Origin of the sequence: Paenibacillus barengoltzii NBRC 101215, assembly GCF_004000745.1 — a bacterium.
In the GTDB taxonomy this organism is placed as follows: domain Bacteria; phylum Bacillota; class Bacilli; order Paenibacillales; family Paenibacillaceae; genus Fontibacillus; species Fontibacillus barengoltzii.
Map to the genome: position 1 here is coordinate 1 of NZ_BILV01000041.1, position 55,753 is coordinate 55,753.

Consider the following 55,753-nt stretch of genomic DNA (forward strand, 5'->3'; position numbering starts at 1 on the left):
CTGCGCCTCGCCGCCGCCGAGCTGCCTATGGGCCGCGGGGTAGCTGCGGCGGTGAGCCTGCTCGGCGTGCTGCTTGGCGCAGCGGTGTTCGTTGCAGCCGTGCTGCGCACCCGGCTGCTGAGCGCGGCAGAGCTGAGCGCCCTGCCGCGGGTCGGCCCGAAGCTGCTGACGCTGCTTCGGAAGCTGAGGCTGCTGCCATAGCGCTTCGCCTTGGCGTAAGGGCCGTACGAAGTTGAACTTTGCGGATGTGACGCAGAAAATTTCAGTTTGACCGCCAGCAATGGTATAGTAATAACATGCTGAACGGACAGGGAGTGAAAGGCATAACATGAGCGCAACCATTACGGTAGTCGGCCTCGGCTCGGGAGATCCCGACCGGCTGACCTTAGGCAGCCTGAAGCGGCTGCAGGAGGCGGGAGAACGTTACGTCCGGACGAAGGACCATCCGGTGGTGGATTGGCTGGAGGAGACGGGCGTTCATTTTACTTCGTTTGACGAGGTGTACGAAGCGAAGGACGATTTTCCTTCCGTTTATGAGGAGATTGCCTCCAGACTGTTGGCGCGGGCCAAAGCAGGTCAGGAGGGAGAGCATATCGTGTACGCCGTTCCCGGGCATCCCCAGGTGGCCGAAGCGACGGTGAAGCTGTTGCGGGAGCGCTGTCCGGAGCAGGGAATCTCGCTCGATATCATTGGCGGGGAGAGCTTTCTGGACGAAGCGTTTGTTCGCCTGGGCTTTGATCCGATCGAAGGATTCCTCCTGGTAGACGCCTCGGAGGTTCGAGGGGAAGCGATTGACCCAAGACGGCATACGCTAATTGGACAAGTCTATGACCAGATCACCGCTTCAGAAGTCAAGCTGGGGCTGATGGAGCTGCTGCCTGACGATTATCCGGTCGTTGTGGGACATGCCCTTGGGGTAGCGGGCCAAGAGCGGATCGAGCGCGTTCCGCTGTTTGAGCTGGATCGGATTACGGGTTACGGGAACCTGTCCCTGGTCTATGTCCCAGCCAGCGAGGACGATACGCTGCGTAACCGCAGCTTCCAGCGGCTTCATGAGATCGTGTCGATATTGCGCAGCCCGGGCGGATGCCCATGGGATCGCGAGCAGACGCATGAATCGATCCGCAAAAATCTCATCGAAGAAACCTACGAGGTGCTGGAGACGATCGACGACGACGATCCCGACCACATGCGCGAGGAACTTGGCGATCTGCTGCTGCAAATTATGCTCCACTCTCAGATGGAGGAGGAGACGGGCACTTTTACGGTGTATGACGTCATCCAGGAGCTAAATGAGAAGCTCATTTACCGTCATCCGCATGTCTTCGGGAATTTGAGTGCCGAGGATGCTGAAGCCGCGCTTAACAACTGGGAAGCGATGAAGGCCGAAGAGAAGAAACGCAAAGGCCTCCAGCCGGAGCGCCAATCAGTCATCAGCGGGGTGCCGCGCGATTTGCCGGCTTTGATGAAGGCGTACAAGCTTCAGAAGAAGGCGGCCAAGGCCGGATTCGACTGGGAGGACATCGACGGGGTATGGTCCAAGCTGGAGGAAGAGATCCGCGAGCTGAGGGAAGCCGTCGCGCAGAAGCAAGATGCCGAGGCGCAGGAGATGGAATTGGGCGACGTATTGTTCTCGGTGGTGAATGTGGCTCGCTATATCGGGGTGGATCCGGAGCAAGCCCTCTCGCGGACGATCCGCAAATTCACGGAGCGGTTCCATTATGTGGAGGATCGGCTTCGTGATCTGGGCAAAACACCTGGCGACAGCACATTAGCTGAAATGGACAAATTATGGGACGAAGCTAAGTCGAAAGAACGGGAATGATGGGAGAAAAGGACTAAATTTCAGTTTTTTTGCGAAAAAAGCAAAAAAAGTTCCCTGAGAGTGCAGGATTTTTCAAATCAAGCAAGAATACTCTTACAAAGATAACCATCTGGTGCTTGGTAGGCTTGAAGGCAGGCCTGAAGCCTATAGTGCCAAGGTATCACCTATTTCTTTAATTATTGGGAGGCATTATTAATGAACAAAACAGATCTGATCAACAACATTTCCAGCAAAAGCGGTTTGACGAAAAAAGACGTTGAATCCGTATTGAATGGTTTTCTCGGTGAAATTACCGATGCACTGGCTAGCGGTGACAAAGTTCAACTGATCGGCTTCGGTACGTTCGAAACTCGCAAACGCTCCGGTCGTACGGGCCGTAACCCGCAAACCGGCAAAACAATCGAAATCCCAGCTTCCACTGTTCCAGCATTCAAAGCAGGCAACAAACTTAAAGAAGCTGTAAAATAATGCGTCTCGATAAATTCCTGAAGGTATCACGGTTGATCAAGCGGCGCACCGTGGCGAAGGACGTCTCCGAACAAGGCAGAGTTCTGATCAACGGGCGCGAATCCAAACCGAGCAGTACGGTGAAGGTGGGCGACGAAATTACGGTTCAATTCGGCCAGAAGCTGGTGACCGTGCGCGTCGAACGTCTGGTCGAAACGACTCGTAAGGAAGAAGCTGCTTCGATGTATACCTTAATCAAGGAAGAGCCGATCGCCAAAGAGACCGGTCTGGACTGGTCCTGACATAGTGACGCTCAGAGCGTGCTCCGTTTCTTCGGGGCATGCTCTTTTTTTTACCTCACAAGAGTGTAAAAAAAGTCCTAGTCAAACTGTGAATTCATGGTAATATAGTAAATACACTTCTTAGAAAACTCCTCTGTGTCAACCTCATGTCGAAATCATCGACGCTGCGCACGCGGCACACATCCACGAATCACAATCGCACCTAACGATCAAGCAACTTTCCATCGAACGAACCATCGAACTAACCATCTTCGGATCATCAAGCCACCAACAGACGCTGTAACCATCCCACTTAACAACAGACCTATCGTCGCTTAAGGTCGCAGCTCACTATGAAGAAACCGGGGTGATTCAATCAACGAAGAAAATTTAAAACGCTTACAAAGTGAAAATATTCACAATTATTTCGTTCATCATTTTTCACGACAGCCATAGGGTATACCAAGGTCCATAATCCAGTCTTTCCAAAGGATGATTGCCTGATGAAACAGCTCGTGCACAAGCTCTATGCGCGGGGAGAGCTCTCCAAGGAGGAGCTCGTCGATCTACTGGAGCATATGGATGTCGAAACGCGCAAGGAGCTCTTCCGATTGGCCCGTCTAAGGCGGGAGCAGGCTTACGGGGACAAGGTGTATATGCGCGGTTTGATTGAATTTTCGAGCTACTGTCGGCGGAACTGCTTGTATTGCGGACTGCGGGCGGGGAATCGCGTGGCGGAGCGTTATCGGCTCAGCCCGGAAGAGATTCTCGAGTGCTGCCGGGAAGGATACGAGCTGGGCTTTCGCACGTTTGTGCTCCAGAGCGGGGAAGACCCCTGGTATACAGCCGATCTGCTGGCATCCTTAATTCGAGACATCAAGGGCGAATTTCCGGATGCAGCCATCACCTTATCCATCGGCGAGCGGGAGGCGGACACCTACCGATTGCTGTATGAAGCGGGGGCGGATCGCTTTTTGATGCGTCATGAAACCGCTTCCCGGAGGTTGTACCAGGAACTGCATCCTTTGATGTCCTTTGATCACCGGCGCCAATGTTTGGAGACACTGCAATCGATCGGCTATCAAGTGGGAGCAGGCTTTATGGTCGGGTTGCCCGGCCAGACGGCGGAGGATTTAGCGGAGGACTTGATCTATCTCCGAACGCTCAACCCGGACATGATTGGCATCGGCCCGTTTATTCCCCATGACAAGACGCCGCTTGCTCAGGCGAAGGCCGGGTCGCTGGAGGATACGCTGGTGATGGTCGCGCTGGCCCGCCTGTTCCTTCCCGAAGCCTTAATTCCCGCGACAACCGCGCTTGGTACGTTACACCCGGAAGGAAGGGAGTTGGCGCTGAAGGCCGGGGCCAATGTGGTCATGCCCAATCTGTCACCCGTTGCCGTCCGCAAGAAATACGCTTTGTACAACAACAAAATCTGCACGGGTGATGAATCCGCCCAGTGCAGGCATTGCCTTGAGCTCCGGATTGAAGCCGCGGGCTTTTCCGTAGATATGGGAAGGGGGGACAGCCTGAAGGCGCTGGCAAGCCGCCGTCATGCTTAGTCATCGTTGCACAGAAGTCGGTTGAGTCAAGAGATGAGGCATTTTTATTTCGTTATTATTCGTGAATTATTTCACAAAAAACGTAGAGGAGACATGGCGAATGAGCATATTGACCAAAACCAATGACCTTGGCTTTTTTGAAATTCGGCTGGAATCTATCGGCGGGCTCGGCGCCAACCTGGCCGGGAAGATGCTGGCGGAATCCGGGGTGCTTGGGCTCGGCCTAAATGGAGCAAGCTTCTCGTCTTATGGTTCGGAGAAGAAGGGCTCCCCGGTGAAGAGCTTTATCCGCTTTTGCGAGCCGGACGTGGAGATCCATGACCACAGTCCAATCGAGGAACCCCACGTCATCGGCGTGTTCCACGAAGCGTTGCACAAAACGGTAAATGTCCTAAGCGGCTTGAAGCCGGACGGAATCGTATTGGTGAACTCAACCCGCGATTTTGAGGAAATTCGGCGCGACCTGATGTTCCCTTACGGGACGCTCGCTGTGGTGGACGCGATGGGGATTGCCATTGACGAGCATACGAAGGTGAACACCTCGATGCTGGGGGCGTTGTTCCGGATATGCGATTTTTTGGATCCAGATTCGATGCGCGAAGTGATTCAGCATACATTCCAGAAAAAATACCCGCACTTGGTGGAGCCCAATCTGCGTACGTTCGACCGGGGGTATCATGAGGTGCGCTTCCAGACGATCCCGGCTCCCGAGGGGGTACAAGGGATACAATTCGAACGGCCGCAGCCGCTGCTCGGCTATAAGACGCAGGCTCTGGGCGGCATCATCCGGGCGCAAGGCAATAGTCTGCTGAAGGATTTGAGCGGGTCCCGGCAGGGGTTTGTACCGGAGTTGGATCCAGACAGCTGCATCCATTGTGCCAACTGCGACTCGGTTTGTCCTGATCTGTGTTTCGTGTGGGAGACCGGGGAGGACAAGAAGGGGCGTCCGCAAATGTTCTTGAGCGGCATCGACTATCAATATTGCAAAGGTTGTCTGAAATGCGTGGAAATCTGCCCAACGGGGGCGCTTAGCATGCGTCGGGAGGAGCCGGGATATGCCGACAGCCAGCGCGTTGCTCACGTCTTTCAGTAGAGTTTTTTCCAAGGTCAAGGTGTATGGAACTCGCAGAAGAGCCTAAAGGAGGACTTTATCGATGTCTATAACCGAAGAGAAAATCACAAAAATGACGCTGGCGGAACAAACGACGGCCTTCGAATCAGGCAATGAGGCGGCAGCTATGGCGGCGGCTCAGATCAACTACCATGTGATGGGGTATTTTCCGATCACCCCGTCCACGGAGATTGCCCAAATTCTAGACCAGAAAAAGGCGCAAGGCTTGCATGATATCCAACTGATTGCGGCGGATGGGGAGCACGGCTCGGCGGGGATCTGTTATGGGGCCGCGCTCGCTGGGGCTCGGGTGCTCAATGCGACCAGCGCCAACGGGTTCATGTACATGCTCGAACAGCTGCCGGTCCAGTCCGGAACGCGGTTCCCGATGGTGCTGAACTTGGTGACGCGTTCGATCAGCGGTCCGCTGGACATTCGCGGTGACCACTCCGATTTGTATTTTGCGCTGAACACCGGCTGGTTGATCCTGACGGCGAGCACCCCGCAAGCAGCCTACGACATGAACATCATGGCGCTGAAGTGGTCGGAACATCCAGAGGTTCGGCTGCCAGTGATCGTTGCCTATGACGGGTTCTTTACGTCCCATCAGAAACGGAAATTAAGTTATTTCAAAGACGCCAAGACGGTTCGGGCGTTCGTAGGGGATACACCGCCGGTTGGATTTGATCACGTCGTTGATCCGGCGCAGCCGATTTCGGTTGGTGCGCATATGAACGGCGACGACCTGTTGAATAACCACTACCAGCTGGACTTGGCTCAGGAGCGTGCGGCCGAAGTGTATCAACAAATCGCTGCTGAATTTAAGGCGATGTCGGGACGTGACTACCCGGTGCTCGAACTGTATCAAATGGAAGATGCGGAGGTCGCTTTATTTCTGCTGAACTCGGCGGCGGAAACGGCCAAGATGATCGTTGACAAGCTGCGGGCGCAGGGGGTTAAGGCGGGGCTCATTCGGCCCAACGTCATTCGGCCCTTCCCGGCGGAGGAGATCCGCACCGCGCTGCGGGGCGTCAAAGCGCTGCTGGTGGGCGAACGCGCTGATTCCTACGGCGGTAAAGGCGGCAATATGACGCATGAAATCCGCTCCGCGCTGAAGTTGGATCCGGCGAATCAAACGATTGTGTTGTCCCGCGTGTTTGGTCTGGGCGGCAAAGACTTCTATCCGGATGAAGCGGAAGCGTTCTTCAACCTGGCTATGGAGGCGATGAACCGAGGCGAAGCCGCGGTACCGTTTGATTATTTCGGGCAGGTCCCCGGCGATCCGGTGCACGAACTCAGACCGATCTTGACGCCGCAGCATGGCGATGCCTTTAACAGCGGGCTGATTCAAGTGACGCCGGATGAGGCGACCGGCAAGCTGAAGGTGAAGGTGCCGCCGCTGCGCAGTCTGACAGCGAAGCCGAAGCGGCTGGCGCCGGGCCATGGGGCATGTCCGGGTTGCAGCGCGATCTCTTCGTTGGAGCTGTTTTTCAAAGGGATTGAAGGCGATGTCGTTACGTTGTTTCAGACCGGCTGCTCGTACGTTGTGACGGCTGGCTATCCTTATACTTCGCATAAGCAAACGTTCATCCACAACCTGTTTCAGAACGGGGCTGCCACCGTGGCTGGCGTCGTTGAGGCGTTCTGGGAGCGGAAGCGCCGCGGGGAGATCGATGTTTCGGATAACGTGACCTTCGTCATGGTGACCGGTGACGGCGGGATGGACATCGGTATGGGGCCGGCGATCGGCTCGGCGCTGCGGAACCACAAGATGATTATTTTGGAATACGACAATGAAGGATACATGAACACGGGCTCGCAGCTCTCCTACTCCACGCCGCTGGGGCATCAGACCAGCACGTCCGGCGTCGGCAAGGCACAGAAAGGGAAAGCATTCCATCACAAAGACACTCCGCAGATCATGGCGGCGACCAATATCCCGTACGTGTTCACCGGGGCGGAAGCCTTCCCTCAGGACTTGATTATGAAGGCAGCCAAGGCGCAGTGGTATGCACAACATGAAGGTTTGGTTTACGGAAAAGTGCTCAGTACCTGCCCGCTCAACTGGCGGTCTGCAGATCAGCTCGGGACGAAAATCCTGCAAACGGCGGTAGACTCCTGCTTCTTCCCGCTGTACGAAATCGAGCATGGCGTCACGAACATCACTTATAATCCGGAGGCGAAGAACAAGCGGATCTCACCGCAGGAATGGTTGAAGCTGATGGGCAAAACGAAGCACATGCTGCATGACCAGGAGCTGCTCGATGCCTTTGAGGAAGAGGTTAACCGGCGTTGGGAACGGCTTAAGCTGAAGCACGAAAGCCCGCTGCTTTAAGGTCAGCATTCGTTTGATGAAGGGAGAGTAAGCGAGGATGGAAGAGACTTGTCGTTGTGCGAAGGACGAGGAGCGGCTGCAACGGGTGGAGGAAATCATCAATCAGTTCCGCCAGCTGCCGGGTGCGTTGATTCCGGTGCTCCATGAGATTCAGGATATGTACGGCTATCTGCCGGAGGAAGCGCTGCAGATCGTATCGCGGGAGCTGGGCATGTCGATGGCTGAGATTTACGGGGTGGCGACGTTTTACTCGTTTTTCTCGCTGGAGCCCAAGGGAGAGCATATCATCCGCGTCTGCATGGGGACAGCTTGTTACATTAAGGGCGCACAAGGCGTACTGGATCGCCTGAGTCAGGAGTTGAACGTTCCGGTTCAAGGGACAACGGCCGACGGAAAATTCACGTTGGAAGCCACCCGTTGTCTGGGAGCTTGCGGTTTAGCCCCGGTCATGACCATCGGAGAGAAGGTGCATGGCCGGCTGGCCCCCAACGAAATACCGAAAATACTGAAGCAAATGCGCACGCCTGTACAGACGCATTAGAAGGGATGGTGGAACGATGAAAACGTTGTTGGATCTCGAAGGCATTCGAACGGCGCAGCTTCACCGCCTGGTGCGACGGAAGCTGGGGAAGGTTGAGGCGGTCGACGGAGGCGTTGCCGAGCGTTCCGTTATGATATGCGGCGGTACCGGCTGTACCTCTTCGGACTCGATGTTCATTGCGGAAGCCTTCGAGCAAGCGGTGGCTGCCCAAGGGATTCAGGACAAAATCGAGATCGTCCGGACGGGCTGCTTTGGGCTGTGCGAGCTGGGGCCGGTCGTGATCATTTACCCGGAGGAGGTGTTCTACAACCGGGTGAAGGTGAAGGATGTGGCAGAGATCGTCGACAAGCATCTGCTTCAGGGCAAAATCGTCAATCGCCTTGTGTACTCACAGTCGTTGGAGAAAGACGGGCGGATCAAACCGCTGCATGAGGTTGATTTCTTCCACAAACAGCAGCGGATTGCGCTGCGGAACTGCGGGACGATTGATCCGGAGGACATTGATGAATATATCGCCATGAATGGATATAAGGCGCTGCATAAGGTTCTGACGACGATGGAGCCGGCGCAGGTCGTGGCCGAGGTGAAGGCGGCAGGCTTGCGCGGACGCGGAGGAGGCGGTTTTCCGACTGGGGTGAAGTGGGAGACAGCGGCGAAGCAGCGGGCGAAGCCCAAATATATGATTTGTAATGCTGATGAAGGCGACCCGGGCGCATTTATGGACCGCTCCATTCTGGAAGGCGATCCGCACTCTGTGCTGGAGGGCATGGCGATCGCCGGCTACGCCATCGGGGCGAATCATGGCTTCATCTACGTACGTGCGGAATATCCGATCGCCGTGCGCCGGGTGCAGGCGGCGATTAAGCAGGCCCGGGATTATGGGTTGCTGGGAGATGACTTGTTTGGAAGCGGCTTTTCTTTTGACATTAGCGTTCGTCTGGGAGCCGGGGCGTTTGTCTGCGGGGAAGAGACCGCGCTGATGAACTCCGTCGAAGGCAAGCGCGGCATGCCAAATCCAAAACCGCCGTTTCCGGCCGTCAGCGGGCTATGGGGGCAGCCAACGGTGATCAACAATGTGGAGACGCTGGCCAACGTGCCGATCATTCTGCTTGAGGGCGCTTCGTGGTATGCGAGCATCGGGACGGAAAAAAGCAAAGGCACCAAGGTCTTCGCCTTGGGCGGCAAAGTCGTCAACACCGGGCTGGTAGAGGTGCCGATGGGGGTTACGCTGCGCGATGTGATTTACGAAATTGGCGGCGGGATTCCCGGCGGCAAAGCGTTTAAGGCGGTGCAGACCGGGGGGCCGTCCGGCGGTTGCTTAACGAGCGAGCATCTCGATCGGCCGATCGATTACGATACGCTGCTGAGCTTGGGGTCGATGATGGGCTCGGGCGGTATGCTCGTGATGGACGAAGAGACGTGTATGGTCGACGTGGCCCGATATTACCTTGATTTTACGCGGGACGAATCGTGTGGGAAGTGCGCGCCTTGTCGGATTGGCACCAAACGCCTGCTGGAGATTTTGGAGAAAATCACAGAGGGCAAAGGGACGATGGAGGATCTGGAGGCGTTAGAGGACCTGTCCGAGCAAATTAAGGCGGCTTCGCTGTGCGGGCTTGGCCAAACGGCGCCGAATCCGGTGCTGTCCACGCTGAAGTATTTTCGCGAGGAATATCTTGCCCATGTGGTCGATAAGAAGTGCCCTGCCGGTGTGTGCCGCTCGCTGATTACGTACACGATCGATGAGGAGAAATGCCGCGGCTGTACCCTCTGCGCCCGGAAATGTCCGGCGGAAGCGATCTCGGGCGAGATGAAAGAGCCGCATGTCATCGATCCGCAGCTGTGCATCAAATGCGGAATTTGCTTCGACAGCTGTAAATTTGAAGCGATCTATAAGAGCTGAAAGGGGGAGAGTTCGAGCATGGATACGGTGAAATTGTGGATTGACGATATCGAAACGGAAGTGCCGAAGGGAACGACGGTGCTTCAAGCTGCCCGCGGATTAGGCATTCATATTCCTACCCTCTGTCATCTGCAGGGCATGAACCATCCGTCCAGTTGCCGCGTCTGCTTGGTGGAATCGGGCCCCCGCCTGATCGCTTCGTGTACGCTGGTGGCCGAGGACGGCATGCGGATTCGGACGAATACACCGCGGGTGCGGAAAGCCCGCAAAACGACGGTTGAGCTGATTCTGTCGGATCACCATCGGGAATGCCTCACCTGCCTGCGCAGCGGAACCTGCGAGCTGCAGGAGGTGGCGAATCAGATTGGGGTGCGTGATGTGCGATATGCGGGAGGCCAAGCACGGTCGACGGTTGATTTCTCGTCGCCGTCGATCGTGCGCGACACATCCAAATGCTTGCTGTGCGGCCGGTGCGTCTCGGTGTGCAGCGAGGTGCAGACTGTGGGGGCCATCGGGTTCATGAACCGCGGGTTCAATACAGTGATTGGGCCGGCTTTGGGGCGGCCGATCGGCGAATCGGTCTGCGTCAACTGCGGTCAATGCATCATGGCTTGTCCGGTTGGCGCGTTGCAGGAACGGGAGAATGTGGGCGATGTATGGCAGGCGATCGCTGATCCGCATAAATTCGTTGTTGTGCAGACGGCGCCGGCGGTACGCGTTGCCTTGGGCGAGGAGTTTGGGATGCCGATCGGCACGCGGGTGACAGGCAAGATGGTTGCCGCGTTGCGCCGGCTGGGCTTCAATAAGGTGTTTGATACCGATTTTGCAGCCGACTTAACGATTATGGAGGAGGGCACCGAGCTCGTGCATCGGTTGGCCACCGGGGAGAACTTGCCGCTGATGACCTCCTGTTGCCCAGGCTGGGTGAAATTTGTGGAGCATTTCTTTCCGGATATGAGGGGGAACCTCTCGAGCTGCAAATCGCCGCATGAGATGGAAGGGGCAATGATCAAGAGCTATTTCGCCCAAATGATGGGGATCGATCCGGGGAACCTCGTGGTGGTGTCGATCATGCCGTGTACGGCGAAGAAGTTCGAGGCGCAGCGCGAGGAGCTGGCTCACGAGTCGTTCCCGGACGTCGATTACGTGCTGACAACCCGGGAGCTTGCGCGGATGATCAAAGAGGCGGGGATCGATTTTGTGAACCTGAAGGGTGAAACATTCGACAACCCGTTTGGCGAAGCCTCGGGAGCTGGCGTGATCTTCGGTGCCACCGGCGGGGTGGCCGAAGCGGCGCTTCGCACCGTGTTCGAGCTGATTGCCGGCGAAGAGCTGGAGACGGTGGAATATACCGCTGTGCGCGGAATGGACGGCATCAAAGAGGCGATGGTGGAGCTGCCGGACGGGCGGGTGATCCGCACGGCGGTAGTGCACGGGCTTGGCAATGCCCGCAAGCTGATGTCGATGATCCAGTCCGGTCAGCGCCAATACGAATTTATCGAAGTAATGGCTTGTCCGGGCGGTTGTATCTGCGGCGGCGGGCAGCCGATCGTTGGCGCGAGCCTGCGGGATACTCTCGACGTGAAGGCTGCTCGTGCCAAGGCAATTTATGATGAGGACGAAGCGTCTACGGTGCGCAAATCGCATAAGAACCCGTATATCCAGCAGATTTATCGCGAGTTTTTGGAGGAGCCGAACAGTCACAAGAGCCATCAGTATTTGCACACGCACTATTTGGTGCGCTCCCGTTATTAAGGGATTCAGAAGTGATTACGGCATCTTACAGGGAGGGATGGGGATGAGCAGGTCAGAGCAAAGGCAGGCGGCGGACTTCATCCGGGATGAGACCATTGTGTCAGCGCTCGCTTACGGGTCAAGGCTAGCCCGCGACCGTAAGAAGGTGCTGGCGATTCTGGAGCGTGCCCGGACTGCCAAAGGCATCCGCGCAGACGAGGCCGCTGTCCTGTTAAATGTAGAGGACGATGTGTTGCTAGAGGAGATCTACCATGCAGCTCGCGAGGTGAAGGAACGCATTTACGGGAATCGGATTGTCTTGTTCGCTCCTTTATACGTCAGCAACTATTGCGTTAATAATTGCGAGTATTGCGGCTATAAGCAGTCGAATAAAGACATGGTTCGGCGGCGGTTAAACCGGGAGGAGTTGATTCGGGAAGTCGAAGTGCTGCAGCAACTGGGGCATAAGCGGCTGGCGCTGGAGGCCGGAGAGGATCCGGAGCATTGCCCCATCGATTACATCCTGGAATGTATTGAAACGATCTACTCCGTGAAAGTCGATAACGGGAGTATTCGCCGAGTTAATGTCAATATCGCCGCGACGACGGTGGAGGATTATCGCAAGCTGGCGAACGTCGGGATCGGCACGTATATCCTATTCCAGGAGACGTACCACCGTCCAACCTACAGCCGCATGCACCCCAAAGGGCCAAAACGCGACTACGACTGGCACACGACGGCGATGGACCGCGCGATGCAAGCTGGGATCGATGATGTTGGCGTTGGAGTACTGTACGGGCTGTATGATTACAAATACGAGACGATCGCGATGTTGATGCATGCCGAGCATCTGGAAGCCACGTATGGCTGCGGGCCTCACACGGTTTCTGTCCCTCGCCTGCGGGCGGCGGAGGGCGTAGATCTGAACAGCTTCCCGTATCTGGTGAGCGATCATGAGTTCAAGAAGATCGTGGCTGTGTTACGGCTCGCGGTGCCTTATGCCGGCATGATCTTGTCTACCCGCGAGGATTCGAAGTTCCGCGACGAGGTCATCAAGCTGGGCATCTCCCAGATCAGCGCAGGCTCGTGCACTGGCGTCGGCGGCTATACGAGCACGTACGGCGGCGAGGGCCAAGGAAGGACATGCGGCGATACCGCCCAGTTCGAGGTGGGCGATCACCGCTCGCCGCTGGAGATGATCAAGTCGCTGTGCCGGGATGGCTATATTCCGAGCTACTGCACCGCTTGTTATCGGGAAGGGCGGACGGGCGACCGTTTCATGCGGCTGGCCAAATCGGGCCAAATTCACAACATCTGCCATCCGAACGCACTGCTCACCTTGCAGGAGTATTTGCTGGATTACGGCGATGATGAGGCCCGGGAGATGGGCGCAACGCTCATCAAAAACAATCTTCGCCGCATCCCTAAAACCTCCGCCCGCGATGCAACGATCAACCGCCTTCAGCGCCTCCAAGAAGGCGAGCGGGATTTGTACTTCTAGCAGCCTGGCCTTTAGGAAAACCAAAAACCTTCAATGCCACCTTAGCGGATGGCGTTGAAGGTTTTTTGGCGCTAAGGGCGGATCAGCTGCGCAAGAGCCCCGGCTGATGCTTTATGAGGCATGCTGCCAGTGGGCGGGCGTTAGTGGCTGTCGCCTGCTGCCTTTCAGCTAACGCTAGAAGCAGCTGACAGCGTGCGGCGAACGCTTTCTGCCTGTTTCTCTCCGGCTGACCGTTTATTTCGCCGGGCTCTCCCCTGGCTAACGCTTGCCAGAGCGCTTATTTGGGCGAAAAGAGGGGAATTTCAATTCTAACGCTTGTCAGGAAGCTTATATGCGTCAAATGACCTCGTTTCGAGGGCGTAACAGGTAAATAAGCTCTCTCACAAGCGTTAGATTCTCAGCAGCCCCGTTTTGGGCGAAATAGCGTTGCTGGTAAGCGTTAGAGGTGCGGTGCGCTGTGGTTACCCCAATAGTGTTGCTGACAAGCGATAGAGTTCCGGGGCCGTGGTTGTTAGTGACCCGCCTGCTGTCTATGGTGCTGTTGTCTCTGTTTTGGTGCTTCTGTTGTCGCTACCGTTGTTGCTATTTCGCTACTACTGTCGCTAACGGACTCCAAATTCGTTACACTAGTTACCTTCACTATAGTCTCTACCTTCACCAACGCTGTTACTACTGTCACTGCTGCTGTTTCTACCGTTGCTCTTCCCGTGTGTCCTTGTTGTTGCTAATGCTAATGTAGTTACTCTGTAGTTACTTCGCGAATTTCTCTATGCCAATGATTGACGCCGACGTCGCGTAAGTTACTTTTTGCAGATACTAATTACTACGGATAACCATTACTAATTACAACTACTACTAGCTGCAACTGCTCCTAACTGCTCCTAACTGTGCCTGACTGCTCTTATTGGTTCGATTTCCTCCTAAATGCGTCTAGCTGCTCCTAATTGCGCGCCTAAAAGACACTAACTTCCAGAGTCCAGAAACTACTAATAACTGCTCCAAGCTTCTGTTTCCTCTTACTTGCGTCACCAATCATGCTAAACCGGTCCAAACTGCGCCTAATGTGCCTAACAAAGCCTAATTGTGCCTAACTCTGCCAAACTCCTAATACACATTACAGAGCTGTGACGTCTGGGGCTCCTGCATATCTTGCTTTCGGAGTAACTATTTTGCTTGTTCGCTTGCTTTCGTCTGCCGCTCCCCTTGGCTAACGCTTGCCAGAGCGCTTATTAGGGCGAAAAGAGGGAAATTTCAATTCTAACGCTTGTCAGGAAGCTTATTTGCGTGAAATGACCTCATTTCGAGGGCGAAATGGGCAAATAAGCTCTCGCATAAGCGTTAGATTCTCAAATCCCTCGTTTTGGGCAAAATAGCGTTGCTGGTAAGCGCTAGAGGTGAGGCGCGCTGTGGTTACCCCCATAGCGTTGCTGGTAAGCGTTGGAGGTGCGGGGACCGTGGTTGAGTCCAATAACGTTGCTGACAAGCGTTAGAAGTCCAGCTTGGCTTCAACAGCGACCACGGGCGGCCCTTCACTGGCAGCGAAGCCGAAGTTCCCTCCCCGTGACAGCGACTCGTTCACTACAACCGCGATTCGCTTACCGCGACTATGTCTCCCGAGCTGCCTCCTCCCACGCCATCATGGCGGAGGGGAAGAGCTCGATCGCGCGAGGGAACACGCCGTGCAGGTAGGCGATCAGCACGCCGTAGTTGACGATCGGGACGCCGGCAGCTTTGGCTTCGCTGAGGCGGTGCAGCATAGCGCGGCGGTTGAGCATGCAGGCGCCGCAATGCACGATCAGCGCGTAGCGGGACAGATCCGGCGGATAGCTGTAGCCGGAGATGTGCTCAATCTGCAGCTGCTTGCCCGTGGTCTGCCGGAGCCAGCGTGGGATTTTGACGGTGCCGATGTCGTCGGACTGCTGATGGTGCGTACAGGCCTCTGCGATCAGCACCCGGTCGCCGTCCCGGAGGTTCTCCACGGCCCGTGCGCCCCGGACGAGCTCGTTAAGGTCGCCTTTATGGCGGGCGAACAAGATGGAGAACGAGGTCAGCGGCACGTCCCGCGGCGTATCGGCGGCGACCTTGAGGAAGACCTGCGAGTCGGTGATGACGAGCCGCGGCTTGGACCCGAGCCGATCCAGTGTGGTCCGGAGCTCGTGCTCCTTCGTCACGACGGCGATGGCATCGCTCTCGAGCAGGTCGCGGATCGTCTGCTGCTGCGGCAAGATCAGCCGGCCTTTGGGCGCGGCTTTGTCGATCGGCACGACCAGCACGACCAGATCACCCGGCGCCACGAGGTCGCCGACGAGCCGGAAGCGTTCCTCCTCGTGCGGCAGCGCCGCAACGATGGCCCGCTTCAGCTCTGGCACGCCGCGGCCACTCAACGCGCTGAACGCAACACATTCAAGGCCGAGCATAACCTTCACATCGCTAAGTGCAGTCGATCTCGCGTCGTCATCCAGCAGCGCGTCGACTTTATTCACCACGCCGACGACTGGGATCTTCCGTTGCCTCAATTCGGCTAACAGCTCCCGATAAAAGTCATCGGGACCCGTCAATGCATCGATTACCAGCAAGGCAAGGTCGGCGCGGTGGATCAGCTCTCGTGTTTTTCGCTTGCGCAGCTCACCTAACGCGCCTTCGTCGTCTAAGCCAGCGGTATCGATCAGCACCACCGGTCCCAGCGGCAGCAGCTCCATCGCTTTGTACACCGGGTCGGTAGTCGTCCCCCGCACCGGCGAGACGACCGCTGTCTCCTGGCCCGTCAAAGCGTTCACCACACTCGATTTCCCCACATTTGTTCGGCCGAAGACGGCGATATGAATCCGCTCCCCGCGCGGTGTTGCGTTCAGGCTCATCTAAATCATCCCCCTTTATTCGCCGGGGATGCCCGGCTTCGTGACTTGCAGCGGATTCAGGATGTCCGCGGCGCGTTCGGCGGTCAGCCAGCCGCCGCTCACAGCGACCTGCTCCACCGACAGCCCCTCGCGCCGGGCGATCCCGGCAATCTCGGCAGCCGCCTCGTAGCCGAGATGCGGGACCAGCGCGGTGGCGAGCACGGTGGAGCGCCGCAGATGCTCGCGGCATACGCCCTCGTTGACGGCGATGCCGCGAATGCAGCGCTGCTCGAACAGCGGCACGGCCCGCCCCAGAATCTCCAGCGATTCCAGCAGGGAATCGGCGATCAGCGGGCCGTACGCGTTCAGTTCGAGCTGGCCGCTCGCGGCGGCCCAAGTGATCGCGGCATCGTTCGCGATCACGCGCATGGCCGCTTGGCCGGCCATTTCCGCCATGACGGGGTTCACCTTCCCCGGCATGATCGACGAGCCGGCCTGGACGGCGGGCAGCGTGTACTCGCCGATGCCCCCGGCGGGGCCGGACGCCAGCAACCGCAGGTCGCCGGCGATCTTGAACAGCGTCACGGCTGCCGCTTTCAGCAGCCCGGACACCTCGACGAAGACGTCCATATTCTGCGTCCCGTCCATCGGAAATTCGCTGCGCACCAGGCCCAGCCCGGTCAACTCCTGCAGCGTGTCGGTGACCTGGAAAATGTAAGCGCGCGGAGCGTCGAGTCCCGTGCCGATCGCTGTGCCGCCGAGATGCATCTCGCGCAGCCGCTCTTCGGCTTTGTACAGCCGCCATCGGTCGCGGGCGACCGCCTTGGCGTAAGCGCCAAACCCCTGGCCGGCCATCATCGGCAAGGCATCCATCAGCTGCGTGCGCCCGAGCTTCAGCACATCCGCGAATTCCCGCTCCTTCTCCTGCAGTGCCTCTTGCAGGGAGGCGTATGCGTCGCTGAGCGGGCGCAGCAGCCGGATCGCCGCGATTCGGAGCGCGGTGGGGTACACGTCGTTGGTCGATTGACATCGGTTGACGTGGTCCAACGGATGGACCAGGTGGTAGTCGCCTTTGGTCCCACCCAGCCGTTCAATCGCTAAATTGGCGACCACCTCGTTGACGTTCATATGCGTGGACGTGCCCGCGCCGCCCTGCAGGGCATCCACGACGAATTGATCGGCCAAGGCACCGCCCGCAATCTTGTCGCATGCCCACTCAATCGCCGAAGCCACATCAGCCGGGATCAAGCCGAGCCGGCCGTTCACTCGCGCCGCCGCTTTCTTGACCACGGCGATCGCTTCGATCAGCCGGGGATGGACGGGCCGCCCGCTGACCGGAAAATTCTCGATCGCTCGCGCCGTATGAATGCCGTAATAGACTTCTGCCGGGATCGCTTTGGGGCCTAGCGCGTCGGTCTCCATGCGATATTTTGGATCCGAATCGGGTTCATTTGAGAATGGTTGACGCATTGGGGTTCGCCTCCGACAAATGTCAATCTCTTCCTCTCCATCGTAGTTGAAAGCGATTTCGGAAAACAGTAAAGAAGATCACGCTAAAGCCTAGAAGGAACTTGTTCTAAAGACGGTTTTTCGTCCATAAGCTAGGGATAAGAAGGAGGGGTACATGCCATGGTCGAACCAAATAAAGCCAAGCATCAGGAGCTGCACTTGCTGAATCGCAAGCTGCTGGATATTACAGGGGTCCTCAATGTGGAGAGCTTCGACAGCGAGGAGTTTTTACTTCAAACCGAACTTGGTGCGATGACGATCCGAGGGCATAATTTACATATCAAAAACCTGAACCTGGAGCAGGGACTGGTCAGCATCGAAGGTACGGTGAACTCGCTTTCGTATTTGGACCCGGGGTCCAATTCGTCCAGTAAGGGCCTGCTCGGCAAGCTGTTCCGATGAATTTGGAGACACAATGGGCGACCCTGCTCTGGATGCTGGCATCCGGGGGGATCATGGGCATCGCCTTTGACAGCTATCGCGTCGTCTCGGGACAACTCCGGTTTCCCCGCTGGAGTGTCCATGCCCTCGATTTGCTCTACTGGTTGGCTGCCGCCTTATTCGTCTTTCGTACGTTGTATCACAGCAACCATGGGGAACTAAGGTTCTATGTTTTTTTAGGACTTTTTTTAGGTATTTGGATTTATTTTTTGTTCCTTAGTTCTCTCACCGAGCGTTTTGTGTTAATGTTAATGAGGATAGCTAACAAATTTTATCGGTTTATCGTACGAACGATCGAGATTTTCATCATCGCTCCGTTACAATGGTTGGTCAAAATGATCCGCGTTCTGCTCGGATTCGTTTGGATCGTGCTGCTGTTCCTAGGCCGGATCACCTTGTTGCCGATTTGGAAGCTGCTCGTATGGGTGCTTAGACCTATATGGACAAGACTTCGGATTCCGCAAGGGGTGGACAAGATTCGGCGCTCAGCGGTCGTGTGGCGAGAGCGCATTTTGCGTCTATTACGCTGGTTCTACAAGGAATAAGGCTGGGAGGTGTGCCTTGGTGCGCGAAGTGTCGACAAATCCGAAACCATCGAACAAAACTTCATCTTCCGGAAACGGATCTGCTTTCGCTAAGCGCAGGTTGCGGATCTGGATGGGATTTATGGTCCTGTTTTTAAGCTGGGCCGGATATACGTACATCTCGCAAGCCGGGGAGATCGGCAGCAAATCGCAAGAGCTGGCGGAGCGGCAAGCCGCCAAGGCAGCCAGTGAGCAGAGCTTGAACCAGCTCAAATATGAGATTGACCGTTTGAATGACCCCGAATACATTGGACAAATTGCCATGAAGAAATATGGTCTGTACAAACCGGGTGAAATCCCTGTCCGGGTATCCGAGTCCGAAGCCGGAAATGACTGACCCCATGCGGGTTGACGGGACATCCGTCTGTTGACCTTGTTTCAGTCATTCGGTATAATCAAATCACCGCAGTCAAGATTTCGAGGCCTGGCTGTATATTTTTAAGGGAGGATCATTTTATTTTATGGCAATTGAAGTGGGCACCAAGTTAGAAGGAAAAGTGACAGGCATCACGCATTTCGGAGCATTTGTGGATCTGTCAGGAGGTGTCACGGGTCTCGTTCATATTTCGGAGATCGCCGATAATTACGTGAAAGACGTTAACGATCATCTGAAAATCGGCGATACGGTTACCGTTAAGGTAATCAATGTCGATAAGGACGGTAAGATCGGACTTTCCATCAAGCAGGCTGTTGACAAACCGGCCGAAGCCAGACCGCCTCGTGCACCGAGAACGGACCGGCCAATCGGAGGTGACCGTCCTGGCGGCGGATTTAACCGGGACCGGGGAGGACGCTCTTTTAAGCCCCCAGCCAGCAAATCCTCATTCGAAGACAAAGTTTCTCGTTTCCTGAAGGACAGCGAGGAGCGCATTTCTTCGTTGAAGAAGAATACGGAAGGCAAACGCGGAGGTCGCGGAGCCAAACGAATGTAATCCCTGAAAATTTAACTACTCAAACCCACCGTAGGCGAATCGCTCGCCTGCGGTTTTTTGTTTGCTTTCGTGCCCCAATCTTCATAAGTTGACTTTTGCCTATGCGATTAAACAGGTTTTGTCGCCTCTGGGCTTTTTGCCGACAGGTTCTTACGGTTTTTTACGAGGAGCGCGTTTAAATAGCCTTTGTTCGTAGACACAGCCTGGGATTTCCCATGCGAACATAGAAACCCCTGATGCGGTCCATCGCTATGGGGGGCCTGGATTCGCGCGGTGTCGGCGTTCTCTCTCAATTTGTCGGAAATTTCTTTGGCACCGGCTCCGATATCTGACAAACTTTCCGGTTCTAGCCTCCTATAATGGGACATACCTTACTAATTTGGAAAAGGCGGTGCCAGGATGTTGAATAAGTGGAATGTCACCCTGTTTCCAGGGATGAGAAAGGCGAAGGCATGGGACAAGGGAGCGATGCGGAAGATGCTGCTAGACCAGCCAATCATCCAGCGGGCTGGGCGGCTGTTCGCGGTCAACAAGTGGACCGGACTGCTTCTAGCGATGAGCTTCCTGCTGGGCCGGGCGACGATCTTGGACGAGCTGGCTCCTTTTGCCGTCGCTTTCTTTGCGGTGATTCGCTTCATGCGGCGGGATATCGCGTGGTTCGCGGGGGCGGCGATGGTCGGCGGAGCGTTGTTGACGCCGGGGGCTCATCTTCATGCGATAGAAATCGCCGTGGAGCTGTTGATCTTCGCCTTGTTACAAAAGGGACTGGAGTCTTTTGAACGGGCAGATCTCTCCTATGCGCCGATTATGGTATTTACGAGTACGTTCTTCGTTGGGATGTTCGGGGCGGTAATTGGCCCTTCCCTGACTTGGTACACACTTGCGATGACCGTAATGGATGCGCTGCTCAGCTTCGTACTGACGCTGGTCTTCATTCAGGCTGTCCCGGTGTTTACTTACCGGAAGAAGCATTACCAGCTGCGCGGGGAGGAAATTTTGTGCCTCGTGATTCTGCTGGCTTCCGTGATGACCGGTACGGTTGGATGGGAGATTCAAGGATTATCGGCGGAGCACGTGTTGTCGAGGTACCTGATCCTGCTGTTCGCCTTGGCAGGCGGTGCCCCTTTAGGCGCTTCGGTTGGCGTCATCACCGGCTTGATTCTCAGCCTTGCTGATACATCGGCCTTGTACCAAATGAGCTTGCTGGCGTTCTCCGGGATGCTGGCCGGGATGCTCCGGGAAGGACGGAAATGGGCGGTCGGATTCGGCATGCTGCTCGGTTCGTCCATTCTGTCCATCTATATTGCCGGCCCGGCGGATGTGATGTCCTCCACTTGGGAGAGCTGCGTCGCAGTTCTATTCTTCCTGCTGACCCCCAAAAAGACGGTTCAAGTGATTGCCAAATACGTGCCCGGCACACAGGAGCATGCTAAAACGCAGCATGAATACGCCAAACGGGTACGCGATATCACAGCTGGCCGGGTGGCGCAGTTCTCCCAAGTCTTCAAGCAGCTGGCGCGCAGCTTCGGACAAGTATCCAGCACTGGGGAAATCGCAAAGCGCAGCGAGGAGATTGACCATTTCATGAACGCGGTGACCCAGGGCGCTTGCGCGACCTGCTTCCGCAAGAATACTTGCTGGGAGGGTCGATTCTATCAGACGTACAAGCTGATGACGGAGATGATGACCGCGATTGAGGAGAAGCCAGACATTACCCCGGACGAGCTGCCGGCCAGATGGTTGAAGATGTGCGCGAAAACCGACCAGGTGTTGGACATTATGAAACACGAGTACGATCTGTATCAGCACGATCTGCATTGGAAACGGCAAATTTACGACAGCCGCCAGTTGGTGGCTGAGCAACTCTCCGGTGTCTCGCAGGTGATGGAGGACCTGGCCCGGGAGATCCAACGGGAAGGACAAGCCATGTACAAGCAAGAGGAGCAAATCCGCGAAGCGTTAGAGAAAATGGGCTTGTCTATTCATAGCATCGACATTGTGAGTCTGGATCACGGGAATGTGGAGATCGAAATTGTACATGCGTACACCCGAGGTTTTGATGAATGCCGGAAGATTATTGCTCCGCTGCTGTCCGATATCCTCGGCGAGCATATCGCAGTCATGAATGAAATTCATCATGGAGGCAGAGAAGGCCTGGCGACCGTCACCTTCGGCTCGGCGAAAGCGTTTGAAATCACGACCGGGGTTGCCGGCACCGCGAAAGGCGGGGACATGCTCTCCGGTGACAGCTTTAGCGCCAAGGAGCTGGGCAACGGCACGTTCGCTGTGGCGATCAGCGATGGGATGGGCAACGGGGAGCGCGCGCGGCTGGAGAGCAGTACGGCGCTGAACATCCTCGAGCAGCTGTTGCAGTCCGGCATGGAGGAGACGCTGGCGATTAAATCGGTGAACTCGATTCTGATGCTGCGTTCGCCCGATGAGGTGTACGCGACGGTGGACATGGCGCTGATTGATCAATATACGGCGCGGACAACGTTTATGAAGATCGGCTCCTCCCCAAGCTTCATCAAGCGAGGTTCAGAGGTCATCCCGGTGACGGCCAGCAACCTGCCGATCGGCATCATCCAGGATATTGAGGTTGATCTGGTGTCCGTTCAGCTTTATCCGGGAGATACCTTGATCATGATGACGGACGGCATCTACGATGCGCCGGGCCCTGCGGTGAACAAGGAGCTGTGGATCAAGCGGCTGATCCAAGAGATCCAGGCCGAGGATCCGCAAGAGATCGCCGATTGTCTGCTGGAGTCCGTTATCCGGTATCAGAAGAACGTCATTCATGATGATATGACCGTAGTTGTGGCGAATATCGATCATATGCAGCCAGAGTGGGCTACGTTGCATATCCCCGGCATCAGCCGATTGGAGCGACCGCGTACCGTGAGTTAACCGAGAGCTTGAGGTGAGAACCTCAGGTTCTTTTTTCTTAGGTGCGAGGAATGGAGTTGAATCCAAGGATTCAAGGATATGGAAGGAATACATTTTTTTGATATTTTCAACTTTGTTCGATGGGAGTAGAATTATGGTGGTTAACTTACTTTTCGTTAGGAAGAAGGGATGACAATGAATCGCACAGAGGCACGATACGACCTGGACATGATTGTGACCTGGGGAGATTGCGATGCGGCGGGGATTTCCTATTACGCGAAAAATTTTGACTGGTTTACGAATGGACGCATGAGATTGCTCGAGTCTTATGGGCTGCCTTATATGAGCGCCTTTCACCATCAAGGGATTTCGCTTGTCTGCTTGACGGCAGATTGCCAATATAAAAAAATGCTGCGTCCTGAAGAAAGAGTGACGCTCAGCACTTGGATCAGCTCATTGACCCGAAGTCGAATGGCTTTTTCCTATCAGCTGTATAAGGAAGGCGGGGTGCTGGCTGCTGAGGGGATGACGACCCATGCGTACGTGGACGAGCATGGGCAGCCCGTCAACCTGGAGAAGCGGCATCCGGAGCTGTGGAATCAGTTAACTGAAACCCACCGGCAACGCAGTGAACAAGTTCGTGAGAGCGGAGGGTCGCCCCATGCGTAGCGGCAGAGTAGTGATTACCGGCTCTGGCGCGGTGACGCCGGTGGGCATCGGCGTTCCGGCCTACTGGCAGGGATTGCTTGCGGGAGTAAGCGGCGTGGCAGCGATTACGCGATATGACGCGGAAGCGATGCCCGTGAAAATTGCCGCAGAAGTGAAGGATTTTAACCCGGCCGACTTTATGCCGCGGAAGCTGGTCGGACAATCGGATATTTTTATGCAGTTTGCCTTTGCTGCGGCGCAAGAAGCGCTGGAAAACAGCCGGCTGAAGGCGCGTCCCGAACGGATTGGCATCGTGGTAGGTACGGCGCTGGGTGGCATTTCCTCGGCGGCGCAAGCGCAGGAGCATATCACTAGCAGCGGCAGCTATCGGGTGTCGCCTCATCTGGTGCCGAAGATATTGGGCAATATTGCGGCGGCTCACATCTCCATCATGCATGGCATCCAAGGGCCAAGCCTCACCGTCAACACCGCCTGCTCCTCCGGGGCAGACGCGATTGGTATGGCGCGGATGCTGCTGCTCTCGGGACAAGCTGATGCCGTGCTGGCTGTTGGTGCGGAGTCGATTTTGTCCGCGCTGATGGGGGCGGGCTTGTCCGCAGCTCGGGCGTTGTCTACACGGAATGAAGAGCCGTCTCGGGCCAGCCGACCATTCGAGCGGGACCGTGACGGGTTCGTGATGGGCGAAGGCGCCGGCGCGGTGCTGCTGGAGACGCTGGAGCATGCCGAAGCGCGGGACGCTGAGATTCAAGCCGAGCTGCTCGGCTACGCCAACAGTTCAGATGCTTACCATGTCACCTCGCCGGAACCAAGCGGCAGCGGACAAATTCGTTGTTTGCGCATGGCGCTGGATCAGGCCGGAGTCGGCGCAACCGATATCGATTACATCAACGCGCATGGCACTTCAACTCCACTCGGTGATCGGATTGAAACGGAATCGTTGAAGGCAGTCTTTGGTGAACACGCTGGACAAATTCCTGTTAGTTCGACCAAGGGAGCGACAGGGCATCTGATGGGCGCCGGCGGAGTGACGGAGCTGATTGCTTGCATCGGTGCGATTCGGGAAGGTATTGTGCCGCCAACGTTAAATTACGAGCATCCGGATCCGGAATGCGATCTTGATTATGTTCCGAACCGGCCGCGAGCCGCCCGGGTACGGATGGCGATGTCGAACGCCTTTGGTTTTGGCGGCCAGAACTCGTCGCTCATTGTGGGCGAATATAACGGAAGTGCAAATCCACGAAGATAGGGAGGATCCATCGATGGAGACGATCAACCAATTTACGTACGATGTACGGATGTTTAAAGATACGTTTGAACATGAGTTCACTTATATCAACGGTTTTATGCGGAACGTGCACCGGTCCGCGACCCGTCCGGCATTAACTTGTCCGCTGCGAGAACGAACCTGGACTTATACAGAGCTGAACGAGGAGGTCAATCGTCTCGCCCATGCGCTGATCGGGGACGGCATCGGCAAAAACGACGTGGTCTTGTATCAGCTGTTGAATTCAGCGGAATTCGTGTTCAGCTATCTGGCTCCGCAAAAGCTGGGCGCGATCAATTGCCCGATCAACTTTAAACTGTCCCCCGGCGAAACCGCCCATATCCTTGATGACAGCAAACCTCAAGTATATATCTATGACGCAGAAATTCAAGAAACCGCCGAACGGGCGCTGGAAATGGCCCGCCATCGGCCGCGCCGGATTATCATGGTCGATTATACCGGCACGAAAACAGCGCCGCAGGGTCATATTTTATATTCGGATTACGTGAAGCAGCAGCCTGTGGCAAATCCGCCGATCGAACGGGCTTCGCATATTTATGATGAGGTCACCCGCTTGTATACCTCCGGGACGACGGGGATGCCAAAGGGCGTACCGATGAACAATATCAACGAAGTGCTCTCGGCTCATGATGTCGCAATGCATTTTCCACTCAGCCCGGTCGACAAAACGATGAATATGAGCCCGTGGTTCCACCGCGGCGGCCTGCATTCCGGCGGACCAACGCCAACGCTTTATGTCGGGGGCGAAATGGTCATTCTCCGCTACTTCCATCCGAAAACGGTGCTGGAGTACGTGGCCAAATACGGACTGACCTTCCTGATCGGGGCACCGCCAATGCTGAAGATGCTGCATGATACGCAACTGAAAGAGAATGCCGATCTGTCCGGGCTCAAAGGCATTGTCACGATGGGGGCACCGTTGTCTGGGGCGGATTGCATTAAATATCAGCAGGTGCTGACAAAGAACATCTTTAACGGCTACGGGACTTCGGAAGCGTTCTGGAATACGTTCCTGCGTCCTTACGACTTGCCGGAAATGGCCGGTTCTGCCGGACGCGCCTGCACCGACGACGAAGTCGCCGTGGTGAAAGTGTTCCCGGACCGCCGAGCAGAGCCGCATGAACATGTCGCCAAGGATGGTACCGAAGTGGGCGAAATTATCGTGAAAGCCCCCGGGAAAACAACGTACTCCTACATCAATAATCCCGGTGAAAGCGAGAAGGTCTTCTACAAAGGCTGGATCTATATCGGCGATATGGGAACATGGGACGAAAACGAGTTCGTGACCGTCGCCGGCCGCAAAAACGACATGATCGTCTCGTCCGGGGAAAATATTCACCCGGTGCAAATCGAAGATATTTTGAACCAGCATCCGATGGTCAAAGAATCGGTGGTCGTAGGCGTGCCGGACGAGTTGCGCGGCGAATCCGTCGTAGCCTACGTGGTGAAGAGCGACGAATCCTTGACCGCCAAAGAGCTGAACAAATATTGCAGCGAGCACCCGATGCTGGCGGCTTACAAGAAACCGCGGTTCTATCGCTTCATCGATGAGCTGCCTTACACGGCCACAGGCAAGAAACGCCACTTTATCGTTAGAAACATGGCGCTGGAGGACCAAAAAGAGGGGCGGTTCGAGCGGCATTAATGCCGGTGCTTTCTAAAATTGATGTTCTAACTGCAAAAATACATTTCACTTGTGTGGAAAACCGGCTTTTTCGTGGGATCAAATGCAAAAGTGTATCTAAAAAAGCGCAATATGCCCAAAGAACGACTTATCTGCCAATATAAACTGCAATTTTACATTATGGCAGGCGCCAAAGGGTGATTTTGACCCAAATGAACTGTACTTTTACATCTCGTGGCGGCAACGGCGCAAATACGACAGTAGTGGTGCATTTAGCGCATAAGGCGAAGTCATGGTTTACGTAAGAACTTGAGGTGAGAACCTCAAGTTCTTTTTTTGGCGGAAAAATCTTGTTTTGGCTGAACGGGGGGGAAGCACGTTATAATAGGGGGTGAGAAAGGGGAGTTGAATATTGGATTACCGCGTGGATGTCACTTTTGAACCCCGGTACGAACTACTCAGCAGCCTACATACGATGATATGCCGCAAATCACATAAAAAAATCGACTTGGGCCCGGTATGGGTGAAGGATACGTTATCTCGAATTACGCCGGATTTCAGCTCCACTCTCAACGATATGGACGTGGACAGCGATTGGAAAATCACGTATTTGCTAGCTTACTTGTGCCCGGAAGAAGCATCCCCCGAGGAGTTTCTGGCCTGGCTGGAAGAGAAGACGCCAGGAGATCTGTATGAACTGATCGCAGTGTACAGCCAGCAATTTCCGAAGGATATGGGACAGTACCGCTCCCGTACCTTGTCCGTGTTGTCCAGTTGGCACGAGCAATATTTTCGTAAGCTGGCGCCGGAAGTGATTGAGGGACTGCGTTCCGAGGCTCAGACGCGTGCAGCGGAGCTGGCCCACCAGACCGAGCTGTCAGTATTCATTGAAAAGACGACGAACGGACTCACGTTTCTGCCAAAAGAAGGGCTGGAAAAGCTGGTTCTTGTGCCGCACTATCATTTTCAGCCGATGAACATTATTTATCATTTTGGCCGGATCACGTTGTGTCATTATTCGGCACGGTTCTATCTGGGTGACGAGACGGATTTTCCTCCCCATGACTACCGGATGCTCCGGGCACTCGCCGAGCAGAGCCGGTTGAAAATTTTGCGATTCTTGAGCGGCGGCCCTCGAACGTTTACGGAGATCGTCCGTCATTTGCAAATCTCCAAGGGGATTACGCATGATCATGTGTCCAAGCTTCGCAGCGGCGGCTTTATCCGTGCCCATGTCGATGGGGAAACGATCTCCGAATATAGCTTGCGTCCGGAAATGCTGGATGTGATGCACCAGAAATTAGTTGATTATATCGTAAACTAAAATAGCGTCAGTCCTGGCAGTCATAAGGACTCTGCTCCGTGCGAACGGAACAGGGTCTTTTTTTTGTGGCATAAATGCTATATTCTCTGAATAAAGAAAAAATATTAAGTTCTCTATTTACAGAACAGTGGCCCGATCGTATAATAGGAGCGTTAAAACTCCACTTAACTTATCGGAATTAACGTCTATTGTAAGGTTACACCTGAAAAAAGACAATACGGAGGGAGAGAATCATGCAAATGAACAGAAAACGAGTGACTGCGCTATTAACTTTATTGTTGACCGGGGCTTTGGTCCTTACGGCCTGCGGCGGGGGCAACAATGCTGCGCAAGGATCGGATTCGGCATCGGCTCAGGCGGGTAACGGCCAAAGTGAGGCTGGCGCCAACAACGCAGGTTCGGAGGCTGGAGGCAATCTGCAGTTCATTCCAGCCAGCGATATGTCTAAGCTGCCTGCGATCGCCAAAGAACGCACGGATACAATCATCGTTGGCTTGACCGACCCAAGCGGTGCGTTTACGCCGTACTTCCAGCAGAGCGGATATGACGGCAACGTGTCGTCGCTGCTCTTTACACCGCTGGTGACGGTGGATGACCAAGGGCTTCCAACTCCGGGCCTCGCTGAAAGCTGGGAGGTTTCCGATGATCAGCTGACGTATACGTACCATCTGCGTAAGGACTTGAAGTTCAGCGACGGTTCGCCAATGACGACGGACGATGTGGCTTTTACTTGGACACTGCTGCATGACAAAGCTTACGATGGGGACTCCCAAATTCCTACGCTACATATCGTTGGCGGCGAAGCCTACAAGGAAGGGAAAGCGGACAGCATTTCCGGCATTACCGTGAAAGATTCTCAGACCATCTCGGTTACGCTGGAGCAACCAAATGCAACGGCGCTGGTGCTGCTTGGCGGCGATATTCTGTCTAAAGCCTACTATGGGAAGGACTACAAGTTTGGTCAGCTCGATTACATTAAGAAGCTGCACGAGAAGCCAGTCGGCAATGGCCCGTATATCTTGGAGAAGTTCATTCCGGGGCAAGAGGTGCGCTATGTCGCCAACCCTTACTACTATGCGGGTAAGCCAAAAACCGAGAAGTTTATCTATAAAACCTCTGAAGGGGACACATGGCAGTATCTGGAGACCGGTGAAGTGGACTACGCTTCCTTCAGTGCTACAACCGAGAACATCGACAAGCTGAAAAGCATGGGCTTCGTTAACATTCTGCCGTATACCCCAAGCACTTATGGTTATCTGCAATTAAATCTGGAGCATGAAGCTTTGAAGGATAAGAAAGTGAGACAGGCGCTGACGTATGGCCTGGATCGCCAAAGCATCTACGTGGAAGCGAACCAAGGCGCAGGGCAAGTCGCCAACATTCCAGCTTCGCCTATTTCCTGGGCTTACACGGAAGAAGGCATCAACCAATATGTCTATGACCCGGACAAAGCCAATCAGCTGTTGGATGAAGCCGGATGGGTGAAAGGGGCAGACGGTATCCGTGAGAAGGACGGTCAGAAGCTGACGATCCATTTCCTTGGTTCCAAGAACGCTCAAACCGACGTCTTTATTGCTGTAGCGACGGAGAACTTCGCGGCAATCGGCGTTAACTTCCAGCCGGAGGTATTCGCGGACTTTAACGCGTTAGTCTCCAAGGTTGAAGGCGGCGACTACGATATGGCTTCCTTCTCTACTCCAATGCTCGCCGACCCGTCCGACGGCGTCCTGCAATTCGTGGATGGCGAGATCAAAGGCTACGATAATCCGAAGGTCAAGGAGCTGTACGACAAAGCGCTGAGCACCAGTGACATCGAGCAACGCAAAGCGATTTATAAAGAGCTGTTCCAGCTGCTGAACGACGAGTTGCCGATTATCTTCACGAGCTATAAGAAGACCGTATACGCCTATAACGGCCGTATTCAAAACCTGACGGTCAGTCCGTTTACCGGCCTGTCCTCCAGCTTGCCGAACTGGTCGTTGGAATAGAATTTAAATCTTTGAAAAATCAGCCGCTCCCCTCGTGTGCCTTGCATGCGAGGGGATGGCTCGTCTAAGGAGTGCGACGCGATGAGCGCCTATATCACCAAACGATTGATTTATATGGTGGCGATTCTGTTGGCAGCCTCGCTGCTGATCTTTTGCCTGTACGCGCTGACGCCCGGCGACTTCATCAGCGGGAACATCAAGCTGACGCCGGAGCGCAAGGCTGAGCTGCGGGAAATCTATGGCTTGAACAAGCCGCTATTAGAGCGGTACTTCATATGGATGAAGAATGCTTTTCATGGCGACTTCGGCTATTCGTTAGCCCAACAGAAGCCGGTACTGGGGTTGTTTAACGACTATATCTGGAACTCGTTCCTGCTGGCGGCAGTGTCGACGTTCCTCACTTGGTTTATTGCCGTGATCGTTGGCGTAATTTCGGCTTACAAGCAGTATTCCTGGTTCGACACGCTGGTGCTGGTGCTGATCTTCGCCGCGATGTCGCTGCCGTCTTTCTTCATCGGGTTGTTCCTGATTAAAATTCTTGCGGTTGATTTGAAATGGCTGCCGCCAGGCGGGATGATCACAACGGGGAGCAATGCTACTGGACTGGCTTACGTAAAAGAAGTGATTCACCATATGACCCTGCCGGTGATCGTTATGACCATTCTGGGTGTCGGTTCGCTGACCCGTTATTTCCGGACCAACATGATTGATGTGATCAAGCAGGATTATATCCGAACGGCCCGGGCCAAAGGGTTGAAGGAAAGCAAGGTGCTCTACCGCCATGCGCTGCGCAATGCGCTGCTTCCGGCGATCACGCTGGTGGGGTTTGAGCTGCCTGCGTTGTTTGGCGGTTCGCTCATCATTGAGAAAATCTTTAACTGGCCGGGGATTGGGCAATTATACATGTCTTCTTTTTCCGTTCGAGATTATCCGTTATTAATGGGATTTACGATGTTGATTGCAATCTTGACCGTGATCGGGACGTTGTTATCGGACTTGCTATACCATATCGCCGACCCGCGCGTTCGGTTGTAATAGGGGGTTAAGCAACCATGAACTCAATTCCAGAACATTTGCCGAAGCCGGGCCCGGGACAAGAGGCTGCTCGTACCGCCGTGTCCAAGAAGCCGTCGCTGTGGCGGCAATCGCTGCGCCGACTGCTTCGCAACAAACTGGCCATGTCAGGCCTCGTTGTTGTTGTTTTTATGTTTCTTGCCTGCTTCTTAGGTCCGTTGTTCTCGCCATATGCGGATAACAAAATTCAGATGTCGATGATGAACAAACCGCCGAGCTGGCAGCATTGGCTGGGGACCGACAAGCTGGGCCGGGACGTACTAACCCGGGTCCTGCAGGCTGGGCGTATTTCGCTGACGGTCGGCTTGGTATCTATGTGTTGTCCGTCTTCTTGGGCACGCTGCTTGGTGCGATTGCCGGGTATTATCGCGGGATTGTGGACCAAGTCATTATGCGGCTTGCCGACTTGCTGTTAACGATTCCCGGTTTGCCGCTGCTGTTCATTGCCGGCGCGCTGTTATCGGAGTGGAAGGTGCCGACCGATTACCGTATGTACATCGTCATGATCATGCTCAGTCTGGTGAACTGGCCGGGGCTGGCGCGGATGATCCGCGGGCAAATGCTAAGCCTGCGAGAGCGCGAATTCATGCAGGCGGCGGTGGTGCTAGGGCTTCGTGACCGGCGTAAGCTAATCCATCACCTGCTGCCGAATCTCGTGCCGCTGATTATCGTCATCGCTACGCTGAACATCGGCGGAGCGATCCTTAGCGAGTCGGTGCTCAGCTTCTTTGGGCTGGGCGTGATGCCACCGACGCCGACCTGGGGCAATATGATTGACGCCGCAAATAATTTGATCGACTTCCAGCAGCATCCTTGGCTATGGATTCCGCCGGGGCTGTCTATTTTTGCCACCGTCATTGCGATCAATTTGTTTGGCGACGGGCTGCGAGACGTGCTGGATCCGAAAACGAACAGGTAGGTGGAGAAGCTTATGTCAACTTTGCTGGAGATAGACCGGCTGAGCACGCATTTTCATACTGAAGAAGGACGGATCAAAGCGGTTGATGAAGTCAGCCTGCGGATCAAGCCGGGGGAAACCGTATGTATCGTCGGTGAGTCGGGCTGCGGCAAGAGCGTGACGGCGATGTCAATTATGGGCTTGCTGCAAAACGGCCCCGAGGTGGAGATCGGCGGACGAATTCAATTTGGCGATACCGATCTGTTGTCTTTAGATAAACATCATCTTCGCGCCATTCGCGGACATGAGATCGCGATGATTTTTCAGGAGCCGATGTCTTCGCTGAACCCGGTGCTGACGATCGGAGAGCAGTTAATCGAGCCGATGGTGCTTCACTTGAAGCTGAGCAAGAAGGAAGCTCGCCAGCGGGCCCTCGAGCTGATTGAACAGGTTGGGATCTCTCGGCCGGAGCAGATTATGAAGAGTTACCCGCATGAGCTGAGCGGCGGGATGCTGCAGCGGATTATGATTGCGATCGCCATCTCCTGCCGGCCGAAGCTGCTGATTGCGGACGAACCAACGACGGCGCTCGACGTAACGATTCAAGCCCAAATCCTCGATATGCTGCGGCAAATTAAGGCGGAATCCGACATGTCGATCCTGCTGATCACCCATGATCTTGGTGTCGTCGCAGAAATGGCTGATTACGTGGTCGTGATGTATGCTGGCAAAGTCGTGGAGGAAGGGGAAGTGACTGCGTTATTTGAATCGCCGAAGCATCCTTACACGCAAGGGTTGTTGAAGTCGAAGCCGGTGCTCGGACAGCGTCAGGATGAGCTGTTTTCTATTCCAGGCCAAGTGCCAAATTTGCTGGATTTGCAGCCTTCGTGTTATTTTCAGGACCGTTGCGCGCATTGCATGGAGATTTGTCGCACGAAAGAGCCGGCGTTGAAATCGCTTGGAGGCGGCCAGAAAGCCGCTTGCTGGTTGTATGAGGAGGAGAAACGCCATGGGTGAGCCGCTGTTGATAGTACGGCATTTGAAGAAGTATTTTCCAATTAAAACAGGGCTCCTGCAGCGGACGACCGGACAGGTGAGGGCGGTGGACGACATTAGCTTCGCCATTCAGCCTGGGGAAACCTTCGGTCTGGTGGGAGAATCGGGCAGCGGGAAGAGTACGGTCGGTCGCAGCATCGTTCGTTTGACGGAGAAGACGGACGGCGACATTCTGTTTAAGGGCACGGACCTTTACTCACTGGGGGATGAAGAGCTTCGCCAGTTGAGACCCAAGCTGCAGATGATTTTTCAGGACCCGTATGGTTCCTTGAATCCCCGAATTCGGGTGGGCGATGCCATCGGTGAAGCTTTGCTCGACCACGGGTTGCTGCCGAAGGCGGAAATCCGCGACCGGGTGCTGGAGGTGCTGGCTTCCTGCGGGCTGTCCTCCTATCATATTGATCGGTATCCGCACGAATTCTCCGGTGGACAGCGTCAACGGATCGGGATCGCTCGTGCGCTGATTCTTAACCCCGAGCTGATGATTGCCGATGAGCCGGTCTCTGCACTGGACGTATCGATTCAGGCGCAAATCATCAACCTGTTCCGTAAGCTGCAGGAGACGCGCGGGCTTACGTATTTGTTCATCTCGCATGACCTTAGCGTTGTGGAGCATCTGTGCACACAGGTTGGGGTGATGTATTTGGGCGGAATGGTTGAAATGGCCTCGCGGGATGAATTATTCCGCCATCCGTTGCACCCCTATACCAAAGCGCTGCTCTCTGCGGTGCCGCTGCCGATTCCGCGCATGAAGCGGGAGCGGATTATTTTGAAGGGTGATATTCCGAGTCCGGCGAACCCGCCTTCGGGCTGCAAATTCCATACGAGATGCCCGTTTGCTACGGAAGAGTGCAAGCAGCGGGTACCGGAATTCCGCGACATGGGCGGAGGGCATTTTGTGGCGTGCCATTTGGTATAGTGTGAGGTAGAGTAGAGCGAATTAGTTATATAGTTAGGGAGGTCATGCTTTTGACACCACCAAAAACCAGCTTGCCGCAGCTCTATGCGCTGCGATTAGAGAGGATTCAGGCGAAGGGCATCCAAGGGGCGGAGCTCATGGAGCTGCTGGAGCGTAAGGACGCCGATGAATTGCAGCAACGAGTAGACCCGGAGCTGCAGTGGGGCGGATTTGTGGAATACCTCCAGGAGCATTTGGATGAGGTGAAGATTGCCCTATCAGAAGGCTACCGATTTAAATTTATGACCGTAGGCGGCCTGCGAAGCTTGCTGGAGATCAAATTTGGGTTGCGGGCGGAGCAGGATTATGTTTTTGACAACAACCGCTTTGCTGGCGTTAAATTGCATCGGGAAGCTTATCGGCAACTCAGAGCTTTGGCTCCTGACTATTGGGAGATTTTGATTGATCAGGAGGACCCGGATACGGGAACTCTCGAAATGCGCATTGAACATAAATATGCAGATTGAATCTGCATTCTATTGAACTTAAGGCGGCGGTCTTAAGTTCCTTTCTTTTTGTAGATATGAGAAAGTATAAAATTCGGGGGATCGGCAAGTGATGAGGCCCGGGCCGGATCTTTCTTCGTACAACTGGTTTGAATTCTATCCTAGCTGGAAATGATAGATACGAGAATGTTCAACTCTATCTATTTGAAGGGCGGGATGATGCGATGAAACAGATCATGTTGATTACGGACGGGTGTTCGAATGTCGGGGAAAGTCCGGTGATGGCTGCGGCGCTGGCAAGGCAGGAAGGAATCACGGTCAATGTGGTAGGGATTGTCGATTACGGTACGATTGGCGAGCTGGGGAGTCAGGAGATCGCTGAAATCGCCAAGGCTGGCGGCGGGATGAGCCGGATTGTCGGCACCGAGAACCTGGCGCAGACAATGCAGATGATGACGCGCAAAACGGTCGTTCAGACGATTCAACAGGCGGTCCATAAAGAGATTCGGCAGATCCTCGGCGATCAGACGGTGAGTGACTTGCCGCCGGAGCAGCGCTCCCAAGTCGTTGAGGTGATCGATGAGCTGAGTGAGAACAGCTCGCTGCAGGTGGCGCTTCTAATTGATGCCAGCGCCAGCATGAAGCCGAAGCTTCGGGCCGTGGAGGAAGCGATTCGAGATATGATGCTGAGCTTGAGCTCGCGGAAAGGGGAGAGTCAACTGGCGGTCTTCCATTTTCCCGGAGCCCATAGCGGAGAGGATGCCGTCCTGGATATGGATTGGACCAGCGATCTGGGATCGGCCCGTTCGATCTTCCAACGCCTCGTCATGAGAGGGGCTACGCCAACGGGACCTGCGCTTCTGAAGGTGATGGATTTTATGCGATATGGTACACTGAATGAACATGGTAAGTCTTGGCGTGAGAAGACGGAGGGACAAGATGGAATCCTCGGCGACTACGTCGTCTAAGATTTCCCTGCCGCAGGGAACGCGGATTATCGGACGCTGGAATGGCGGCCGGTATGTGATCCAGCGTCTGCTCGGGCAAGGGGCTAACGGCGTTGTATTCCTGGTGAAACGGGAGAAAAACGGAAAATTATACGCTCTGAAACTGGGCTTTGATACGCTGGATATTCAATCGGAAGTTAATGTGCTGAAAGCACTGCAGCGTCAAGGCCGGCGGCGGGGGGCGGCGGAACGGGATCTCAATTACCTGGTGGAGGTGGACGATTTCACTTACCAGGGAAGGGAGATTCCTTTCTACGTTATGCGCTATGTGCAAGGGGAACCGTTGCGCGCCTTCTTGGCTCGTCGGGGCCCGCGCTGGCTGGACGTGGCCGGCCTTCAACTACTGCAACAGCTCGGACAGTTGCACCGCTCCGGCTGGGTGTTTGGTGACCTTAAGCCGGAGAACGTGCTCGTAGGGGCTTATGGCGAGGTCGAGCTGATTGATTACGGCGGCGTGACTAGTGAAGGGCACAGCGTCAAGCAGTTCACAGAGTGGTACGACCGCGGCTTCTGGGGAGCGGGAAGCCGTACGGCAGATCCTGCGTATGACTGGTTCTCCTTCGCGGTCGTTTGCATTCATATGCTTGCTGAGAGTGCACTGAAGAAGGCAGCGACTCAGCTGCCGCAGACGCGCAGCCGGAGCGATCTTCTAGCCATCGTCGATGGACATGAGGCGTTGGCGCCGTATCGCGCTTGGCTGAAGCGGGCGCTGCACGGGGAGTTCAGCGATACAGCGGAAGCGTGCCGGTTATGGAAGGAGATAGTCACTCGCCGTATCACTCCGCGGCGCCGGACGCGGCCTGGGACCCCTGGATGGATCGTCGGAGCGTTTGCGGTATCGCTGACCTTGCTTGCCTGTGCGCTTTATTTAACTTTCCGGTTTTAGGTTGGCCGCTGCCTTCCTCAGCTAACGGACACCAGAGACGCTATTCACTCGTCATTGGACTTCCTCCGATTCTAACGGACTGAGGAGCTCCTATTTCGGATAATTGCGTTGATCAGGTCCATGATAAGGCGACTTAAGGTCACTGAGGTCCGTTAGATTAGGAAATAGCCAGGAAATAGGCAAATAACGTCCTTACAGTCCGTTACGTTTACGAACGAGTTCAGATGTCTCCATTTGGTTCGCTATTTTTGGAGAGAAGGGAGAGGGGGGCCCGATGAAGGAAACCACGCTGTACCGCTTAACCGAGCAGGTTCGCCGGTTTGGCCAGCAGGAGCAGTTATGGTTGCCCGGAGATGTGATCGTTGTGGCGGTGTCCGGCGGAGTCGATTCTACGGTGCTGCTGCATATAATGAAGGAAATCGCTGGGGACAAGGAGCTGGGACTTGGGCTAATCTGCGCGCACCTTCATCACGGCTTACGCGGAGACGAGGCGGATCGGGATGCGGAATTTGTCCGTAAGCTTGCCAAGCAGCTGGGCATCCCTTTTGATCTGGGTTACGCGGATGTGCGGGCTTATATGAAGCAAACGGGGCAAAGCCTCGAGCTGGCGGCTCGGGAGAAACGGTACGAATATCTGCATCAGGTGGCCGCTCGTTATGGAGCATCGTCCATCGCCCTGGCTCATCATGCCGACGACCAGGCCGAGACGGTGCTGATGCGGCTGCTGCGGGGCAGCGGACCTTCTGGATTAGCCGGGATGCGACCCAAACGCCGCGAAAAAAATGTGGAACTTATCCGCCCCTTGCTCCGTATATACAAGACGGATTTGCTCCAGGCGTGCCGCGAATCCGGGCTGGCTTATGTCGAAGACAGCAGCAACCTGGATAAAGAGCTGACGCGGAATTCGATTCGGTTGGATGTGCTGCCATTTTTGGGGCAATATAATGGTCAGTTACCGGAATCGCTGAATCGGTTGGCGGTGCTGACTGCAGCGGAAGATGATTATCTGCATCAGGAAGCGGTAAAGTTGTACGCGGAGCTTGTGCGGACGGAGGGCGGGATTTTCTCGTTGGAAGCCCCTCTATTCTCCGGTTTACATGTTGCTTTACAACGGAGGTTGATTAAACTAATATTAAATTATCTGCCTTTAAGTACGGAGGATCGCGATTTTGTCAAGGTCGAAGCGATTCGTCAAGGGACAATTCAAGATCGGCCCACAACGTGGAGCTTAGACCTAGGCGGCGGCGTTAGATGCGTACGCGAATATGACAAGATCCGCTTTATCCCCCCGGCAGTAGAAAGTCGGATTCCTCATTATACATATTTGGTGGAACAAATTCCGGCAGAGGTGCCGATCGAGGGCCTGAGCCAGAGCTTGCGAATCACGCGGTCTGGCGCCGGCAGGGAGCTTCACGTCAAGGCAGAAGGAAATAACGAAGCGATATTTGATGCGGATGAGTTGGTTTATCCGCTTACCGTGCGTTCCCGTCTTCCGGGAGACGTGATGAAAGTTATGGGATTAAACGGCAGCAAAAAGGTAAAAGATATTTTCATCGACGCGAAAATACCACCATCCCTCCGCTCCCGCATCCCGATGGTCACGGATGCCGCAGGCCGGATCCTGTGGATTCCCGGCGTTCGCCGATCCGCAGTTGCTGCGGTGAACCCGCGCACGACCTCTGTTGTGCAAATGGTTCTTACGCCGCGTCCAGATTTGGATCGCACACCTTGAGGATTAGCGAAAGATCGGCATTCATAGAATAACGTAGGAGGTTCACTCATTTTGCTAAACGATATCCAGGAAATTTTGATTACGCGGGAACAAATTCAAGAGAAGGTTGCTGAGTTGGGCAAACAGCTGAGTGCGGAGTACGAAGGACGTAACCCGCTCGTAATCTGTATCTTGAAAGGCGCTTTTATTTTTATGGCCGATCTGGTTAAGGAAATTACGGTACCGATCGAGCTCGACTTCATGGCTGTCTCCAGTTATGGAGCAGGAACCCGTTCTTCCGGGGAAGTGAAAATCATCAAGGATTTGGATACCTCCGTGGAAGGCCGCGATATCTTGATCGTAGAGGACATTATCGATAGCGGGCTGACGCTCAGCTATTTGATTGATGTGCTTGAACGGCGCAAGGTTAAATCGGTTAAAATCGTTACGCTGTTTGATAAACCGGCACGGCGTACGGTGGATTTGCAAGCGGACCTGTCAGGGTTCGTTCTTCCGGACGCTTTCGTTGTCGGATACGGTCTGGATTATGCCGAGAAATACCGTAACCTCCCATTCATCGGAGTTCTGAAGCCGGAGATTTACACCAGTTGATTTCGTCGTCCGCTTGGACGAAAGACCACCCTTGCCGGAATTTTGAAATGGCGAGATTGGCTATGGTAAAATAACTTAAGGTCTTGAGAGGAGGTAGGGGATGAATCGGTTCATCCGGAATTCTGGTTTTTATTTAATACTTTTCTTAGTCGTGGTGGGCATCGTCCAATTCCTCAATGGCGGACAAGAAGCAACCGTCACCCCTAAGTATTCGGACTTACGTCAGGAACTGAAGGCTAATAATGTTGATGATCTAACCGTTAAATTTGACGGTTACGCTTATCTGGTAACCGGTAAGTATAAGGAACCTGTCGGAAACGACAAGACGAAGAATTTCTCTTTGTATGTGCCTTTTGACGAGAATGTCGTTAAGGAGATTATCGCATACAGCGAACAGAACAACTTTAGTCTGGAATGGAAGAAGATGCAAGGTGAGAGCATCTGGCTGACCTTCCTGACTTCGATTGTTCCGCTGGCGATTATGTTCATTCTGTTCTTCTTCTTGTTTAATCAAGCGCAGGGCGGCGGCGGCAAAGTGATGAACTTCGGCAAGAGCCGGGCGCGTCTCTATAATGAAGAGAAGAAGAAAGTCACGTTTGAAGATGTCGCAGGTGCCGATGAAGAGAAGCAAGAGCTTGTCGAAGTCGTTGAGTTTCTGAAAGATCCGCGGAAGTTCTCGGCCGTGGGGGCAAGAATTCCTAAAGGCGTTCTGCTTGTAGGCCCTCCGGGTACCGGTAAAACCTTGCTTGCCCGTGCAGTTGCCGGTGAAGCAGGGGTTCCGTTCTTCAGCATTTCCGGTTCTGATTTCGTGGAAATGTTCGTTGGGGTCGGCGCTTCCCGCGTGCGGGATTTGTTCGAGAACGCGAAGAAGAATGCGCCTTGTATCATCTTTATCGACGAAATTGACGCCGTTGGTCGTCAGCGGGGTGCTGGGCTTGGCGGCGGTCATGATGAACGCGAACAAACGCTCAACCAATTGCTCGTAGAAATGGACGGTTTCAGCGGCAATGAAGGCATTATCATCATCGCTGCAACGAACCGTGCAGATATTCTGGACCCGGCCTTGCTGCGTCCGGGACGTTTTGACCGTCAAATCACGGTAGACCGTCCGGATGTGAAGGGACGCGAAGCGGTCTTGAAAGTGCATGCGCGCAACAAGCCGCTGACCAAAGACGTCAAGCTGGACGTCATCGCGAAGCGTACGACGGGCTTTACCGGCGCTGATCTGGAGAACCTGCTGAACGAAGCGGCCCTCCTCGCCGCACGTCGGAACCGCAAAGATATTTCCATGACGGAAGTCGACGAAGCGATCGACCGCGTAATTGTCGGGACAGAGAAACGCAGCCGCGTCATCAGCGACCGCGAGAAGCGCATCGTGGCTTACCACGAAGCGGGCCACACGATTGTGGGTTACTTCTTGGAGCATGCCGATATGGTGCACAAGGTAACGATCATTCCACGCGGCCGCGCCGGCGGGTATGTCATTATGTTACCGAAGGAAGACCGCATGCTGGCCACGAAGAACGAGCTGCTGGATCGGGTAACCGGTTTGCTTGGCGGCCGCGTATCCGAGGAGCTGTTTATCGGTGAGATCGGAACCGGCGCGTACAGTGACTTCCAGCAAGCAACCAACATCGTGCGCAGCATGATCATCGAATACGGGATGAGCGAGAAGCTCGGTCCGATGCAGTTCGGTACATCGCAAGGCCAAGTATTCCTGGGCCGCGATATCGGGCACGAGCAGAACTATAGTGATCAAATCGCTTATGAGATCGATCAGGAAATGCAGCGGTTCATCAACGAATGTTATGAACGTTGTAAGCAGTTGCTGACGGAGCATGCCAAGGAAGTTCACCTCATTGCAGAAACATTGCTTGAAGTGGAAACCTTGGAGCTCGAGCAAATCAAGTCGCTGATTGAAACCGGTACGCTGGACGGCTTGAAGAAAGACGGCCAAGATGGCGGCAACGGTTCCTCCGAACCGGGTGAGCCGACGATCGACAGCGTGGGTGACGTTCGCGTTCGCATCCAAGGCAAAACTGAGGATACGGCGCCTGCTGCACCGGTCGGAGATATCCCGAATGATGTTCCGGGCGGCACCGCCAACGATCGGACGAACGATCCGGTGGTGGACACACCGCAAGGGACCGTCAGCGATACGCCAGGTCAAGCCGATTCGGCGGACGAAGGCAAGGATCCAAATAACGGCGGCAGCACGCCAACCGTGTAAACCATACTAGCAAAGACCTAATCCGGGAAACCTTCAGTTTCCCGGATTTTTTGCTTTAGAATGGATGGGATACATCGAGCGTATTGATGAGAACCAGAACAGGGTCCCCCAGCCTATCCTTAAAATTTTAGTTATTGCTGAATGTGCATATCTCCTCAATAATCCTTATTTTTCCTTCGTTATCAAAGGCTAATGGGACTATACGCACCCGGACGGCGCATTGACAGTGCCTTTCACCTTGTGTAAATTAGTTGGTAAACACCGTGTGAAATTTAATACGTTCTTGCCGTTTCACGCAGGATTGTCATACAACGCAGCTAGAATCCCGGACGACGCGAAGAGATAGAGAGCCAGGATGGGGTTAATACAGCAACAGACGATACATGAGCTTATGGGGGAGGAATTCAAGTGGAGGCTCTAGCGCTTGAGCGTAAAGCCGAAATGAACCGCGAATTGCGGGAAAGGCTGGTTCAGCTCAAGAAAGAACGCAATGCCATCATACTGGCGCATTATTATCAGCGGGATGAAATCCAAGAAGTCGCGGATTTCCGGGGCGATTCATTTTTGCTCGCTCAGAAGGCCGCTTCGACGGAAGCGGATACCATCGTATTCTGCGGCGTACATTTCATGGGCGAGAGCGCCAAGATCTTGGCGCCGAACAAGACGGTACTTATACCTGACGAACGTGCAGGCTGTCCGATGGCCGATATGGTAAATGTTGACGGCTTGCGCAAGTTGAAGGCGGAGCACCCAAATGCCAAAGTTGTAACCTACATTAACTCTTCCGCAGAAATCAAAGCGGAGACGGACATCTGCTGCACCTCGTCGAATGCGGTGAAGGTTATTAACTCCGTAGATGCAGACGAGATTATCTGGGTACCGGATAAGAACCTGGGCCATTACGTGCAACAGCATACCGACAAGAAGCTGATCATCTGGGAAGGCTATTGCAACACGCATGATATGCTGACGGTCAAAGACGTCGTTGAGATGAAAGCGAAATATCCGAACGCCGAGTTTGTCGTGCATCCGGAATGCCGCCCGGAAGTGGTGGCCATGGGCGATTTCGTCGGCAGCACTACGGCGATCATCGATTACTGCAAAAATTCCTCCACCAAAGAGTTTATCGTTGGTACGGAGGATGGAACTGGATACCAGCTGCGTAAAGACAGCCCGGACAAAACGTTCCATTTTGCCACGAAATATCTGGTGTGCCCGAACATGAAAGTCAATAATCTGAAGAAACTGGTGAAATGCCTGGAAACGATGCAGCCACAAATTTACGTACCGCCTGTCGTTGCCGACAAAGCCAGATTATCCTTAGAGCGCATGTTACAAGTTAAGTAGCATGCGCTACTCTCTTGTTCAAGATAGGTGACGAACGTGATTCCACAATATTTGGTTGATTTTGAGGCAAGCCGATTGACGGTCGTGGATACGGATGTGATTGTGATCGGTTCGGGGATTGCCGGTCTTTTTACCGCTATCAAAGCAAGTGAAAAGAATCGCGTAATCCTGGTCACGAAGAAATCCATGCTGGAGAGCAATACCCGGTATGCGCAGGGGGGGATTGCAGCCGTGATCTCTGAGGATGATTCCCCGGCCTATCATCGCCAGGATACGCTGTTGGCCGGCGCGGGATTATGCTCCTCCAAAGCGGTGGATATCCTTGTGAATGAGGGGCCGGAAGGCGTTAGAGAGCTCATGAAGCTGGGTACGTCCTTTGATTTGGAAAACGGGGAGCTGGCGCTCACGAAAGAGGGGGCTCATAGCCATCGCCGAATCTTGCATGCGCACGGGGATGCGACAGGGTATGAGATCGTGCGGGCGTTGTCCGAGCAGGCGGAAGCCCATCCGAACATCGAGGTTTGGGACAATCATTATGTAATCGATTTGATTACGGAGGAGAACGAATGCCTGGGCGCGTTAGTCCAGCGGCCTGACGGGCAGCGTGTGTTCCTGCGCGGGAATGCGACCATTCTATGCTCCGGCGGAGCCGGGCAGTTGTATCGTTATACGACCAATCCCGAGGTAGCCACAGGGGACGGCCTCGCCATCGCCTATCGGGCAGGAGCGGTGCTTCGCGATATGGAATTTATTCAATTTCATCCTACTTCGCTCTGCTACCCGGGCGCCCCGCGGTTCCTCATTTCCGAAGCGGTTCGCGGTGAAGGGGCCGTGCTGCGGAATATTAAAGGTGAGCGGTTCATGAGCAAGTACCATGAGCTGCTGGAGTTGGCCCCGCGGGATATCGTAGCGCGAGCCATCGTCAGCGAGATGGAGGAGACCGGAGCAAGTATCGTGTATCTCGATATCACGCACGAAGATCCGGAGAAGATCAAAGCGCGCTTTCCGACGATTTACGAAACCTGCCTGCGTTATGGGCTTGATTTGACCAGTGACTGGATTCCAGTCGCTCCGGCAGCGCATTATATGATGGGAGGCGTTCGCGTTAACCATTATGGCGAGACGAGTGTGCAACGGTTGTTCGCCTGCGGTGAGGTTTCATCGACCGGCGTGCACGGAGCCAATCGGCTTGCCAGCAATTCGCTGTCGGAAGCGATTGTGTTTGGCCGCCGGATTATCCAGCGGATCGAGGAGCTGCCGCCGCGAACTCGTACGGGCGAGACGGTGGCTTACCACGACGGCCGCATGGCGCCGGCTCCGTTCTCGCTGGTGGAACGCCGCCTTGACCTGCAGAAGACGATGGTGCGCCGTGTCGGCCTGCGCCGCACCGCAGGGGGGCTTACCAAGGGTATCGAGGAGTTGGAGAAGCACAAGGCGATTTTTAGCCAAGCGCTGCATACCCGCGACCAATGGGAGTATGCCAATATGTTGACCTGTGCGCTGCTGCTGGCCCAAGCGGCATTGGCTCGCGAGGAGAGCCGGGGTGGACACTACCGCGGGGACTTCCCGGAGCGGGATGACGCGAAATGGCGCAAGCATCTGTTGTGGCAACGGGATCAAGGGATGTTGGAGGAAATTAGCGATGATGTTTAATGGATATAATGAAGGGCTTGTGGAGTCTATCCGTAGCTGGCTGAAGGAAGACGTAGGCTCCGGAGACGTGACGACCGCCGTGACGATCCCTGCCGGCCATGAATCCAAAGGGATTATTCACGCCAAGCAAGGCGGCATTGTTGCCGGCATGCCGGTTGCTCAGCTCGTCTTTGAGATCGTGGACCCCAGCTTAACGTTTACGCCGCACGTGAAGGACGGCGAACGCATCGAGAAAGGTACGATTCTCGCCGAGGTTGAAGGAAGCACGCATAGCATCTTAACCGGGGAGCGGTTAGCGCTGAATCTGCTGCAGCGCTTGTCCGGGATCGCTACACGGACGAACCTGTTCGTCGAGGCTTTGGGCGGCCTGCCAACTCGTTTGGTGGATACGCGCAAGACGACGCCGGGACATCGGATGCTGGAGAAGTATGCCGTCCGCACCGGGGGAGGTGCGAATCACCGCTTTGGGTTGTACGATGCGGTGATGATCAAGGATAATCATATCAAGGGGGCCGGGGGGATCACCCAAGCGGTCAGCCGCGCCCGGGCTCAGATTCCGCATACGATGACCATTGAGGTGGAGACGGAGAACCTCGAGCAGGTGGAGGAAGCGCTGCAAGCTGGAGCAGATATCATTATGCTCGACAACATGGCACCTGATCTGATGAAGGAAGCGGTGCGTCGAATCAAGGCGAAAGCGCCGCATGTAACGGTGGAAGCGTCGGGCAACGTGTCGCTGGAAACGATTCGCGGCATTGCTGAGAGCGGCGTAGACGTCATTTCCGTGGGACGGTTGACGTATTCTTTTGAAAGCCTGGATATCAGTTTGGACCTGAACGGCAAAAAGGAGGCTTAACAGGCGCATGTTCCTTGTAGTCGATGTAGGCAATACGAATATCGTGCTGGGGATTTACCGGGGCAAGGAGTTGCTCCATCATTTCCGCATCAGCACGAACCGTCAAGCCACGGTGGACGAGTACGGCGTATTGATCCATAATCTGTTTGATATGGTAGGCATCCGGGGAAGTGAGATGGAAGGCGTCATCATCTCTTCGGTTGTTCCGCCGTTAATGCACGTGCTGGAAGAGCTGTGCGAAAAATATTTACATCACAAGCCGCTGGTTGTGGGGCCGGGCATCAAAACCGGGCTGAACCTGCGCTACGAAAACCCGCGCGAGGTAGGCGCGGACCGGATCGTTAACGCGGTGGCGGCGATTGAGAAATACGGCGGGCCGCTGGTTGTCGTTGACTTCGGCACGGCCACAACGTTTGACTGTATCGATGCTGCCGGCAATTATCTTGGCGGTGCGATTGTGCCGGGGATCGGCATCTCGACCGAAGCCCTGTATCAACGGGCGTCCAAGCTGCCGCGGATTGAGCTGGAGAAGCCGAAGAAGGTGATCGGGCGCAACACGGTGCATGCGATGCAGGCGGGGATCATTTTTGGCTATGCCGGCCAGGTTGATGGCATTGTGGAGCGGATTGCCCGGGAGATGGGCGCGAAACCGAAGGTGATTGCTACCGGCGGGCTGGCTGAGCTGATCGCCAGCGAGACGCGCACCATCGAGGAGGTTAACTCCCAGCTGACTTTGGAGGGCCTTCGCATTATTTACGAGCGCAATCAATAATGCGGATCATAGATTATGGAAATAATGAAAGGTTGATTGACCTTTAAGGGATGAAAGGAGGTCCTTCGCAACATGGACCATAACAATAAGAAAGACCGGTTGATCCGAGGGATCGCCATGGACGGGAAAGTACGCGCCTTTGCTGTGCGGACGACCCAGCTGGTGGAGGAGCTGCGCCGCCGGCATGATACCTATCCAACAGCTACCGCAGCTATGGGACGGACGGTGACTGCCGCTGCCATGATGGGGGCGATGCTCAAGGGCGAGGATAAGCTGACCGTTCAGGTAAAGGGCGACGGACCGATCGGACAGATCATTGCCGATGCGAACGCCAAGGGCGAAGTGCGCGGTTACGTCAAGAACCCGCATGTCCACTTGCCAAGCAACAGTCAAGGGAAACTGGACGTGCGCGGTGCAGTCGGCACCGAAGGGTTCATCCATGTCACGAAGGATCTGGGGCTCAAGGAACCGTATCGCGGGAGCGTGCCGTTGATTTCCGGTGAATTGGGTGAGGATTTCACCTATTATTTTGCCGTATCGGAGCAAACGCCATCCGCGGTTGGACTTGGCGTCCTGGTCGATGTAGATAATTCGGTGATCGTAGCCGGGGGCTTCATCATTCAACTGCTCCCAGGCTTAAGCGATTCGGAGATTGATTCGATCGAAAAGGCGATAGGACAGCTTCCACCGGTTACGGCTTTGCTTGACCAAGGGCTGGAGCTGGAAGAAATGCTTCGCTGGATCGTGAAGGATGTGCAGATCCTGGAGGAGATGGACATCGTCTTTTCCTGCAACTGTTCCCGGGAACGGGTTGAACGCACGCTGATCAGCTTGGGCAAGAAGGAGCTGGAGGAGCTGCGGGACGAAGGAAAAGAGACGGAGGTTGTGTGCGATTTCTGCAATGAGCCTTACTTGTTTACGCCGGAGGAAATCGACCAGCTGATCGCTAGAACCGAGAAATAAATTATTGTGAAGTATGACTGAGTAGGTCCAAAATACTTTGCGATCGGGGGCTTAAGTCCCTTGAAAGCAAAGTATTTTTTGTGACTTTTCTTGACAACTCCGATCGGCGTTGTTAAGATTATAATTAGAAAACCAACTTAATTACTCGGAAATAAATGAAAGTCGATGAATCGTGCATCCTAAATCTCAGCTTTCATTTGTGGGGCAGCCAGATCGATTTGGTTATTTTTATCCAAAGGGAGGATATTTGATATGGCAAAAGTCGTCAACAATGTTACGGAATTGATCGGAGATACGCCGCTGGTCCGTTTGAACCGGGTTGTACCGGAGGACAGTGCGGAAATCTACGTGAAGCTGGAATACCAAAACCCAGGCTCCAGCGTCAAGGATCGGATTGCAATCAGCATTGTGGAAGAGGCGGAAAAAGCCGGCAAGCTGAAACCGGGTGGCACGATTATCGAAGCGACCAGCGGAAACACCGGGATTGGCCTGGCGATGGTCGCTGCAGCCAAAGGCTATAAAGCTGTCATTGTCATGCCGGAAACGATGAGCTTGGAACGCCGCAACCTGTTGCGCGCTTACGGGGCAGAGCTTGTCCTGACGCCAGGGGCCGAGGGCATGAACGGTGCGGTGAAGAAAGCCGAAGAACTGCTAGCTGCGAATCCGGATTATTTCCTGGCAGACCAATTTAGAACTCAAGCGAACGTGAAGATTCACCGCGAGACGACGGGGCCGGAAATCGTTGAAGCAATCGAATCGCTGGATGGACGTCTGGATGCATTTGTTGCAGGGATCGGTACTGGCGGTACGATTACCGGTGCGGGTGAAGTATTGAAGAAACGGTTCCCGGATCTGAAAATCTACGCCGTTGAACCGGCAGCATCGCCGATTTTGGCTGGCGGTAAACCAGGTCCTCACAAAATCCAAGGTCTCGGTGCGAACTTCATTCCAGAAATTTTGAACCGTGAAATTTATGATGAAATCATTCATGTCGAGAACGAAGAAGCGTTCGAACAAGCGCGTATTGTAGCAAGACAAGAAGGCATTCTGTCCGGGATCTCTTCCGGTGCTGCAGTGTTTGCTGCATTGAAAGTTGCGAAGCAACTGGGTAAAGGCAAACGTGTTGTTGCCGTTATTCCAAGTAACGGTGAACGTTATCTCAGCACGCCGCTGTACAATTTCGAAGCTTAATCGTTTCGCGGTAAGAGCGATGATCACCCCCGGCCGTTCCAACCGAACGGTCTGGGGTTTTTATTTTTTGATAGATGTTTTCCTAATAGGCGTCTTCTAGTATACTAGCTTCCAATAAGATAAGAGCTTCTTCAGGCTGAGAATGTGGGGGATCACGCGCGCTTCATGAAAAAGATAACGACTTGGGAGCAATGGAGAGAATGGGGGATCACGGGCAACTGGACGGTGCTGCCCTTTGCGGTCAAAATTCCGCTCGCGGCTGCTGGCTTGCCTGAGGACTGGTCCCAGGCCTGGGAGGAAGCCGGGCCATATGCGTTTGTATTGGAGAGCGGCAAGGTTGGACGCTATACCTTCTTGGGGCTGAATCCGGTCTCCGTCCTTCGCGGTAAGGGCGATCAGGCCGTGGTGGAGGATCTTGCTTCCGGCAAGGTTTCGGTCAAGTCGGGCAAGCCGCTCGATATGCTGCGGGACTGGATGGAACCATTTCGTTCGCCGGGTTGGCCGGGGTTGCCGAAATTCAGCGGCGGGGCGGTGGGTTATCTCGCCTATGACGTCGCACGATCGCTGGAACGGCTGCCCAACCTGGCACAGGATGATCTGGGCCTGGATGATTACGTCTGGATGCGGTTCGAGGAGCTGTGGGTGATCGATCAAGCGGAAGGCGATGTGTATTGCATCGTCCATGTCCCGATTGCGTCACTGCCTTTGGATCAGCTGCGTGACCGCTATCACCTCGCTGAGGCACGGGCTGTGCGAATGGCAGAGCTGTGGGCTGGCTTTTGCACGTCGGCGAAGGACTCGGTAGGTACAGGGAGTGCCGCGACGGACTCCCCTTCACTTCCCGACGAGGAGTTGGAACGCCGGCGCCTGTCCGTCTCCATGCCGCAGGAGGCGTTTGAAGCGGCGGTGCGACGGGTGCAGGAATATATCGCGGCTGGCGACGTCTTCCAGGTGAATCTTTCGCTGCGCCAAGCATTTCCGTTGGCCGCTTCGCCGGAGCGGGTGTATGAGCAGCTGCGCAAGCTGAACCCTTCGCCGTATATGGGTATGCTCCGGTTCCCGGACTTCCAGCTCGTGTCCGCTTCGCCGGAGCTGCTGGTGAAGGTGGAGCAGGGGCGGATAAGCACCCGACCGATTGCGGGAACGAGACGGCGGGGACATACGCCGCAGGAGGATCAGCAGATGGAGGCCGAGCTGCTGGCCAGCGAGAAGGAGCAAGCCGAGCACATCATGCTCGTCGACCTTCTGCGCAACGATATCGGCCGGGTGGCGGAGTATGGGACGGTGCGGGTCAGCGAGCTGTTTACCGTGGAGCGGTATTCGCACGTCATGCATCTGGTCTCCGAGGTCGAAGGAGTGCTGAATGCGGATCGTACGATTTATGATGCGATTGCGGCTGTTTTTCCTGGGGGAACGATCACCGGAGCGCCTAAAGTGCGGACGATGGAAATTATCGAGGAGCTTGAGCCTGTCACGAGAGGCCCTTACACCGGCGCAATGGGATGGATTGACTATGCCGGGAATATCGAATTAAATATTATTATACGTACGCTGGTCACGAAGGACGGCGTCGGCTACTTGCAGACAGGTGCCGGCATTGTCATCGATTCAGACCCGTATCGTGAGTATAGGGAATGTTTGAACAAAGCTAGAGCCGTTGCTCTGGCTGTACAACAGAGTTGAGGATTTTCAGAAGAGCCAGCTGGACAAAGTCTAGGACAGGAGATGAGATGAGATGATTTTAGTGATCGACAATTATGATTCTTTCACGTACAATCTGGTGCAGTATTTAGGTGAGTTAGGCGAGGAAGTAACTGTCCGCCGCAACGATGAGATCGATCTTGCGGGTATTGAGGCTTTGCAGCCGGATCATATTTTGATATCCCCCGGCCCGTGTACGCCCAATGAGGCTGGGATCACGTTGAATTTGATTGAGCATTTTAAAGGGGTTATCCCGATCTTTGGCGTTTGTCTGGGGCATCAGGCCATTGGTCAAGCCTTTGGCGGCAAGGTAATTCGCGCCGAACGCTTGATGCATGGCAAGACATCGCCTATTTACCATCATGGAGAATCGGTGTTTGCCGGTCTGCCGTCCCCCTTCACGGCTACGCGATATCATTCGCTGATCGTGGAGCGCGAGAGTCTGCCGGATTGCCTGGAGATTACGGCAGAGACGGCGGAAGGGGAGATCATGGGGCTGCGCCACAAAGAGTATGCCGTCGAGGGCGTGCAGTTCCATCCGGAATCGATCATTACCCAGCATGGACACCAAATTCTCCGTAACTTCTTGAACCGAAAGGCGGAAGCCAAAGCATGAATTACATCGGGGTGGATGGCGTTCCGACCCCGGCCGATCAAGCCGTGATCTCTGTGATGGATCACGGCTTTATGTACGGGCTCGGTTTATTTGAAACGTTCCGCACCTACGGAGGGCGCCCGTTCCTGCTAGAACAGCATCTCCAGCGGCTGGAGACAGGCTGCAAGGCGCTTGGGATTGCGCACCAGGTTGATCATGGCCGGGTTGAAGCGGAAATCGCCGAGCTGCTTGCGCGGAACGGATTGGACGAAGGTTACATTCGATATACGGTGACGGCTGGCGAAGGGCCGCTGGGCTTGCCTGTCGGTGACTACGAGAAACCAAGGGTCGTGATCTATGTGAAGCCGCTGCCCGACCCTGGGGAGACGCTGTACACGGATGGGAAGCCGTTATGGCGGCTGACAACGCCTCGCAATACGCCGGAGGGCGAGGTGCGTTTCAAGTCACTGCACTATATGAACAATGTGTTGGCGAAGCGCGAACTCGCTCGGTTAGAACGGGAGGCGCTGCAGACGGCAGACGCTCCTGCAGCGAATGCCCAACCGCATGTGCACGGACGTCGATCTGTAGCAGTACCCGCTGAGGGACTGCTGCTGACGGCGGATGGCTGGCTGGCGGAGGGGATCGTCAGTAATGTATTTTTTGCACGAAATGGAAGATTATATACGCCGGATGTGGAAACCGGCATTCTCCCCGGCGTTACCCGCGCGAAGGTGCTGGAGCTGGCAGCTGAGCAAGGGATTGCGGCGGAGGAAGGTCGCTACACTTGGGACGAGCTGTTGGCGGCTGACGAGGTCTTCCTGACGAATTCGATTCAGGAGCTCGTGCCGGTGACGGAACTGGTGGAGTCTGACCAGCCCGGAGGCCGAGGGTCACTACGGCGCACAGTGGGAACCGGACGAATCGGACCGATGACGTGTCTGTTATTGGGGAAATATAGAGAGAAAGCGAGGAGTGGCGATGCAGCCGATCATCTATAAGCGCAGCTACCAGCTGGGCGAGGCCTCTTTAACGTTGGGGGAGCGCACGCTGGTGATGGGAATTTTGAATGTGACGCCGGACTCTTTTTCCGATGGAGGTCGTTACAATAATGTAGAGCGCGCCGTTCAGCACGCCCGTGAAATGGTTGCAGAAGGTGGGGATATTATTGATATCGGCGGGGAGTCGACACGTCCAGGCCATGTGCCCGTTAGTGAACAGGAAGAGCTGGAACGGGTCATTCCTGTCGTTGAGGCACTTCATCGCGAGCTTCCTCACATTCCGTTGTCGGTCGATACGTACAAGGCGCAGGTGGCGTACGAAGCGTTGAAGGCCGGGGCGCATATCATAAATGATGTCTGGGGCTTTAAGGCGGAGCCGCGGATGGCGGAAGTGGCGGCGGAGTTTGGTTGTCCGGTGATTTTGATGCATAACCGTCATGATCGTCATTACCGCGATTTGCTTGCCGATGTGGCTGCGGATTTGCGGGAGAGCGTGGAGATTGCCCGAAAGGCCGGCGTTTCAGATGAAAATATTATTTTGGACCCCGGCATCGGCTTTGCTAAGGACTATCACGAAAATCTGCGTGTCATGAAGGCGTTGGACGAATTAGCGGCATTGGGGTTCCCGTTGCTGCTGGGGACGTCTCGCAAACGGTTTATCCGCACCGCATTGGATCTTCCGGTCGATGAGGTGGTGTTCGGAACGGCGGCCACCGTGGCGTTGGGAATTGCGCAAGGCTGCCAAATCGTCCGTGTCCATGACGTGAAAGAGATCAAGCAAACCGTGCAGATGTGCGATGCCATCGTGTATGCTTGACCATTTGCCGGTAAAGGAGCTGAAATGAATGGATAAAATCGTGCTGCGGCACTTGGAATATTACGGGTATCACGGTGTTTTTGAGGAAGAGCGTAAGCTCGGTCAACGATTTTATGTAGATTTGGAATTGGAGTTGGATCTGCATGAGGCCGGGGTTAACGACGATTTAACGCAGACGGTCAATTATGCCGAAGTGCATGAGCTGGTCAAGGGGGTCGTTGAGAAGAAGAGCTTCAAGCTTATCGAAGCCCTGGCGGAGCATATTGCATCTGTGGTATTGGACACTTATACTAGGGTAGATGCGTTAACGGTTCGAGTTACGAAGCCGCATCCGCCGTTTGACGTACATTTTGACGGTGTGACGGTCGAGTTGTATCGTTCCAGAAAGTGAGCTAATATTTATGACTATGACATCTCCCTCTGAGCTTTCAGAGGCTTATATTGCTTTAGGGGCTAATCTAGGCGACCGCGAAGCCACTTTGATGCAGGCGATCTCAGAATTGCAGAAGCACCCGGAGATCGAGGTCCTGCGGTGCTCCAATCTCTATGAGACGGATCCGGTTGGTTATTTGGATCAGCCTTGTTTTGTGAATATGGCCGTTGCGGTCCGCACTTCGCTGGAACCTGAGGCGTTGCTGACCTTCATGCTCGATATTGAGCTGCGACTGGGACGGGAGCGTACGATTCGCTTTGGGCCGCGAACGGTGGACCTGGATTTATTGTGGGCTGACGGCAGGGTGAAGGACACCCCGCTTCTGACCTTACCGCACCCGCGGATGATGGAGCGTGCTTTTGTGCTCATTCCCTTAGCCGACATCGTGCCGGAAGGAGAGCCTTCCGGGCTGTTTGAACAGATTCATCAAGCTCTAGACAACTTAGATGGAAAGGAAGGCGTCCGGTTTTGGAAAACATGCAACTGGCACAGCGCATCCGCGCTTTCCGAAAGCTAAAAGGCTTCACCCAGCAAGAGCTAGCAGAGAAGTCCGGCGTATCCCTGGCCTTATTGGGCGCGGTAGAACGGGGGAACCGCCGGGCAGATGAGCAAATGTTAACGAAGATTGCCCAATGTTTAGGAATATCTTTAGCGGAGCTCAAGTCGGATTTGTAGTGCACCGCTGATTTTTAACTATTTTATTGCATGGGAGGGAACCATCTTGCTGAAGATTGGCGATGTGGAATTGAAGAACCAAGTCGTACTTGCCCCGATGGCAGGCGTATGTAATCCAGCCTTCCGTCTGATTGCCAAAGAATTTGGGACCGGGCTGGTCTGCGCTGAGATGGTTAGCGATAAAGCGATCCTTCACGGCAATAAGCGAACGCGAGAAATGCTCTTTGTGGACGAGCGGGAAAAGCCGCTCAGCCTGCAAATTTTCGGCGGGGATCGCGCGTCGCTAGTGGAAGCGGCAAAAGTTGTCGATCAGGAAACCAATGCCGACATCATCGATATTAATATGGGCTGCCCTGTGCCGAAGGTGACGAAATGTGACGCTGGGGCACGCTGGCTGCTTGACCCGAATAAAATATACGAAATGGTTGCGGCGGTTGTGGATGCGGTAAGTAAACCGGTCACGGTAAAAATGCGCATAGGCTGGGACGCGGAGCACATCTACGTCGTGGACAACGCTAAAGCGGTTGAACGAGCTGGCGGTAAAGCTGTGAGTGTTCATGGCCGGACGCGGGAGCAGCTATACACTGGAAAAGCGGACTGGAGTTACATCCGGCAAGTGAAGGAAGCGGTGTCGATTCCCGTCATTGGGAACGGCGATGTGGCGACACCCGAGGATGCGAAACGGATGCTGGATGAGACCGGCTGTGACGGTGTGATGATCGGACGCGGAGCGCTGGGTAACCCTTGGATGCTGTACCGGACGGTTGAATACTTGAAAACAGGCGTATTGCTTCCTGAGCCGGATGCGGAGGAGAAGATTCGCATTGCGATCCTTCACATGGACCGTCTAGCGGCGTTGAAGGGTGAGCTTGTTGCTGTTCGTGAAATGCGCAAACATTTGGCTTGGTATTTAAAAGGGTTGAAAGGGGCAGCGCGCATCAAAGACCTCATTATGGAAGAAACTCGGCGGGACGAGATGGTGCGGATTCTTGAGAATTTTGTTGCTGATTTGGCGGCGGGAACGGTGCCCGATGAGGTGTCCGCCTAAGCGTCGAAGTGGAGAGGGCTGTCCTCGGATGGGGGACCTCTTTACACATGAAACGTTTACATTTGTAAAATCGGGCGTCATTGACATTTCAGAATCGTTCACCTATAATTTCACAATATAAATTCGCCTCAAGTGTCAGTCTCTCCCAAATGAGGGTCTGACCCTTATCACATATTGCATATAATAAGCACAACAAGTAAGCATCGAAGTGATCACTGTGGCCGGAAGCGAGCGCTTCCATGCACCTGGGCTACAGTGGTAGGGCAAAGGAACTATTTCATTTGGGAATCGTTCGTTTGCCAGGGGGAGTTTTCGGGTGCCGCACGTACCGTGCGAAAATTTTTTCCATGACAGGAGAATCGGTTGAGATGAGCGATAAAGAAGTTATCCTTACCCAAGACGGTCTGAAAAGACTGGAAGAAGAATTGGAGAACCTGAAGTCCGTGAAACGCCGCGAAGTGGCAGAGCGGATCAAGGTTGCCATCGGATACGGGGATATCAGCGAGAACTCGGAATATGAGGACGCCAAGAACGAGCAAGCATTTATTGAAGGACGCATCATTACTCTGGAGAAAATGCTTCGCAACGCGCGGATCATCAACAACGATGAAATCGACACGGATACGGTAAGCATTGGTTCGATCGTGACGGTGGAAGATCTGGAATTCGGCGATACGATGGAATATGCGATCGTCGGGACGGCAGAATCCGATCCGATGCAGAACAAAATTTCGAATGAAAGTCCTGTCGGCAAAGCCATTCTTGGGAAGAAAAAAGGCGCCATCGTAGACGTTAACGTTCCGGCAGGCGTGATTCAATATAAAATCGTAGACATTAAGAAGTAAGGCGGAATGAGCGAGAGAAGAAGCTTCCCCAGCGGAGGCTTCTTTCACTGTTTCTTTTGTCGGCGAGCAAATTCAGCTGGATTAAGGAGTGGAGTAGGGTAATGAGCGAAGAGATGAATAACCAGGAAGCGATGGAGGTCAGCGAGCTGCTGCAAATTCGCCGTGATAAATTGGACGAGCTGCGCGGGCTTGGCATCGATCCTTTTGGCAAAAAATTTGAACGCACCGACATGGCGGGGGACATTCTCCGACAATATGATGGGCTGACCAAGGAAGAATTGGAGGAGAAGCGCGTCGAGGTGACCATCGCTGGAAGAATCATGGCTAAGCGGGTCATGGGGAAAGCCAGCTTTGCGCACCTGCAGGACTTGTCTGGCAAAATTCAGATTTATGTCCGTCAAGACAGCGTGCCTGAAGTGAAGTATCAGGCGTTCAGTATTCTGGACCTTGGGGATATCGTCGGGGTAACGGGTGAGGTGTTCAAAACCAAAACCGGTGAAACGACGATCAAGGTGAAGGACTTAGAGGTGCTGTCGAAGTCGTTGTATCCGTTGCCGGACAAATATCACGGTTTGAAAGACGTTGAACTGCGTTATCGCCAGCGTTATGTCGACTTGATTGTGAATCCTGAAGTGCAGCAGACGTTCATCAAGCGTTCGCAGATCATCCGATCCATGCGCCGTTACCTGGATTCCCTCGGATATTTGGAAGTGGAGACGCCAACGCTGCATAACATTGCCGGCGGTGCGGCTGCCCGTCCGTTTATTACGCACCACAATGCGTTGGACATGCAGTTGTATATGCGGATCGCCATCGAGCTTCACTTGAAGCGACTGATCGTTGGCGGCTTGGAGAAAGTCTATGAAATCGGCCGGGTTTATCGGAACGAAGGGATTTCGACGCGTCACAACCCGGAATTTACGATGATCGAGCTGTATGAAGCTTATGCCGACTATAAAGATATTATGGCACTTACAGAAAACCTGATCTCCCATATCGCGCAGGAAGTGCTCGGGACTCAAGTGGTACACTACCAAGGGCATGAGGTTAACTTGAAGCCGCAATGGCGCCGTGTGTCTATGGTTGATGCAGTTAAAGAAGTCACCGGTGTCGATTTCAGCGTGCAAATGAGCAATGAAGAAGCCCATCGTTTGGCGAAGGAGCACAATGTGCCAGTTGAGCCGCATATGACGTATGGTCATATTTTGAACGCGTTCTTTGAGCAATTTGTTGAAGAAACATTAATTCAACCTACGTTCGTTTACGGACATCCGGTAGAGATCTCGCCGCTCGCGAAGAAGAACGAGCAGGATCCACGGTTTACAGATCGCTTTGAGCTGTTTATCGTAGCCCGTGAGCATGCGAATGCCTTTACGGAGCTGAACGACCCGATCGACCAGCGTCAACGTTTCGAAGCGCAGTTGCTTGAACGTGAACAAGGTAACGATGAAGCGCATGAAATGGATGAGGACTTCATCCGTGCCCTCGAGTACGGGATGCCTCCGACTGGTGGTTTGGGTATTGGGGTGGACCGTCTGGTGATGCTGTTGACTGACTCGGCATCCATCCGTGACGTGCTGTTGTTCCCGCATATGCGTTCTGCGGAATAAGAGTTTGGACGAGAACAAGCCCGGCTTTGGCTGGGCTTGTTGTTTTATT

Annotated in this window: 47 protein-coding genes and 2 pseudogenes; 47 read left to right on the forward strand and 2 right to left on the reverse strand. The window is 54.6% G+C overall.

Annotated elements, in window-relative coordinates:
• The 11 genes and pseudogenes from PBA01S_RS22960 to hydG all read left to right on the forward strand — a co-directional run.
• Positions 1-201, forward strand: a pseudogene (locus PBA01S_RS22960) (putative polysaccharide biosynthesis protein); the annotation flags it as partial.
• Between the two features lie 127 nt (positions 202-328).
• Positions 329-1,825 carry a bifunctional methyltransferase/pyrophosphohydrolase YabN gene (yabN, locus tag PBA01S_RS12600; RefSeq protein WP_028539642.1) on the forward strand — a complete coding sequence of 499 codons (1,497 nt, stop codon included), beginning with the start codon at positions 329-331 and terminating at the stop codon, positions 1,823-1,825.
• A gap of 195 nt (positions 1,826-2,020) precedes the next feature.
• Positions 2,021-2,293: an HU family DNA-binding protein gene (locus PBA01S_RS12605; RefSeq protein ID WP_009226339.1), complete on the forward strand. Its 273-nt coding sequence runs from the start codon at positions 2,021-2,023 to the stop codon at positions 2,291-2,293.
• Positions 2,293-2,574, forward strand: coding sequence for an RNA-binding S4 domain-containing protein (locus PBA01S_RS12610; RefSeq protein WP_016314696.1), 282 nt, complete (start codon positions 2,293-2,295; stop codon positions 2,572-2,574). Before PBA01S_RS12605 ends, PBA01S_RS12610 begins: the two co-directional genes overlap by 1 nt.
• A gap of 482 nt (positions 2,575-3,056) precedes the next feature.
• The gene (gene hydE, locus PBA01S_RS12615; protein WP_127576101.1) at positions 3,057-4,115 is read left to right on the forward strand and encodes a [FeFe] hydrogenase H-cluster radical SAM maturase HydE; all 1,059 of its coding nucleotides are present in this window, start codon (positions 3,057-3,059) and stop codon (positions 4,113-4,115) included.
• A 100-nt stretch (positions 4,116-4,215) separates the two neighbouring features.
• The gene (locus PBA01S_RS12620; protein ID WP_127576102.1) at positions 4,216-5,208 is read left to right on the forward strand and encodes a 2-oxoacid:acceptor oxidoreductase family protein; all 993 of its coding nucleotides are present in this window, start codon (positions 4,216-4,218) and stop codon (positions 5,206-5,208) included.
• Between the two features lie 61 nt (positions 5,209-5,269).
• On the forward strand, positions 5,270-7,561 hold the full coding sequence (locus PBA01S_RS12625; protein WP_127576103.1) for a thiamine pyrophosphate-dependent enzyme: 2,292 nt from the start codon (positions 5,270-5,272) through the stop codon (positions 7,559-7,561).
• A 37-nt stretch (positions 7,562-7,598) separates the two neighbouring features.
• Positions 7,599-8,102 carry an NADH-quinone oxidoreductase subunit NuoE gene (nuoE, locus tag PBA01S_RS12630; RefSeq protein ID WP_016314692.1) on the forward strand — a complete coding sequence of 168 codons (504 nt, stop codon included), beginning with the start codon at positions 7,599-7,601 and terminating at the stop codon, positions 8,100-8,102.
• A gap of 16 nt (positions 8,103-8,118) precedes the next feature.
• Entirely contained in the window at positions 8,119-10,005 is a 1,887-nt protein-coding gene (gene nuoF / locus PBA01S_RS12635) for an NADH-quinone oxidoreductase subunit NuoF (protein WP_218027442.1), read from the forward strand.
• Between the two features lie 18 nt (positions 10,006-10,023).
• Positions 10,024-11,760, forward strand: coding sequence for an NADH-dependent [FeFe] hydrogenase, group A6 (locus PBA01S_RS12640; RefSeq protein ID WP_127576104.1), 1,737 nt, complete (start codon positions 10,024-10,026; stop codon positions 11,758-11,760).
• 43 nt (positions 11,761-11,803) lie between these two features.
• The gene (hydG, locus tag PBA01S_RS12645; RefSeq protein ID WP_127576105.1) at positions 11,804-13,240 is read left to right on the forward strand and encodes a [FeFe] hydrogenase H-cluster radical SAM maturase HydG; all 1,437 of its coding nucleotides are present in this window, start codon (positions 11,804-11,806) and stop codon (positions 13,238-13,240) included.
• Positions 13,241-14,844: 1,604 nt separating this feature from the next.
• On the opposite strand, the gene hydF is transcribed toward hydG, so the two are convergent.
• Positions 14,845-16,098, reverse strand: a complete 1,254-nt coding sequence (hydF, locus tag PBA01S_RS12650) for a [FeFe] hydrogenase H-cluster maturation GTPase HydF (RefSeq protein WP_127576106.1) — start codon at positions 16,096-16,098, stop codon at positions 14,845-14,847.
• A 15-nt stretch (positions 16,099-16,113) separates the two neighbouring features.
• A complete protein-coding gene (locus tag PBA01S_RS12655; RefSeq protein WP_174844484.1) occupies positions 16,114-17,547 on the reverse strand; it encodes an aspartate ammonia-lyase in 1,434 nt (477 codons plus the stop codon).
• 159 nt (positions 17,548-17,706) lie between these two features.
• Between PBA01S_RS12655 and yabP the strand changes: the two genes are divergently transcribed.
• From yabP to lysS, 36 genes and pseudogenes are all read left to right on the forward strand, one after another.
• Positions 17,707-17,988: a sporulation protein YabP gene (yabP, locus tag PBA01S_RS12660; protein WP_009226328.1), complete on the forward strand. Its 282-nt coding sequence runs from the start codon at positions 17,707-17,709 to the stop codon at positions 17,986-17,988.
• Positions 17,985-18,572: a spore cortex biosynthesis protein YabQ gene (gene yabQ / locus PBA01S_RS12665; protein ID WP_016314686.1), complete on the forward strand. Its 588-nt coding sequence runs from the start codon at positions 17,985-17,987 to the stop codon at positions 18,570-18,572. Before yabP ends, yabQ begins: the two co-directional genes overlap by 4 nt.
• Before the next feature lie 112 nt (positions 18,573-18,684).
• Complete coding sequence (locus PBA01S_RS12670; protein ID WP_244268384.1) at positions 18,685-18,948, forward strand: FtsB family cell division protein; 264 nt, start codon at positions 18,685-18,687, stop codon at positions 18,946-18,948.
• A 124-nt stretch (positions 18,949-19,072) separates the two neighbouring features.
• On the forward strand, positions 19,073-19,543 hold the full coding sequence (locus tag PBA01S_RS12675) for a S1 domain-containing RNA-binding protein (RefSeq protein WP_016314684.1): 471 nt from the start codon (positions 19,073-19,075) through the stop codon (positions 19,541-19,543).
• A gap of 399 nt (positions 19,544-19,942) precedes the next feature.
• Positions 19,943-22,450, forward strand: coding sequence for a stage II sporulation protein E (gene spoIIE / locus PBA01S_RS12680; RefSeq protein ID WP_127576107.1), 2,508 nt, complete (start codon positions 19,943-19,945; stop codon positions 22,448-22,450).
• Positions 22,451-22,624: 174 nt separating this feature from the next.
• Positions 22,625-23,098 carry an acyl-CoA thioesterase gene (locus tag PBA01S_RS12685; protein WP_051417068.1) on the forward strand — a complete coding sequence of 158 codons (474 nt, stop codon included), beginning with the start codon at positions 22,625-22,627 and terminating at the stop codon, positions 23,096-23,098.
• On the forward strand, positions 23,091-24,344 hold the full coding sequence (gene fabF, locus PBA01S_RS12690; RefSeq protein WP_016314681.1) for a beta-ketoacyl-ACP synthase II: 1,254 nt from the start codon (positions 23,091-23,093) through the stop codon (positions 24,342-24,344). The genes PBA01S_RS12685 and fabF overlap by 8 nt, the downstream gene beginning before the upstream one ends.
• A gap of 13 nt (positions 24,345-24,357) precedes the next feature.
• Positions 24,358-26,028 carry a class I adenylate-forming enzyme family protein gene (locus PBA01S_RS12695; protein WP_127576108.1) on the forward strand — a complete coding sequence of 557 codons (1,671 nt, stop codon included), beginning with the start codon at positions 24,358-24,360 and terminating at the stop codon, positions 26,026-26,028.
• Positions 26,029-26,419: 391 nt separating this feature from the next.
• The gene (locus tag PBA01S_RS12700; protein WP_028539655.1) at positions 26,420-27,331 is read left to right on the forward strand and encodes an ArsR/SmtB family transcription factor; all 912 of its coding nucleotides are present in this window, start codon (positions 26,420-26,422) and stop codon (positions 27,329-27,331) included.
• A 233-nt stretch (positions 27,332-27,564) separates the two neighbouring features.
• Positions 27,565-29,319, forward strand: a complete 1,755-nt coding sequence (locus PBA01S_RS12705) for an ABC transporter substrate-binding protein (RefSeq protein ID WP_371859530.1) — start codon at positions 27,565-27,567, stop codon at positions 29,317-29,319.
• Positions 29,320-29,400: 81 nt separating this feature from the next.
• A complete protein-coding gene (locus PBA01S_RS12710; RefSeq protein ID WP_028539657.1) occupies positions 29,401-30,354 on the forward strand; it encodes an ABC transporter permease in 954 nt (317 codons plus the stop codon).
• Positions 30,355-30,371: 17 nt separating this feature from the next.
• A pseudogene (gene opp4C, locus PBA01S_RS12715) lies at positions 30,372-31,312 on the forward strand (oligopeptide ABC transporter permease).
• Positions 31,313-31,324: 12 nt separating this feature from the next.
• On the forward strand, positions 31,325-32,308 hold the full coding sequence (locus tag PBA01S_RS12720) for an ABC transporter ATP-binding protein (RefSeq protein ID WP_085279739.1): 984 nt from the start codon (positions 31,325-31,327) through the stop codon (positions 32,306-32,308).
• The gene (locus tag PBA01S_RS12725; RefSeq protein WP_127576110.1) at positions 32,301-33,266 is read left to right on the forward strand and encodes an ABC transporter ATP-binding protein; all 966 of its coding nucleotides are present in this window, start codon (positions 32,301-32,303) and stop codon (positions 33,264-33,266) included. Before PBA01S_RS12720 ends, PBA01S_RS12725 begins: the two co-directional genes overlap by 8 nt.
• A 44-nt stretch (positions 33,267-33,310) precedes the next feature.
• Complete coding sequence (locus PBA01S_RS12730; protein ID WP_244268382.1) at positions 33,311-33,772, forward strand: hypothetical protein; 462 nt, start codon at positions 33,311-33,313, stop codon at positions 33,770-33,772.
• A gap of 203 nt (positions 33,773-33,975) precedes the next feature.
• The gene (locus tag PBA01S_RS12735; protein ID WP_016314671.1) at positions 33,976-34,719 is read left to right on the forward strand and encodes a vWA domain-containing protein; all 744 of its coding nucleotides are present in this window, start codon (positions 33,976-33,978) and stop codon (positions 34,717-34,719) included.
• On the forward strand, positions 34,691-35,644 hold the full coding sequence (locus tag PBA01S_RS12740; RefSeq protein WP_016314670.1) for a serine/threonine protein kinase: 954 nt from the start codon (positions 34,691-34,693) through the stop codon (positions 35,642-35,644). Before PBA01S_RS12735 ends, PBA01S_RS12740 begins: the two co-directional genes overlap by 29 nt.
• Positions 35,645-35,918: 274 nt before the next feature.
• Entirely contained in the window at positions 35,919-37,376 is a 1,458-nt protein-coding gene (gene tilS, locus PBA01S_RS12745) for a tRNA lysidine(34) synthetase TilS (RefSeq protein ID WP_028540005.1), read from the forward strand.
• A gap of 51 nt (positions 37,377-37,427) precedes the next feature.
• On the forward strand, positions 37,428-37,967 hold the full coding sequence (gene hpt, locus PBA01S_RS12750; protein ID WP_009226313.1) for a hypoxanthine phosphoribosyltransferase: 540 nt from the start codon (positions 37,428-37,430) through the stop codon (positions 37,965-37,967).
• 100 nt (positions 37,968-38,067) lie between these two features.
• A complete protein-coding gene (gene ftsH, locus PBA01S_RS12755) occupies positions 38,068-40,197 on the forward strand; it encodes an ATP-dependent zinc metalloprotease FtsH (RefSeq protein WP_016314668.1) in 2,130 nt (709 codons plus the stop codon).
• A 408-nt stretch (positions 40,198-40,605) separates the two neighbouring features.
• Positions 40,606-41,544 (forward strand): quinolinate synthase NadA, encoded by a 939-nt coding sequence (gene nadA, locus PBA01S_RS12760; RefSeq protein WP_127576111.1) that lies wholly within the window; start codon positions 40,606-40,608, stop codon positions 41,542-41,544.
• Between the two features lie 36 nt (positions 41,545-41,580).
• On the forward strand, positions 41,581-43,197 hold the full coding sequence (gene nadB, locus PBA01S_RS12765; RefSeq protein ID WP_028540004.1) for an L-aspartate oxidase: 1,617 nt from the start codon (positions 41,581-41,583) through the stop codon (positions 43,195-43,197).
• Complete coding sequence (nadC, locus tag PBA01S_RS12770; RefSeq protein ID WP_016314665.1) at positions 43,187-44,053, forward strand: carboxylating nicotinate-nucleotide diphosphorylase; 867 nt, start codon at positions 43,187-43,189, stop codon at positions 44,051-44,053. Before nadB ends, nadC begins: the two co-directional genes overlap by 11 nt.
• Before the next feature lie 7 nt (positions 44,054-44,060).
• Positions 44,061-44,825, forward strand: a complete 765-nt coding sequence (locus PBA01S_RS12775) for a type III pantothenate kinase (RefSeq protein WP_016314664.1) — start codon at positions 44,061-44,063, stop codon at positions 44,823-44,825.
• A gap of 72 nt (positions 44,826-44,897) precedes the next feature.
• The gene (gene hslO, locus PBA01S_RS12780; protein WP_016314663.1) at positions 44,898-45,788 is read left to right on the forward strand and encodes an Hsp33 family molecular chaperone HslO; all 891 of its coding nucleotides are present in this window, start codon (positions 44,898-44,900) and stop codon (positions 45,786-45,788) included.
• Positions 45,789-46,040: 252 nt separating this feature from the next.
• Positions 46,041-46,979 (forward strand): cysteine synthase A, encoded by a 939-nt coding sequence (gene cysK / locus PBA01S_RS12785; RefSeq protein ID WP_016314662.1) that lies wholly within the window; start codon positions 46,041-46,043, stop codon positions 46,977-46,979.
• Positions 46,980-47,144: 165 nt separating this feature from the next.
• On the forward strand, positions 47,145-48,662 hold the full coding sequence (locus tag PBA01S_RS12790) for an anthranilate synthase component I family protein (protein ID WP_127576112.1): 1,518 nt from the start codon (positions 47,145-47,147) through the stop codon (positions 48,660-48,662).
• A 52-nt stretch (positions 48,663-48,714) separates the two neighbouring features.
• Positions 48,715-49,296 (forward strand): aminodeoxychorismate/anthranilate synthase component II, encoded by a 582-nt coding sequence (pabA, locus tag PBA01S_RS12795; RefSeq protein ID WP_016314660.1) that lies wholly within the window; start codon positions 48,715-48,717, stop codon positions 49,294-49,296.
• Positions 49,293-50,276 carry an aminotransferase class IV gene (locus PBA01S_RS12800; RefSeq protein ID WP_127576113.1) on the forward strand — a complete coding sequence of 328 codons (984 nt, stop codon included), beginning with the start codon at positions 49,293-49,295 and terminating at the stop codon, positions 50,274-50,276. Before pabA ends, PBA01S_RS12800 begins: the two co-directional genes overlap by 4 nt.
• Complete coding sequence (folP, locus tag PBA01S_RS12805; RefSeq protein WP_028540000.1) at positions 50,257-51,093, forward strand: dihydropteroate synthase; 837 nt, start codon at positions 50,257-50,259, stop codon at positions 51,091-51,093. Before PBA01S_RS12800 ends, folP begins: the two co-directional genes overlap by 20 nt.
• 28 nt (positions 51,094-51,121) lie before the next feature.
• Positions 51,122-51,484 (forward strand): dihydroneopterin aldolase, encoded by a 363-nt coding sequence (gene folB / locus PBA01S_RS12810; protein WP_127576114.1) that lies wholly within the window; start codon positions 51,122-51,124, stop codon positions 51,482-51,484.
• A gap of 10 nt (positions 51,485-51,494) precedes the next feature.
• On the forward strand, positions 51,495-52,043 hold the full coding sequence (gene folK, locus PBA01S_RS12815; protein ID WP_127576115.1) for a 2-amino-4-hydroxy-6-hydroxymethyldihydropteridine diphosphokinase: 549 nt from the start codon (positions 51,495-51,497) through the stop codon (positions 52,041-52,043).
• Positions 51,995-52,201 (forward strand): helix-turn-helix domain-containing protein, encoded by a 207-nt coding sequence (locus PBA01S_RS12820; RefSeq protein ID WP_016314655.1) that lies wholly within the window; start codon positions 51,995-51,997, stop codon positions 52,199-52,201. The genes folK and PBA01S_RS12820 overlap by 49 nt, the downstream gene beginning before the upstream one ends.
• A 46-nt stretch (positions 52,202-52,247) precedes the next feature.
• The gene (gene dusB, locus PBA01S_RS12825; RefSeq protein ID WP_016314654.1) at positions 52,248-53,249 is read left to right on the forward strand and encodes a tRNA dihydrouridine synthase DusB; all 1,002 of its coding nucleotides are present in this window, start codon (positions 52,248-52,250) and stop codon (positions 53,247-53,249) included.
• A 368-nt stretch (positions 53,250-53,617) separates the two neighbouring features.
• A complete protein-coding gene (gene greA, locus PBA01S_RS12830; RefSeq protein WP_009226297.1) occupies positions 53,618-54,094 on the forward strand; it encodes a transcription elongation factor GreA in 477 nt (158 codons plus the stop codon).
• 101 nt (positions 54,095-54,195) lie between these two features.
• Positions 54,196-55,704 (forward strand): lysine--tRNA ligase, encoded by a 1,509-nt coding sequence (lysS, locus tag PBA01S_RS12835; protein ID WP_016314652.1) that lies wholly within the window; start codon positions 54,196-54,198, stop codon positions 55,702-55,704.
• Positions 55,705-55,753 lie beyond the last annotated feature (49 nt).

Coding starts and splice junctions, on each gene's coding strand:
- lysS (WP_016314652.1), top strand. CDS start 54,196: ATGAGCGAAGAGATGAATAACCAGGAAGCGATGGAGGTCAGCGAGCTG.
- PBA01S_RS12610 (WP_016314696.1), top strand. CDS start 2,293: ATGCGTCTCGATAAATTCCTGAAGGTATCACGGTTGATCAAGCGGCGC.
- PBA01S_RS12620 (WP_127576102.1), top strand. CDS start 4,216: ATGAGCATATTGACCAAAACCAATGACCTTGGCTTTTTTGAAATTCGG.
- folK (WP_127576115.1), top strand. CDS start 51,495: ATGACTATGACATCTCCCTCTGAGCTTTCAGAGGCTTATATTGCTTTA.
- hydE (WP_127576101.1), top strand. CDS start 3,057: ATGAAACAGCTCGTGCACAAGCTCTATGCGCGGGGAGAGCTCTCCAAG.
- yabQ (WP_016314686.1), top strand. CDS start 17,985: ATGAATTTGGAGACACAATGGGCGACCCTGCTCTGGATGCTGGCATCC.
- ftsH (WP_016314668.1), top strand. CDS start 38,068: ATGAATCGGTTCATCCGGAATTCTGGTTTTTATTTAATACTTTTCTTA.
- greA (WP_009226297.1), top strand. CDS start 53,618: ATGAGCGATAAAGAAGTTATCCTTACCCAAGACGGTCTGAAAAGACTG.
- PBA01S_RS12670 (WP_244268384.1), top strand. CDS start 18,685: ATGGGATTTATGGTCCTGTTTTTAAGCTGGGCCGGATATACGTACATC.
- PBA01S_RS12640 (WP_127576104.1), top strand. CDS start 10,024: ATGGATACGGTGAAATTGTGGATTGACGATATCGAAACGGAAGTGCCG.
- PBA01S_RS12685 (WP_051417068.1), top strand. CDS start 22,625: ATGAATCGCACAGAGGCACGATACGACCTGGACATGATTGTGACCTGG.
- folP (WP_028540000.1), top strand. CDS start 50,257: ATGCAGCCGATCATCTATAAGCGCAGCTACCAGCTGGGCGAGGCCTCT.
- nadC (WP_016314665.1), top strand. CDS start 43,187: ATGATGTTTAATGGATATAATGAAGGGCTTGTGGAGTCTATCCGTAGC.
- yabN (WP_028539642.1), top strand. CDS start 329: ATGAGCGCAACCATTACGGTAGTCGGCCTCGGCTCGGGAGATCCCGAC.
- PBA01S_RS12710 (WP_028539657.1), top strand. CDS start 29,401: ATGAGCGCCTATATCACCAAACGATTGATTTATATGGTGGCGATTCTG.
- PBA01S_RS12730 (WP_244268382.1), top strand. CDS start 33,311: ATGCTTTTGACACCACCAAAAACCAGCTTGCCGCAGCTCTATGCGCTG.
- PBA01S_RS12605 (WP_009226339.1), top strand. CDS start 2,021: ATGAACAAAACAGATCTGATCAACAACATTTCCAGCAAAAGCGGTTTG.
- PBA01S_RS12775 (WP_016314664.1), top strand. CDS start 44,061: ATGTTCCTTGTAGTCGATGTAGGCAATACGAATATCGTGCTGGGGATT.
- PBA01S_RS12695 (WP_127576108.1), top strand. CDS start 24,358: ATGGAGACGATCAACCAATTTACGTACGATGTACGGATGTTTAAAGAT.
- nuoE (WP_016314692.1), top strand. CDS start 7,599: ATGGAAGAGACTTGTCGTTGTGCGAAGGACGAGGAGCGGCTGCAACGG.
- PBA01S_RS12725 (WP_127576110.1), top strand. CDS start 32,301: ATGGGTGAGCCGCTGTTGATAGTACGGCATTTGAAGAAGTATTTTCCA.
- spoIIE (WP_127576107.1), top strand. CDS start 19,943: ATGTTGAATAAGTGGAATGTCACCCTGTTTCCAGGGATGAGAAAGGCG.
- PBA01S_RS12800 (WP_127576113.1), top strand. CDS start 49,293: ATGAATTACATCGGGGTGGATGGCGTTCCGACCCCGGCCGATCAAGCC.
- PBA01S_RS12735 (WP_016314671.1), top strand. CDS start 33,976: ATGAAACAGATCATGTTGATTACGGACGGGTGTTCGAATGTCGGGGAA.
- hydG (WP_127576105.1), top strand. CDS start 11,804: ATGAGCAGGTCAGAGCAAAGGCAGGCGGCGGACTTCATCCGGGATGAG.
- PBA01S_RS12625 (WP_127576103.1), top strand. CDS start 5,270: ATGTCTATAACCGAAGAGAAAATCACAAAAATGACGCTGGCGGAACAA.
- PBA01S_RS12705 (WP_371859530.1), top strand. CDS start 27,565: ATGCAAATGAACAGAAAACGAGTGACTGCGCTATTAACTTTATTGTTG.
- pabA (WP_016314660.1), top strand. CDS start 48,715: ATGATTTTAGTGATCGACAATTATGATTCTTTCACGTACAATCTGGTG.
- yabP (WP_009226328.1), top strand. CDS start 17,707: ATGGTCGAACCAAATAAAGCCAAGCATCAGGAGCTGCACTTGCTGAAT.
- PBA01S_RS12675 (WP_016314684.1), top strand. CDS start 19,073: ATGGCAATTGAAGTGGGCACCAAGTTAGAAGGAAAAGTGACAGGCATC.
- folB (WP_127576114.1), top strand. CDS start 51,122: ATGGATAAAATCGTGCTGCGGCACTTGGAATATTACGGGTATCACGGT.
- PBA01S_RS12740 (WP_016314670.1), top strand. CDS start 34,691: ATGGAATCCTCGGCGACTACGTCGTCTAAGATTTCCCTGCCGCAGGGA.
- hydF (WP_127576106.1), bottom strand. CDS start 16,098: ATGAGCCTGAACGCAACACCGCGCGGGGAGCGGATTCATATCGCCGTC.
- PBA01S_RS12790 (WP_127576112.1), top strand. CDS start 47,145: ATGAAAAAGATAACGACTTGGGAGCAATGGAGAGAATGGGGGATCACG.
- PBA01S_RS12720 (WP_085279739.1), top strand. CDS start 31,325: ATGTCAACTTTGCTGGAGATAGACCGGCTGAGCACGCATTTTCATACT.
- fabF (WP_016314681.1), top strand. CDS start 23,091: ATGCGTAGCGGCAGAGTAGTGATTACCGGCTCTGGCGCGGTGACGCCG.
- hslO (WP_016314663.1), top strand. CDS start 44,898: ATGGACCATAACAATAAGAAAGACCGGTTGATCCGAGGGATCGCCATG.
- cysK (WP_016314662.1), top strand. CDS start 46,041: ATGGCAAAAGTCGTCAACAATGTTACGGAATTGATCGGAGATACGCCG.
- tilS (WP_028540005.1), top strand. CDS start 35,919: ATGAAGGAAACCACGCTGTACCGCTTAACCGAGCAGGTTCGCCGGTTT.
- PBA01S_RS12655 (WP_174844484.1), bottom strand. CDS start 17,547: ATGCGTCAACCATTCTCAAATGAACCCGATTCGGATCCAAAATATCGC.
- nuoF (WP_218027442.1), top strand. CDS start 8,119: ATGAAAACGTTGTTGGATCTCGAAGGCATTCGAACGGCGCAGCTTCAC.